The 57,671-nt window shown below is 71.3% G+C and carries 52 protein-coding genes, 1 tRNA gene and 2 pseudogenes (1 of these 55 running past the window's edge); 36 read left to right on the top strand and 19 right to left on the bottom strand.

What is annotated here, in order from left to right:
- The 3 genes from ACFZBU_RS41665 to ACFZBU_RS41655 form a co-directional block, all read left to right on the top strand.
- Positions 1-1,423, top strand: the 3' portion of a protein-coding gene (locus ACFZBU_RS41665) for a DEAD/DEAH box helicase (RefSeq protein ID WP_391588998.1). 359 nt of this gene lie to the left of the window's left edge; only the last 1,423 of its 1,782 coding nucleotides appear in the window; its start codon lies off the left edge, out of view; the stop codon is at positions 1,421-1,423.
- 639 nt (positions 1,424-2,062) lie between these two features.
- Positions 2,063-2,734 (top strand): IclR family transcriptional regulator, encoded by a 672-nt coding sequence (locus tag ACFZBU_RS41660; protein ID WP_391588997.1) that lies wholly within the window; start codon positions 2,063-2,065, stop codon positions 2,732-2,734.
- A gap of 221 nt (positions 2,735-2,955) precedes the next feature.
- A complete protein-coding gene (locus tag ACFZBU_RS41655) occupies positions 2,956-3,735 on the top strand; it encodes a PDZ domain-containing protein (RefSeq protein ID WP_391589037.1) in 780 nt (259 codons plus the stop codon).
- A gap of 282 nt (positions 3,736-4,017) precedes the next feature.
- Here ACFZBU_RS41655 and ACFZBU_RS41650 read toward each other — a convergent pair.
- From ACFZBU_RS41650 to ACFZBU_RS41640, 3 genes and pseudogenes are all read right to left on the bottom strand, one after another.
- Positions 4,018-4,767 (bottom strand): annotated as a pseudogene (locus ACFZBU_RS41650) (ABC transporter ATP-binding protein); the annotation flags it as partial.
- Positions 4,760-5,407 (bottom strand): ABC transporter permease, encoded by a 648-nt coding sequence (locus ACFZBU_RS41645; RefSeq protein WP_391588996.1) that lies wholly within the window; start codon positions 5,405-5,407, stop codon positions 4,760-4,762. The pseudogene ACFZBU_RS41650 and the gene ACFZBU_RS41645, both read right to left, overlap by 8 nt.
- 111 nt (positions 5,408-5,518) lie before the next feature.
- Entirely contained in the window at positions 5,519-5,989 is a 471-nt protein-coding gene (locus tag ACFZBU_RS41640; protein WP_391588995.1) for an Lrp/AsnC family transcriptional regulator, read from the bottom strand.
- Between the two features lie 71 nt (positions 5,990-6,060).
- Between ACFZBU_RS41640 and ACFZBU_RS41635 the strand changes: the two genes are divergently transcribed.
- Both ACFZBU_RS41635 and ACFZBU_RS41630 read left to right on the top strand, forming a co-directional pair.
- Entirely contained in the window at positions 6,061-7,428 is a 1,368-nt protein-coding gene (locus ACFZBU_RS41635; protein WP_391588994.1) for an FAD-binding oxidoreductase, read from the top strand.
- Between the two features lie 615 nt (positions 7,429-8,043).
- Positions 8,044-8,904, top strand: coding sequence for a helix-turn-helix transcriptional regulator (locus ACFZBU_RS41630; RefSeq protein ID WP_391588993.1), 861 nt, complete (start codon positions 8,044-8,046; stop codon positions 8,902-8,904).
- A gap of 467 nt (positions 8,905-9,371) precedes the next feature.
- On the opposite strand, the gene alaS is transcribed toward ACFZBU_RS41630, so the two are convergent.
- On the bottom strand, positions 9,372-10,670 hold the full coding sequence (gene alaS / locus ACFZBU_RS41625) for an alanine--tRNA ligase (protein WP_391588992.1): 1,299 nt from the start codon (positions 10,668-10,670) through the stop codon (positions 9,372-9,374).
- A gap of 219 nt (positions 10,671-10,889) precedes the next feature.
- Between alaS and ACFZBU_RS41620 the strand changes: the two genes are divergently transcribed.
- The 4 genes from ACFZBU_RS41620 to ACFZBU_RS41605 all read left to right on the top strand — a co-directional run bounded on the left by ACFZBU_RS41620 (position 10,890) and on the right by ACFZBU_RS41605 (position 14,409).
- Complete coding sequence (locus ACFZBU_RS41620; RefSeq protein ID WP_391588991.1) at positions 10,890-11,252, top strand: hypothetical protein; 363 nt, start codon at positions 10,890-10,892, stop codon at positions 11,250-11,252.
- An 85-nt stretch (positions 11,253-11,337) separates the two neighbouring features.
- Positions 11,338-12,159, top strand: a complete 822-nt coding sequence (locus ACFZBU_RS41615) for an SDR family NAD(P)-dependent oxidoreductase (protein WP_391588990.1) — start codon at positions 11,338-11,340, stop codon at positions 12,157-12,159.
- A 267-nt stretch (positions 12,160-12,426) separates the two neighbouring features.
- The gene (locus ACFZBU_RS41610) at positions 12,427-13,731 is read left to right on the top strand and encodes a nicotinate phosphoribosyltransferase (RefSeq protein WP_391588989.1); all 1,305 of its coding nucleotides are present in this window, start codon (positions 12,427-12,429) and stop codon (positions 13,729-13,731) included.
- Between the two features lie 54 nt (positions 13,732-13,785).
- Entirely contained in the window at positions 13,786-14,409 is a 624-nt protein-coding gene (locus ACFZBU_RS41605) for an isochorismatase family protein (protein WP_391588988.1), read from the top strand.
- Between the two features lie 500 nt (positions 14,410-14,909).
- Here the strand turns inward: ACFZBU_RS41605 and ACFZBU_RS41600 are convergent, their stop codons facing one another.
- A complete protein-coding gene (locus ACFZBU_RS41600; RefSeq protein WP_391588987.1) occupies positions 14,910-16,709 on the bottom strand; it encodes an immune inhibitor A domain-containing protein in 1,800 nt (599 codons plus the stop codon).
- 182 nt (positions 16,710-16,891) lie between these two features.
- Between ACFZBU_RS41600 and ACFZBU_RS41595 the strand changes: the two genes are divergently transcribed.
- The gene (locus tag ACFZBU_RS41595; protein ID WP_158696122.1) at positions 16,892-17,095 is read left to right on the top strand and encodes a hypothetical protein; all 204 of its coding nucleotides are present in this window, start codon (positions 16,892-16,894) and stop codon (positions 17,093-17,095) included.
- Here the strand turns inward: ACFZBU_RS41595 and ACFZBU_RS41590 are convergent.
- Both ACFZBU_RS41590 and ACFZBU_RS41585 read right to left on the bottom strand, forming a co-directional pair.
- The gene (locus tag ACFZBU_RS41590; RefSeq protein ID WP_391588986.1) at positions 17,079-17,741 is read right to left on the bottom strand and encodes an RDD family protein; all 663 of its coding nucleotides are present in this window, start codon (positions 17,739-17,741) and stop codon (positions 17,079-17,081) included. The two genes, ACFZBU_RS41595 and ACFZBU_RS41590, sit on opposite strands and share 17 nt — an antisense overlap.
- A gap of 304 nt (positions 17,742-18,045) precedes the next feature.
- Entirely contained in the window at positions 18,046-18,984 is a 939-nt protein-coding gene (locus ACFZBU_RS41585; protein ID WP_391588985.1) for an RDD family protein, read from the bottom strand.
- A gap of 116 nt (positions 18,985-19,100) precedes the next feature.
- On the opposite strand from ACFZBU_RS41585, the gene clpS reads away from it, so the two are divergent.
- The 17 genes from clpS (at position 19,101) to ACFZBU_RS41500 (ending at position 37,073) form a co-directional block, all read left to right on the top strand.
- On the top strand, positions 19,101-19,391 hold the full coding sequence (gene clpS, locus ACFZBU_RS41580) for an ATP-dependent Clp protease adapter ClpS (RefSeq protein WP_391588984.1): 291 nt from the start codon (positions 19,101-19,103) through the stop codon (positions 19,389-19,391).
- Between the two features lie 73 nt (positions 19,392-19,464).
- Positions 19,465-20,064 carry a DUF2017 domain-containing protein gene (locus ACFZBU_RS41575; RefSeq protein ID WP_391588983.1) on the top strand — a complete coding sequence of 200 codons (600 nt, stop codon included), beginning with the start codon at positions 19,465-19,467 and terminating at the stop codon, positions 20,062-20,064.
- Between the two features lie 266 nt (positions 20,065-20,330).
- Positions 20,331-21,740 carry an amino acid permease gene (locus ACFZBU_RS41570; protein WP_391588982.1) on the top strand — a complete coding sequence of 470 codons (1,410 nt, stop codon included), beginning with the start codon at positions 20,331-20,333 and terminating at the stop codon, positions 21,738-21,740.
- 123 nt (positions 21,741-21,863) lie between these two features.
- A complete protein-coding gene (locus tag ACFZBU_RS41565; protein WP_391588981.1) occupies positions 21,864-22,277 on the top strand; it encodes a Mov34/MPN/PAD-1 family protein in 414 nt (137 codons plus the stop codon).
- Between the two features lie 212 nt (positions 22,278-22,489).
- Positions 22,490-22,588, top strand: a complete 99-nt coding sequence (locus ACFZBU_RS41560) for a putative leader peptide (RefSeq protein WP_321170724.1) — start codon at positions 22,490-22,492, stop codon at positions 22,586-22,588.
- A gap of 185 nt (positions 22,589-22,773) precedes the next feature.
- Positions 22,774-23,055: a ubiquitin-like small modifier protein 1 gene (locus ACFZBU_RS41555; RefSeq protein WP_020553365.1), complete on the top strand. Its 282-nt coding sequence runs from the start codon at positions 22,774-22,776 to the stop codon at positions 23,053-23,055.
- Complete coding sequence (locus ACFZBU_RS41550; RefSeq protein WP_391588980.1) at positions 23,055-24,005, top strand: PLP-dependent cysteine synthase family protein; 951 nt, start codon at positions 23,055-23,057, stop codon at positions 24,003-24,005. Before ACFZBU_RS41555 ends, ACFZBU_RS41550 begins: the two co-directional genes overlap by 1 nt.
- A 25-nt stretch (positions 24,006-24,030) precedes the next feature.
- Complete coding sequence (locus tag ACFZBU_RS41545) at positions 24,031-24,348, top strand: hypothetical protein (RefSeq protein WP_391589036.1); 318 nt, start codon at positions 24,031-24,033, stop codon at positions 24,346-24,348.
- A gap of 145 nt (positions 24,349-24,493) precedes the next feature.
- Positions 24,494-24,928, top strand: coding sequence for a glutamate racemase (locus ACFZBU_RS41540; protein ID WP_391588979.1), 435 nt, complete (start codon positions 24,494-24,496; stop codon positions 24,926-24,928).
- Positions 24,925-25,680 (top strand): MBL fold metallo-hydrolase, encoded by a 756-nt coding sequence (locus ACFZBU_RS41535; RefSeq protein ID WP_391588978.1) that lies wholly within the window; start codon positions 24,925-24,927, stop codon positions 25,678-25,680. Before ACFZBU_RS41540 ends, ACFZBU_RS41535 begins: the two co-directional genes overlap by 4 nt.
- A gap of 53 nt (positions 25,681-25,733) precedes the next feature.
- Complete coding sequence (gene rph, locus ACFZBU_RS41530) at positions 25,734-26,459, top strand: ribonuclease PH (RefSeq protein ID WP_391588977.1); 726 nt, start codon at positions 25,734-25,736, stop codon at positions 26,457-26,459.
- Positions 26,460-26,822: 363 nt separating this feature from the next.
- The gene (locus ACFZBU_RS41525) at positions 26,823-27,221 is read left to right on the top strand and encodes a hypothetical protein (protein WP_391588976.1); all 399 of its coding nucleotides are present in this window, start codon (positions 26,823-26,825) and stop codon (positions 27,219-27,221) included.
- Positions 27,222-27,272: 51 nt separating this feature from the next.
- Complete coding sequence (gene rdgB, locus ACFZBU_RS41520; protein ID WP_391588975.1) at positions 27,273-27,875, top strand: RdgB/HAM1 family non-canonical purine NTP pyrophosphatase; 603 nt, start codon at positions 27,273-27,275, stop codon at positions 27,873-27,875.
- Positions 27,876-28,064: 189 nt separating this feature from the next.
- Positions 28,065-29,174, top strand: coding sequence for a PucR family transcriptional regulator (locus ACFZBU_RS41515; protein WP_391588974.1), 1,110 nt, complete (start codon positions 28,065-28,067; stop codon positions 29,172-29,174).
- Positions 29,175-29,376: 202 nt separating this feature from the next.
- A complete protein-coding gene (locus ACFZBU_RS41510) occupies positions 29,377-30,039 on the top strand; it encodes a hypothetical protein (RefSeq protein WP_391588973.1) in 663 nt (220 codons plus the stop codon).
- Positions 30,040-30,197: 158 nt separating this feature from the next.
- Positions 30,198-32,225, top strand: a complete 2,028-nt coding sequence (locus ACFZBU_RS41505) for a flotillin family protein (protein WP_391588972.1) — start codon at positions 30,198-30,200, stop codon at positions 32,223-32,225.
- A gap of 48 nt (positions 32,226-32,273) precedes the next feature.
- The gene (locus tag ACFZBU_RS41500; RefSeq protein ID WP_391588971.1) at positions 32,274-37,073 is read left to right on the top strand and encodes a DNA repair ATPase; all 4,800 of its coding nucleotides are present in this window, start codon (positions 32,274-32,276) and stop codon (positions 37,071-37,073) included.
- Here ACFZBU_RS41500 and ACFZBU_RS41495 read toward each other — a convergent pair.
- Positions 37,052-37,747 (bottom strand): GNAT family N-acetyltransferase, encoded by a 696-nt coding sequence (locus ACFZBU_RS41495; protein WP_391588970.1) that lies wholly within the window; start codon positions 37,745-37,747, stop codon positions 37,052-37,054. The two genes, ACFZBU_RS41500 and ACFZBU_RS41495, sit on opposite strands and share 22 nt — an antisense overlap.
- Before the next feature lie 256 nt (positions 37,748-38,003).
- Here ACFZBU_RS41495 and ACFZBU_RS41490 point away from each other — a divergent pair, with 256 nt between their 5' ends.
- Complete coding sequence (locus ACFZBU_RS41490) at positions 38,004-39,566, top strand: molybdopterin-dependent oxidoreductase (protein ID WP_391588969.1); 1,563 nt, start codon at positions 38,004-38,006, stop codon at positions 39,564-39,566.
- A 15-nt stretch (positions 39,567-39,581) separates the two neighbouring features.
- Here the strand turns inward: ACFZBU_RS41490 and ACFZBU_RS41485 are convergent, their stop codons facing one another.
- From ACFZBU_RS41485 to ACFZBU_RS41455, 7 genes and pseudogenes are all read right to left on the bottom strand, one after another.
- Positions 39,582-40,631: an LLM class flavin-dependent oxidoreductase gene (locus ACFZBU_RS41485; protein WP_391588968.1), complete on the bottom strand. Its 1,050-nt coding sequence runs from the start codon at positions 40,629-40,631 to the stop codon at positions 39,582-39,584.
- A 220-nt stretch (positions 40,632-40,851) separates the two neighbouring features.
- Positions 40,852-41,514, bottom strand: coding sequence for an RICIN domain-containing protein (locus ACFZBU_RS41480; RefSeq protein ID WP_391588967.1), 663 nt, complete (start codon positions 41,512-41,514; stop codon positions 40,852-40,854).
- A 215-nt stretch (positions 41,515-41,729) separates the two neighbouring features.
- Positions 41,730-42,032 carry a co-chaperone GroES gene (locus ACFZBU_RS41475; RefSeq protein WP_052173837.1) on the bottom strand — a complete coding sequence of 101 codons (303 nt, stop codon included), beginning with the start codon at positions 42,030-42,032 and terminating at the stop codon, positions 41,730-41,732.
- Positions 42,033-42,217: 185 nt separating this feature from the next.
- Positions 42,218-42,703: a DUF3618 domain-containing protein gene (locus ACFZBU_RS41470; RefSeq protein WP_391588966.1), complete on the bottom strand. Its 486-nt coding sequence runs from the start codon at positions 42,701-42,703 to the stop codon at positions 42,218-42,220.
- A gap of 68 nt (positions 42,704-42,771) precedes the next feature.
- The gene (locus ACFZBU_RS41465; RefSeq protein WP_391588965.1) at positions 42,772-43,578 is read right to left on the bottom strand and encodes an energy-coupling factor ABC transporter ATP-binding protein; all 807 of its coding nucleotides are present in this window, start codon (positions 43,576-43,578) and stop codon (positions 42,772-42,774) included.
- A 32-nt stretch (positions 43,579-43,610) separates the two neighbouring features.
- On the bottom strand, positions 43,611-44,372 hold the full coding sequence (gene cbiQ, locus ACFZBU_RS41460) for a cobalt ECF transporter T component CbiQ (protein ID WP_391588964.1): 762 nt from the start codon (positions 44,370-44,372) through the stop codon (positions 43,611-43,613).
- A 2-nt stretch (positions 44,373-44,374) separates the two neighbouring features.
- Positions 44,375-45,402: pseudogene (locus ACFZBU_RS41455) on the bottom strand (energy-coupling factor ABC transporter permease).
- Positions 45,403-45,700: 298 nt separating this feature from the next.
- Between ACFZBU_RS41455 and bcp the strand changes: the two are divergent.
- Together bcp and proP are read left to right on the top strand one after the other, a co-directional pair.
- On the top strand, positions 45,701-46,177 hold the full coding sequence (gene bcp, locus ACFZBU_RS41450) for a thioredoxin-dependent thiol peroxidase (protein ID WP_391588963.1): 477 nt from the start codon (positions 45,701-45,703) through the stop codon (positions 46,175-46,177).
- An 88-nt stretch (positions 46,178-46,265) separates the two neighbouring features.
- Positions 46,266-47,726, top strand: a complete 1,461-nt coding sequence (gene proP, locus ACFZBU_RS41445) for a glycine betaine/L-proline transporter ProP (protein ID WP_391588962.1) — start codon at positions 46,266-46,268, stop codon at positions 47,724-47,726.
- A 13-nt stretch (positions 47,727-47,739) separates the two neighbouring features.
- Here proP and ACFZBU_RS41440 read toward each other — a convergent pair whose 3' ends face one another.
- Positions 47,740-49,383 (bottom strand): amidohydrolase, encoded by a 1,644-nt coding sequence (locus ACFZBU_RS41440; protein ID WP_391588961.1) that lies wholly within the window; start codon positions 49,381-49,383, stop codon positions 47,740-47,742.
- A gap of 73 nt (positions 49,384-49,456) precedes the next feature.
- Positions 49,457-50,905 carry a purine-cytosine permease family protein gene (locus ACFZBU_RS41435; protein WP_391588960.1) on the bottom strand — a complete coding sequence of 483 codons (1,449 nt, stop codon included), beginning with the start codon at positions 50,903-50,905 and terminating at the stop codon, positions 49,457-49,459.
- A gap of 196 nt (positions 50,906-51,101) precedes the next feature.
- Between ACFZBU_RS41435 and ACFZBU_RS41430 the strand changes: the two genes are divergently transcribed.
- The 3 genes from ACFZBU_RS41430 (at position 51,102) to ACFZBU_RS41420 (ending at position 52,655) form a co-directional block, all read left to right on the top strand.
- On the top strand, positions 51,102-51,737 hold the full coding sequence (locus tag ACFZBU_RS41430; protein WP_391588959.1) for a TetR/AcrR family transcriptional regulator: 636 nt from the start codon (positions 51,102-51,104) through the stop codon (positions 51,735-51,737).
- A 167-nt stretch (positions 51,738-51,904) separates the two neighbouring features.
- Positions 51,905-51,988, top strand: a tRNA-Leu gene (locus tag ACFZBU_RS41425).
- Between the two features lie 136 nt (positions 51,989-52,124).
- The gene (locus ACFZBU_RS41420) at positions 52,125-52,655 is read left to right on the top strand and encodes a hypothetical protein (protein WP_391588958.1); all 531 of its coding nucleotides are present in this window, start codon (positions 52,125-52,127) and stop codon (positions 52,653-52,655) included.
- Between the two features lie 188 nt (positions 52,656-52,843).
- Here the strand turns inward: ACFZBU_RS41420 and gndA are convergent, their stop codons facing one another.
- Positions 52,844-54,280, bottom strand: a complete 1,437-nt coding sequence (gndA, locus tag ACFZBU_RS41415; RefSeq protein ID WP_391588957.1) for an NADP-dependent phosphogluconate dehydrogenase — start codon at positions 54,278-54,280, stop codon at positions 52,844-52,846.
- A 188-nt stretch (positions 54,281-54,468) separates the two neighbouring features.
- Between gndA and ACFZBU_RS41410 the strand changes: the two genes are divergently transcribed.
- Complete coding sequence (locus ACFZBU_RS41410; protein WP_391588956.1) at positions 54,469-55,701, top strand: MFS transporter; 1,233 nt, start codon at positions 54,469-54,471, stop codon at positions 55,699-55,701.
- 87 nt (positions 55,702-55,788) lie between these two features.
- Entirely contained in the window at positions 55,789-56,442 is a 654-nt protein-coding gene (locus ACFZBU_RS41405) for a hypothetical protein (RefSeq protein ID WP_391588955.1), read from the top strand.
- A gap of 57 nt (positions 56,443-56,499) precedes the next feature.
- On the opposite strand, the gene ACFZBU_RS41400 is transcribed toward ACFZBU_RS41405, so the two are convergent.
- Positions 56,500-57,138, bottom strand: coding sequence for a TetR/AcrR family transcriptional regulator (locus ACFZBU_RS41400; protein ID WP_391588954.1), 639 nt, complete (start codon positions 57,136-57,138; stop codon positions 56,500-56,502).
- Between the two features lie 43 nt (positions 57,139-57,181).
- Here ACFZBU_RS41400 and ACFZBU_RS41395 point away from each other — a divergent pair, with 43 nt between their 5' ends.
- Positions 57,182-57,508, top strand: coding sequence for a rhodanese-like domain-containing protein (locus ACFZBU_RS41395; protein WP_391588953.1), 327 nt, complete (start codon positions 57,182-57,184; stop codon positions 57,506-57,508).
- Positions 57,509-57,671 lie beyond the last annotated feature (163 nt).

Here is a 57,671-nt window from a genome sequence, read left to right as displayed (position 1 = left end):
TGCGGGTGTCGGCGTGCACCCGATGCTGCACCGGCGCCGGGTGGAGAACCGGAAGACGCTGGTGATCCTGGACGAGATCCACCACGCGGGCGACAGCAAGTCGTGGGGCGAGGCGTGCATGGAGGCGTTCGAACCGGCCACCCGCCGGCTCGCGCTGACCGGCACCCCGTTCCGCTCGGACATCAACCCGATCCCGTTCGTCGCGTACGAGGAGGGCAAGGACGGTATCCGCCGCTCGTCCGCCGACTACACCTACGGCTACGGTCACGCCCTCTCGGACGGCGTGGTGCGTCCGGTGATCTTCCTGTCCTACTCCGGCGACCTGCGTTGGCGGACCAAGGCCGGCGACGAGATCGCCGCCTCGCTCGGCGAGCCGATGACCAAGGACGCGATCAGTCAGGCCTGGCGTACCGCGCTGGATCCGCAGGGCGCGTGGATGCCGCAGGTGTTGCGCGCCGCGGACAAGCGGCTGGGTGAGGTACGCAAGGCCATTCCGGACGCCGGCGGCCTGGTGATCGCCACCGACCACGAGTCGGCCCGGGCGTACGCGCGGATGATCCGCGAGATCACGGGGCAGGGCGCCACCCTGGTGTTGTCCGACGACACCGGCGCGTCGAAGAAGATCGGGGACTTCTCCGCGTCCGAGGACCGCTGGATGGTCGCGGTGCGGATGGTCTCCGAGGGCGTTGACGTGCCGCGGCTGTCGGTGGGGGTGTTCGCCACCACGATCTCCACGCCGCTGTTCTTCGCGCAGGCCGTGGGCCGCTTCGTCCGGGCCCGGCGCCGGGGTGAGACGGCGTCGGTGTTCCTGCCCTCCGTGCCGACGCTGCTCCAGCACGCGAACGAGATGGAGATCGAGCGCGATCACGTGCTGGACCGCCCGAAGAAGGAGGGCGGGATGTACGACGAGGAGGACGCCCTCCTCGCGCAGGCCAACGCGCAGAAGGACGAGCCGGGACAGCAGGAGGAGTTCGCGTTCGAGGCGCTGGAGAGCGAGGCGCGGTTCGACCGGGTGCTGTTCGACGGTGCGGAGTTCGGCCTCCAGGCGCACGTGGGCAGCGAGGAGGAAGAGGAGTACCTCGGCCTGCCCGGTCTGCTCGAACCCGACCAGGTGCAGATGCTGCTGCAGTCGCGCCAGGCCAAGCAGGTGGCCAAGAGCCGGCGCAAGCCCGACCACCAGGCCGACCTGTCGGAGAAACCGGCCGATCAGCGCCCTGTGGTGACGCACCGTCAGATGACCGCGATGCGCAAGGAGCTCAACTCGATGGTGGCCGCGTGGCACCACCGCACCGGCCAGACGCACGGGCAGATCCACAACGAGCTGCGTCGGGTGTGCGGCGGGCCGGCGGTGGCCCAGGCGTCGGCCGGGCAGTTGGAGGCGCGGATCGGGAAGATCCGCGAGTGGGCCACCTCGGGCCGTTGAGGCCGGTCGGGCCGGGGGTGTGGCTGCGGCGCGATGGCAGGTCCCGGCGGCGGGAAGGCGGTTGGCGGCGCGAAGGCGGGTCGCGGCGGCGTCGCGGTGCGACGGCTCGGCCGAGTGGCAGAGCGGGCCGAGTGGATGTGCGGTTCGGTCCGAGCCGGGCCGGTTCGGTTCCGTTCGGACCCGGCCGAGGGTGGGGAGCGAAGCCTCGTTGCGCGTGTCGATCGGAGTCGGGGTGCCGGTGCCGATCCGGGCGGCGGTCTCATGGGTTGGGACGGTCTGTCCGGCTGGTGAGTACGGGACCGTCTCGCCTCGCGCTCCGGGACGCGTGTCGAGGATCGCATTCGGTGATTTGTGAAGTTTGTGGTATGCATCCCGATTCGGCGGATATTTTTCCTGTCCGTATCCCGGATATCCAGTGCCAAAACTGCCCCCTCTGGTTAGCGTGATCTCCCGACGCGCCGCGAAGGAGAAACCGTCCTTCTCGAGCGTGGGAATCCGTTCGGCCTGCCTGCCGAGTGGTGACGAGTAGGTGTCCTGGCCCCATGATCTGGCGCCGCACAGCCTCGCGAATGTGGTGTTTCGTTCGGGGATCGAACGCCGCTGGACGTAATGCAACGTCACGCGAAGGGAGGGGGGCCGGTGGTCGCCGAAACGTCACAGACCCTGGATCGAGGTCTCAAGGTCCTCGAACTGCTCGCCGATGCCTCGGACGGCCTGTCGGTACACGACATCGCCGCCGCACTCGGTGTCAACCGCACCGTCGTCTACCGCATTCTCGCCACGCTGGAACAGCACGGTCTCGTCCGGCGCGACGAGAGCGGACGTACCAAACTCGGCCTGGGCGCGCTGCAACTGGCCCGTCGGGCACACCCGCTGGTCCGCGACGCGGCGGTGCCCTGTCTGCGCCGACTCGCCGAGGAGACCGGCGCCACCGCCCACCTGACCATCGTGGACGGCATGGAGGCCCTGGTGGTCGCGGTGGCCGAGCCCACCTGGACCGACTACCACGTGGCCTACCGGGTCGGTTCGCGACACGCGCTGGACGCGGGGGCCGCGGGTCTGGCCATCCTCGCCGCGCGCCGGGTGGTGGCGGGCCTGGACGGGCCCAGGTCCTACGTGTACGCCCCCGGCGACGGTCGGCACACGGTGCCCGGGATCGCGGCCTCGGTGCCGGATCTCGCGGCGGTCGAGTCGAGTGTCGGGATCGTCTCGCTCGGCAACCTGGACACCGAGCGGCTGGGCCGCCGGGTGGCCCAGGCGGCGGCCGAACTGTCGGACGAGCTGGGTGGGGTGCGGGTCTCCGCCGCGTAGGGTCGGGCGCTGCGGCGAAGGGCGGGGCGCCGGCGCGAGGCGTCGGGCGCTGCCGCGAGATGCGGGGTGCTGCTTCGAGGCGCCGGGTGTTGTCGCGAGGCGCGAGGCGCTGCCGCGAGGCGCCGGGTGTCGTCGCGAGGTGGCGGATTTCGGGCGTGGATGGCCGGGTGCGGGGTCGGAGAGGCGAGTCCGGTACGGCGGGCGAGGCGGCGCCGTGTTTAATGCCAGGCGTGGCCCGTACCAAGCTCACCCTCCCGGTGTCCCTGCTCCTCGTCGCGATCCTGTTCGGCTTCGCGTTCCTGGTGCCGATGCCGTATGTCCTGATCACGCCGGGATCGGTGGCCGATACGCTCGGCGAGGACGGGGGGCGGCCGGTGGTCGAGATTTCCGGCCCGGTCACGGTGTACCCGACGACCGGGCACCTGCTGCTGACCACGATCCATGCGAGCGGGCGCAACGACAAGCGTCGGCTGGGGTCGCTGCTCGGTGCATGGCTGGACACGGACGAGTCGGTCGTGCCGAGGAAGTCCGTCTACCCGGACGGCAAGTCGGTCGAGCAGGTCGTCGAGACCAACGTCAAGGACATGGTCAAGTCGCAGGACAGCGCGACCGTCGCGGCGCTCAGGTACCTCGGCAAGTCGCCCGACCAGGTCAAGGTCACGCTGCACCTGAACGATGTCGGCGGACCGAGTGCGGGGTTGTTCTTCGCGCTCGGGATCGTGGACAAGCTGACCGAGGGCCAGCTCACCGGCGGGCGAACGATTGCCGGCACGGGGGCGATCGATGCGGACGGCAAGGTCGGCGAGATCGGCGGGCTGCCGATGAAGCTGCTGGCTGCGAAGCGGGCCGGTGCGACGGTCTTCGTTCTGCCCAAGGGGGAGTGTGGGGAGGCCGGGCGGGTGGGGTCCGGAGGGCTTCGGTTGGTTCCCGTCGAGACGCTCTCGGGGGCGGTCGACGCGCTCAATACGTTGAATGCCGGGGGCAAGGTGGCTTCGTGTTGATGTCGGGTGGGCTCGGGCGCTTCGGGGGCTGATTCGGCCTCACGCGTAGTGGTCTGGGCCGATTTCGCCTCATGCGCCGGCCCGGGCTGCTTGGCCTCAGGCGCCGGCCGGGCTGGATTTTGCGACCGGCGTCGAGTGTCAGCCTGGCTGAGGTGGCCTCAAACGCCGGCCGGGCTGAGTGGCTTCATGCACCGGCCCGGGCTATGTGGCCTCGAGCGCCGGCCCGGCTGAACAGCCTCAAACGCCGCCCAGGCTGGATTCGCCGGGTTCGCCTCGACGTCGCGCGCCCGCTCCGACGAAGCCGGCCACGAACTCGTCGGCGGGGTTGGTCAGGATCGCCTCGGGCGTGTCGTACTGGGCGACGTGCGACTGTTCGCGCAGCACCGCGATCCTGTCGCCGAGCTTGACCGCTTCGTCGAAGTCGTGCGTGACGAACACGATCGTCTTGTGCAACTCGTGCTGGATCCGGATCAGTTCGTCCTGAAGGTGGCCCCGTGTGATCGGGTCCGGCGCGCCGAACGGCTCGTCCATCAACAACACCGGCGGATCGCCCGCGAGCGCCCGGGCGATGCCGACCCGCTGCCGCCGACCGCCGGAGAGTTGATGCGGATAGCGGTTGCGGAACTCGGTGCCGTCCAGGCCCACGATCTCCAGGAGTTCGTCCACCCGGCCGGACACCCTGGACCGACTCCAGCCGAGCATCCTCGGTACCAGGGCGATGTTCTGACCGACCGTCATGTGCGGGAACAGGCCGGCGTTCCGGATCGTGTAGCCGATCGTGCGGCGCAGCTTGACCGGGTCCAGGCGGGTCACGTCCCGACCGTCGATCGAGATCCGTCCCGAGGTCGGCTCGATCAGCCGGTTGATCATCTTCATCGTGGTGGTCTTGCCGCTGCCGGACGGCCCGACGAACACCACCAGCCGGCCGGCCGGGATCTCCAGGGTGATCCGGTCCACGGCGGCGACCTTCCGGCCGGGGAAGTGCTTGGTGAGCTCTTCGAGTCGAATCGTCGCACCGGTGACGTCAGCCACGGATCCCCCTGGAAACGGTCAGCCGGCCGAGGAGCGCACAGCCGGCGTCGAACAGAAGGGCGAGCAGGACCACGCCCGAAGTGCCCGCCCAGGCGGCGTTGATCGCGTTCTCGCCGTCCACCCGGGCCGGGCCGGCGGGGATCTCGTTGCCCAGGCCCGACGCGGCCACGTAGGCGACGATCGCCGCGATGCCCATGATCATCCGGGTGGACACCCGGATACCGGTGAGCAGCGCCGGCCACGCGAGCGGCAGCTCGATCCGGAGCAGGATCACCGCCCGGCTCATTCCGATCCCGCGCGCGGCGTCCACAAGCTGTGGATCCACGCCCGCCGGTCCGACGATCGTGTTGCGCACGATCGGGAGCAGCGCGTACAGCACCAGCGCGACCACCGTCGGGGCGACACCCGGGCCGAGCAGCGGGATCACCAGGGCCGGCAGCGCGAACGAGGCGATGGTCGGGACGGTCGCCGTGGTGCCGATCGCGATCCGGGGCGCGAGCGCGCTGCGGTAGGTGGCGACGGCGACCACGATGCCGATCAGCGTCGCGATCACCACGCACCGGAGCACGGCGCTCGCATGCATCCAGGTCTCGATCCAGAGCTGCTCACGGCGGCCGGAGACGTAGTCCCAGAAGCTCAAGGCGGCCCTTCCGCGATCCGGTGACGACCGCAGACGGTTACCGTCGTCGCCCGGCCGGAAAACTCGCGATGGGCCGGGCGTGCCGAATCGTCACTCGTTCCGGTGGCGTCCTCACCCCTCGGTCACCGCGCATTCGACCAGCGGCAGCACCCGGTAGGGCACCGGATTCTCCAGTGCGATCGTGGTGGACGCGCGGACCACACCGTCCAGTTCGATGATCCGCTCGATCACCCGCTGCAGGTCCGCGTTCGAGCGCGCGACGATCCGACACAGCAGGTCGCCCCGACCGGTGATCGCGTGCACCTCGAGCACCTGCGCCACACACTCCAGCTGCTTGCGCAGGTCGCGCCCCTGCCCCTGGCGGATCTCCAGGGTCGCGAAGGCGGTCACCGAGAAGCCGAGCGTGGCGGGATCCACGTCCGGCCCGAAACCCCTGATCACTCCGGCCTCGCGCAGCCGATCCAGGCGCGCCTGTACCGTGCCGCGCGCCACCGCCAGCCGGCGCGAACACTCCACGACACCGATCCGCGGTGTTTCCACCAGCAGCCGGATCAGCGCGGCATCCAACCGGTCGATCTGCAAGGTGCCCTCCCTCGGGGACTGGTTCTCCGGTGCCTACCCTGGGGCCATTCACGGCCACACCGGGAGGCAGTATGACCACCGACCTGATCGCGGCACTGCGGGAGGAGCTGCCCGCGCACGCCCTGGTGACGGACGTGGACATCGCCGCATCGTACGCGCGCGACATGGCCGGCCTGTGTGCGGCCGGTGACCCTGCGGTGGTGGTTCTGCCCGAGACCACCGAGCAGGTGCAACACGTCATGCGGGTGGCCACCCGACTGCGGGTACCGGTGGTCCCGCAGGGCGCGCGCACCGGCCTGTCCGGCGGTGCCAACGCGGTCGACGGCTGCATTGTGCTCTCACTCGTACGGATGAACCGGATCCTGCACATCGACCCCGTCGACCGGACGGCCGTGGTCGAGCCGGGGGTGATCAACGCCGATCTGTCCAGGGCGACCGCCGAGTACGGCCTGGTCTACCCGCCGGACCCGTCCAGTTGGGAGACCTGCACGATCGGCGGCAACATCGGCACCGGTGCGGGCGGGTTGTGCTGCGTCAAGTACGGGGTGACCGCCGAGTACGTGCTCGGGCTGGACGTGGTGCTCGCCGACGGGGAACTGCTGCGCACCGGCCGGCGGACCGCCAAGGGCGTCGCGGGCTACGACCTGACCCGGCTGTTCGTCGGCGCCGAGGGCACCCTGGGCGTGGTCACCCGGGCCACCCTCGCGCTGCGCCCCACGCCGCCGCCCGCGCTGGTGACGGTGGCCCAGTTCGCGAGCACCACCGCGGCGGCGGGCGCGGTGTCGGCGATCATGGCGGCCGGACACACACCCTCGCTGATGGAACTGATGGACGGCACCACGCTGCGTGCGGTGAACGCGATGGCGAACATGGGCCTGCCGGAGCACAGCGCCGCGCTGCTCCTGGTCGCGGTGGACACCCCGGAGCCCGCCGCCGAGTTGGCCGCGATCGAGGCGATCTGTACGCAGGCGGGCGCGTTCGAGGCCTTCACCGCCGAGGACGCCGAGGACTCGGCGCTGTTCATGCAGGCGCGTCGACTCGCGCTGCCCGCGCTGGAACGGCTGGGCACCAGCATGATCGACGACGTCGCGGTGCCGCGCTCGCGGCTCGGCGACATGCTCGACGGGGTGGCCGCGATCGCGAAGCGGCACGACACGGTGATCGGGGTGTGTGCGCACGCGGGGGACGGGAACACCCACCCGATCGTGATCTTCGACGCGACCGACCCGGCGGCGGTCGAGCGGGCCGGGGTCGCGTTCGACGCGATCATGCGGCTGGGGCTGGACCTCGGCGGCACGATCACCGGGGAACACGGTGTGGGCATGCTCAAGCGGGACTGGCTCGCCGAGGAACTGGGGCCGGTCGGCGTGCGGGTGCATCGGGGCGTCAAGGCCGCGTTCGACCCGCTGGGCATCCTCAACCCGGGGAAGGTGATCTGAGGCCGGGGGCGCGGGCGGGGCGTGGTTCCGGAGTGGGGCGGGTCGCGGGCTTCGGGGGTGACGCGCGGGTCCGAGTGCGTTGCCGTGTGTGAGCGGGGCGGAGCGGACTCCGTCGGAAGTCCCGTCATGTACTCCCGGGGTGGCATGGATCGGGGGTACCTCGGGGTTCGGGTCGTCCTCCGGTAGTAGGGCCGATCGGCACTCCCGGGCGACGCCGTACAGGGGGTGCGACACCTAGGTTTGTGGATGTCGCCCCTGCTGGGGCGCACGGTGTCGCCTTCTCGGGCGGGACGGGTTCGTTCGGAGGTGGCGGTCGTGGAGAAGCGGGACAGTCGAGAGGTACGGGTCGCGGCAATCGCGCTGCGCCGCCGTCGACAGGCACGCGCGCAGGCCACCGCCCGACTCGTCACCGCGATCCGCCGCGCCGCCTGATTCTTTCGGTCGCCTGCGCGGTGGCGCGGGTGTGGCGGGCGCGCGTGTACGGGTTGCCCGGCGTGATTGGCTGCGTCGGTGGGCCGGCCGGCCGGATCATCCGGGAGATGCCCAACCGGGCACTGGATATCCAGGGACGGATGGTCCCTGGATACCGGACTCGGCACGTCGGATCCTGAGGGCATGAACGATCGACAGGAACTGGCCGGCTTTCTCCGGGGCTGCCGGGAACGGCTGTGCCCGGCGGACGTGGGGCTGCCCGATGGGGCTCGGCGGCGTACCGCTGGGCTGCGCCGTGAGGAGGTCGCCCGGCTGGCCGGGATGTCGGTCGACTACTACGCGCGGCTGGAACAGAACCGGGGGCCGCACCCGTCGCGGCACCTTCTTGCCGCACTGGCGCGTGCGTTGCGGTTGGAGGAGGACGGTCGTGATCGGCTCTTCCACCTGGCCGGATACGTTCCGCCCGAGTGGTCCTCCGGTGTGGACCAGCACGTGTCACCGGCGATATTGCTGATCCTGGATCGTCTGCACGACGTGCCGGCTCAGGTGATGTCGGACTCGGGCGACGTGCTCGCGCAGAACGCGATGGCGGCGGCGCTGCTCGGGCCGAACGTCGGGCGCAACGTCGTGGTGCGGTGGTTTACCGAGCCGGCCTCGCGGTTGCGCTATCGCGCGGAGGACGCGGACGGGATGTCCCGGACGTACGTGGCCGATCTGCGGGCGGCGCTCGTGGGGCGGCCGGACGATCCTCGGCCTGCGGCGTTGGTGGCGCGGCTGCGGGCGGGGTCGGCGGAGTTCGCTGCGCTCTGGGGCGAGGTGGGTGGGGGACGGGATGTGGGTGGGCGGGGCGCTGTGGGTGGATCGCGCGAGGTGGGGCTGACGGTTCGGCATGCGGAGATCGGGGAGATCACCGTGCGGCGTCAGGTGCTTGTTGCCGGGGAGGCGGGGTTGCGGGTGGTCGTCTACACGGCTCCTGCCGGGAGTTCGGCGGCGGGGCGGTTGGCGCTGTTGCGGGTTGTCGGAGTGCAAACGATGTCGGCCTAGTGGTTGGTGGGTTGGCGGCGGCGGGGTTGGCCTCATGCGCACGTTGGGCGGGGTTGGGTTCGCCTCATGGGCCGGCGGGGCTGTTTGGCCTCATGCGCCGGCCGGGCTGGGTTCGCCTCAAGCGCCGGCGGGGCTGATGGCCTCAAGCGCCGGCCGGGCTGGTTCGCCTCAAGCGCCGGCGGGGCTGTTTGGCCTCAAGCGCCGGCCGGGCTGGTTCGCCTCAAGCGCCGGCGGGGCTGAGTGGCCTCAAACGCCGGCCGGGCTACTTGGCCTCAAGCGCCGGCGGGGCTGAGTGGCCTCAAACGCCGGCCGGGCTACTTGGCCTCAAACGCCGGCCGGGCTACTTGGCCTCAAACGCCGGCCGGGCTACTTGGCCTCAAGCGCCGGCGGGGCTGAGTGGCCTCAAGCGCCGGCCGGGCTGGGAGGGTCCGGCCGGCGCTTGGGGTTGGGGTTGGGGTGGGCTGGGGTCAGGGGTGGGGGGTTGGGGGGAGGAGGGAGTGTAGGTGGGGGGTGTCTACCGTCAGGCCCGCTTCTTGTGCTGCTTCGAGGGTGAGGTCCGGGGGGAAGCCGTGTGAGTCGTAGAGGGTGAAGACTGTTTCTGCGGGCAGGTCGGGGTGGCCGCCTTCCAGGCGGCGGCGGATTGCCTTGTCGAGGAGGCGGGTGCCTCGGCGGAGGGTGCGGTCGAAGGATTCCTCCTCGCGGGTGGTCAGGTCCTCGATCAGGGACGCGCCGCGGGTGAGTTCCGGCCATGCGGTGCCCAGGTTCGCGACCACGCTCGCGGTGACCGGCGGCAGGATCGGGCCCTCGATGCCCAGCCGGCGGCCGTGTCGGATCGCCCTTCGGATCAGGCGGCGCAGCACGTACTCGGTGCCCTCCTTGCCCGGTCGGATGCCGTCCGCGAGCAGGAACGCGATCGCCCGCGCGTGGTCGGTGAGGACCTCGAAGGACACCCGATCGGGGTTCTCGCGGTCGACGGGGGAGTAGTCCCGACCCGCCATTTCCTCGACCGTCGCCAGCGTGGGCCGCAGCAGGTCGGTCGATACGACGCTGTCCACGTCCTGGAGCACGGTCGCGAGCCGGTCCAGGCCCAGGCCCGTGTCGATGCCGGTGCGCGGCAGGTCGCCGAGTACCGGGAAGCCGCCGCCGGGCTCGGTCTCGCCGCGCACGCTGCGCATGAAGACCAGGCTCCACAACTCGACGAAGCGCTCGGAGTCGACCGAGGGTCCGCCGTCGCGTCCGTACGCCGGGCCCCGGTCGTAGGTGACGTCCGAGCACGGGCCGCACGGCCCCGGCACGCCCATGGACCAGAAGTTGTCCGCCGCGCCGAGGTGTTGGATCCGCTCCGAGGGCACGCCGACCGAGCGCCAGATGCGCGCCGACTCGTCGTCGTCCTCGTAGACGGTGATCCACAACCGGTCGGGGGAGAGGTCGAAGTGCCCGGTGAGCAATTCGTACGCGAACCCGATCGCCTCCGCCTTGAAGTAGTCGCCGAAGGAGAAGTTGCCGAGCATCTCGAAGAAGGTCGAGTGCCGGCGGGTGCGTCCGATGTTGTCGATGTCCACGGTGCGCACGCACTTTTGTACCGAGGTCGCGCGTGGGAAGTCGGGCTCGACGTCGCCCAGGAACCAGGGCTTGAACTGGTTCATCCCCGCGTTGGACACGAGCAGGCTCGGATCGGGTGGCAGCAGCGACCCGGACGGCACGAGGCGGTGTCCGCGCGCGGTGAAGAAGTCGAGGAACGTGGAACGGATCTGTGGCGAGAGCATGGCGAATCGGCCTTTGCGAGAGCAACGGGCGGTGGGAGTACACACACGCCGAGCCGGGCCGAGCGGTCTATCGCGCTCGGTTCGCCGGCCCGACGCCGGTAGCTCGCTGCCCGTTGATCCACATGTCTCGACGATAACCGAAGGTCCGCCGGAGGCGAGGCGAATATTGCGCCGCGAACCGGCGCCGCCCGGCTGTCGGCATGGCCTACGGTGACGGTCATGAGCGACCAGCCCAGCAGTGAGGCGTCGTACGGCCGGAGTGCCGATCTGCGGCCGGACATGGCCGATCGGCTGCGCTCCTATTGGGGTTTCTCCGCGCAGCGCGAACGCCAGGCCGCGATCGGGCGGGCCGCGCCGCGCAAGCGGCGGCACGTCGAGGTGCAGTGCGGCAAGTGCGGCTCGACCAAGGTGAGCACCGACATCGTCGGCGACTACGTCTGCGGTTCGTGTGCCGCGCGCTGGCGACCGCCGACCGCCGCCGACGGTCCCACGTGTCCGGAGTGCGGTTCGGGCAAGGTGTCCTCGATGCCGTATGGGGACCGCAAGTGTCGGGACTGCGATCACCAGTGGCGGCCCAGCTGACCTGCGGTTTCGGCGGGAACCCCTTGTTTTGTAAGGCTGTTGCGGATACCCACGGACGCAAACGATCAACGTGGGAGGCAACGCCATGGCAGGACCAGGACCGGCAGGACGTCTTCAGGACCACGTCGCGGTGATCACCGGCTCCGGGGCGGGCATCGGACGGGGCATCGCCCGGCGGTTCGCGGCCGAGGGTTGTCGGATCCTGGTCAACGACATCAGGGCCGAGTCGGCGGATCGGGTCGCCGCCGAGATCTCCGACGCGTTCGGTGTCGACACGCTCGCGGTCGTCGCCGACGTCACGGTCAAGGCGGAGGCGGTCGGCCTGGTCGAGGCCGCGCTGGGCCGGTGGGGCCGGCTGGACACACTGGTGAACAACGCGTGGGGCGGCGGCCGGATCAATCGCCTGGAGAACAAGACCGACGAGATGTTCCAGCACGGTCTGGACATGGCCCTGTGGGCCGGCTGGTGGACGATGCGCGCGGCCTTCGAGCCGATGCGGGACGCGGGCGGCGGCAGCGTGATCAACATCGCCAGCCTGAACGGCGTCAACGCGCACCGGTTCACCGCCGAGTACAACGTCGGCAAGGAGGCGCTGCGGGCGCTGACCCGCTCGGCCGCGCGCGAGTGGGCACCGCATCAGATCCGGGCCAACGTGATCTGTCCCGGCGCGAAGACCGAGGCGTTCGCCGCCTACGCCAAGGCGAACCCGGAGGCCGCCGCGGCAGCCGAGTCGGCCAACCCGATGGGCCGGATGGGCGACCCGGAGACCGACATCGGCGGAGCCGCGCTGTTCCTGGCCAGTGACGACTCGCGCTATGTCACCGGCAACACACTGTTCGTCGGCGGCGGCACGCACATCAACGGCTCGACGTGGGCGCCGACGCCGGAGGAGGACCGGCTGGGTTAGGTCAGGGCTCGGGCCAGGGGCGGGCCTGGGCTCGGGCCGGGGGCGGGCCTGGGCCCGGGCCGGGGCTCGGGCCGGGTTGTCCGGCGACCCTGCCGAGGTCCGTCGGGGGCCGCGGAGGTCCGCCGCGGGCGTCCACCGAGGCAGGCCGGGCGTCGGGGCGGATGCCGGGGGTGGGTGAATCGGGGCATAGTCGGGTGAAGTTCCGTGATGCGCGCCACCTTTACGAGTAATCGTCAAACTGACGAGTAATCGTGTTATGCTGACGACATGGACACCGCAACCACGGCCTTGCTGACGGACCACTACGAGTTGACGATGCTCGAAGCCGCACTGCGCAGCGGTGCGGCGCACCGTCGTTCGGTGTTCGAGGTCTTCGCCCGCCGGCTGCCGGACGGTCGCCGCTACGGCGTGACCGCCGGTACCGGGCGGCTGCTCGATGCCATCGAGAACTTCCGCTTCGACGACGAGACGCTGCGCTTCCTCGACGAGGCCGGCGTGGTCGGTCCGGCGACGCTGGACTGGCTGGCCGGCTACCGCTTCTCCGGCAACATCTGGGGCTACGCCGAGGGCGAGTGCTGGTTTCCGGGTTCGCCGCTGATAGTGGTCGAGGGCAGCTTCGCCGAGGCGGTGGTACTGGAGACGTTGATCCTGTCGATCCTCAACCACGACGCCGCGGTCGCCGCCGCCGCGTCCCGGATGACGTCGGCCGCCGCCGGGCGGCCGTGCATCGAGATGGGCTCGCGCCGCACCCACGAGGAGGCCGCGGTGGCCGCCGCGCGGGCCGCGTACATCTGCGGCTTCGCGAGCACCTCGAACCTGCGCGCCGGGCAGCGGTACGGCCTCCCGACCCGGGGCACCAGCGCGCACGCGTTCACCCTGCTGCACGACGACGAGCGCGAGGCGTTCACGGCGCAGGTGGCCGCTCTCGGGGCGGACACCACGCTGCTCGTGGACACCTACGACGTGGCGACCGCGGTGCGTACCGCGGTGGAGGTGGCCGGGCACGAACTCGGCGCGGTCCGGCTCGACTCGGGCGACCTGCTCCTGCTCGCCCACCGGGTGCGGGCCCAGCTCGACGAGCTCGGCGCGGTCAAGACCCGGATCGTGGTCACCAGCGACCTCGACGAGTACGCGATCGCCTCGCTGCGTGCTGCTCCCGTGGACGCGTACGGGGTCGGCACCCAGCTGGTCACCGGCTCGGGGCAGCCGACCGCGTCGCTGGTGTACAAGCTGGTCGCGCGGGCGATGAGCGACGAGCCGGACGCGCCGCTGGTGCCGGTGGCCAAGAAGTCGCCGGGCAAGCCGAGCCACGGCGGGCGCAAGAGCGCGGTGCGGCGCTACGACGCGGACGGGGTGGCCGAGGCCGAGGTGCTGCGCCCGTTTCGGGCCGATGCGGAACCCGTGCCGGGCGAGCGGGAGTTGTTGGTGCCGCTGGTCGTGGACGGGGAGATCGTGGGGCGCGAGCCGCTGTCGGCGGCGCGCACGCGGCACGCGCGTTCGCGTGAGGAACTGCCGCTTTCGGCTACGCAGCTCTCCCGCGGGGAACCGGTACTTCCGACCATCTACGAGTAGACGCGGAGCGGGTCCGTCGGACTCGACGGGCCGGTCACGAGGAGGCACGAAGCGATGACCCGGGCATTGATCGTGGTCGACGTACAGAACGACTTCTGCGAGGGAGGCAGCCTCGCGGTCGCGGGCGGGGCGGCGGTCGCCGAGGCGATCCGGCACCACGTCGCGGCCAACGCGGCCGAGCAGCCGCCGGACCCGGTGCACGCGGAGACACCGGCGTACGCGCACATCGTGGCTACACGGGATTACCACGTGGATCCCGGGGCGCACTTCTCGGCGACGCCGGACTACGTGGGGACCTGGCCGGTGCACTGCGTGGCCGGCAGCGAGGGGGCGCGGTTCCACCCGGCGTTCGCGTCGGCGGTCGAGTCGGGGCGGGTCGAGGAGGTCTTCTCCAAGGGAGCGCACGAAGCCGCCTACAGCGGGTTCGAGGGGGCGGCTTCGGACGGGACGTCGTTGGCGGACTGGTTGCGCTCGCGCGGGGTCACCCAGGTGGACGTGGTGGGGATCGCGACGGACCACTGCGTGCGGGCCACCGCGCTCGATGCGGTGCGGGAGGGGTTTTCGACGCGGGTGTTGTTGGGGCTGACTGCGGGGGTGGCGGCGGGGACGACCACCGTTGCGCTCGCCGAGCTTCGGTCGGCGGGGGCGGAATTGGTGGGGGAGCCGGCATTGCCCTGAGGCCGGGCGGGCTGGGCTGCTTGGCCTCAAGCGCCGGGCGGGCTGCTTGGCCTCAAACGCCGGCCGGGCTGCTTGGCCTCAAGCGCCGGCCGGGCTGCTTGGCCTCAAGCGCCGGCCGGGCTGTTTGGCCTCAAGCGCCGGCCGGGCTGTTTGGCCTCAAGCGCCGGCCGGGCTGAGTGCCCTCATGCGCCGGCCGGGCTGCTTGGCCTCAAGCGCTGGCCGGGCTGCTTGGCCTCAAACGCTGGCCGGGCTATTTGGCCTCAAGCGCCGGCCGGGCTGTTTGGCCTCAAGCGCTGGCCGGGCTGCTTGGCCTCAAACGCTGGCCGGGCTATTTGGCCTCAAGCGCCGGCCGGGCTGTTTGGCCTCAAGCGCCGGCCGGGCTGAGTGCCCTCATGCGCCGGGCGGGCTGGGTTTTTGCCGGCGGTGGGTGGTGAGTTGGCTCAGGTGGCCTCAAGGGCCGGCCGGGCTGGAAGTGGTCGGTCGGTGTTTGGAGTTGGGTGTCAGGTGGTTGGGCCTACCGTGAGTCTTGTTGCGGTGCCGGTGCGGGTGGGGCCTTCCACGGTGATTTTGGTGCCGGTGTCGGGGACCTTGACTCCGGTGGTGGGGGCTGTGGCGGACCAGTACCGGGTGTTGTCGGTGAAGGTGGGGACGCCGGGGCGGGAGGGGAAGCTGCCCAGGCTGCCCAGGTTGATCGCCGAGGTTTGTTCGTCGGTCGCGGTCAGTGCGGCGTCGGCGGCCTGGAAGCGGGTGGGCAGGGGTTTGCCCTTCGGGTCCAGGAGCGGGGCCGGGTGGATGTCGACCGGCAGGATCAGGCCCTCGCCCGGGTGCCGGGTCACGTCGTTGTCGGTGAACGCGGTGTCCCACAGCCAGATCAGCACGCCCTCGCCGTACGGGAAGTGGGCCGCCACCCTTTTCCCCGAGGCGAGTTGGTACGGGCCGGCCACAAGCGCGGTGTCGGCGCCTACGTATTGCCGGTTCTCCACGAGATACCAGCGTTTCGCGCTGCTGCCGCGCCGCGGCGGCAGCGGGATCAGCAGGGCCTGCGGGTCGCCGATCGACTGGTTCGGGGCGAGGTGGACCACGGTCTTCTTGGTGCGGTCCACGACGCGTACGTCCAGCCAGCCCAGTTGCAGCTTGTCCCACGCGGACAGGGCGCCCGGCAGCGAACCCGCGCCGTCCTCGTCGCCGAGGTAGCCGCCGAGCGCCATCAGCGACCAGAATCCTGGCGGACCGTCCGTCGAGTCGTCCCGGTCGTACAGATCCGGCAGGCCCAGGTTGTGCCCGAACTCGTGTGCGATCACGCCCAATCCGCCGTTCTCCGGCTGGATCGTGTAGTCGCCGACCCAGATCCCGGAGTCCCCGATCGGCGTACCGCCCGACCGGTTCGTCGCCGGTCCGGTGCGGCCGACCTGGTCGGCGTACGCGTACCACCGGTGCGACCACACCGCGCCGCGCCCCTGTTCGCCGCCGCCCTGGGCCTTGTCCACGCCGGCGTGCACGATCTCCACGTTGTCGAGGTAGCCGTCCGGCTCGTCGAAGTCGCCGTCCCGGTCGAAGTCGTCCCGGTCCCACCGATCGAACGAGGCCAACTGCTCGCGAATCTGCGCGGCGGTCGCCCCCTTGGCCAGGCGGCCGTCGTACCAGACCTTCATCGCGTCCCGGACCAGGTCCCACACGTCCTCGCACACGTTGCGGCCGCACCGGTCGTTGCCGTAGCGCGCCTCGTTGTACGGCACCCGGACCCAGTCGGTGACCTCGCCGTCGAGCGAGTAGCGGCCCGAGGACTGGTGGCGGTAGTACGAGGCCAGCGACGGCGCGGCCGTACCCGGGCCGAAGAACAGGTCCCGATAGTGGTCGCGTTCGTAGCTCGATCGCCACGTCGTCGTGGTGTCCTTGGTCCGGTCCGGCGCCGGGATCCTGCCGTGCCGAGGACCCGGCCGGGCGGCGTACGCCTGCCCGTTTCGCGGGTCGAGGCGATCACCGAACTCGACCAGGATCACGAATACCCGTGCCTCGGCGGGCGGACGGGTCTCCGCGGCGCCCGCCTCGCCCGCCGGCACGGTGCGCGAGGTGAGTCCGGGGTCCTCGGTCATCGCCTGCACCGCCGCCTCGCGCCGCTGCCTGCGCCGCTCGGTGAACGGATGCGACAGGTCGTCGTCGCGTTCGACGAAGGGTCCGGAGTCGGCAGTGTGACCGGCCGGGGGATCGGCCGGCCGGCCGGGTGCGGCCGGTGCGGCGGTCAGGACGAGCAGCGCACACAGCGCGGCGACGACGGCAGGGGTGACACGCCTGGGGTTCACGTGGACTCTCCGGGTCTCGGGCGGTCCTGGGCCGAAGATCACCGCTTCGACCGGTCGCGAGAAGGTGCCCGGAGTCGGGACCGATAAATCCCGATCGCAATCGAATGGTTACACGGCGCCGGCCGAGCAGTAGCGTGAGAGCGGGGGGCGTGCACAAAGGGGTGCAGGGGAGGTGGTGCGTCGTGGCAAGAGGAGATTTCTTCCGACTCGGCTACGGCGTATTCGTCACGATCGTCTTGACGGTCTCACTATTGGCAGCCTGGGAGCCGCGCACCGTGGCGGGAGCTGCCGTCGCCATGGGCATCGGCGTCGCGCTGGGCACGACGACGGCAGTGCTCGGCATTCGCGCGCGGCATCACCCGTCCCGGGTCACGACCCGCGGATGACGGTGGTCCGGGCGGCCTTGTCGTGCAGACACTGGTGCCACGGCTGATCCCAGAATTGCCACAGCACGTTGACCAGCCAGAAGAGCGTGCCCAGGCAGGGCACGATCAGGGGCAACGTGTACACGCCGGCGCGGGTCCATGCCATCGATCCATTGATGGGCCCGCCGTCGGCCACCCGCACCACCCGGATGCCCAACGCCCGCTTGCCGAGCGTGCGGCCGAATCGATCCAGCTGGAAGCCGTCGTAGAGGAAGTACAGCAGCGAGAAGATCAGTCCCGAGGTGAACTGCGCGCCGAACGACACGTCGTTGTAGTCGTTGTCGGTGACCGGCCACGAGATCAGGCCCGCGACCACGCCGACGATGATGCTGTCGATGATCCGGGCGAGCAGTCGCCGCAGCGGACCGCCGAGCGTGGGGCCCGCGCCATAGCCGCCGGCGGCACCACCGGGACCGGCGCCGTGGGACGGGTCCTGACCGTACGGCTGGTCCTGACCGTAGGGGCCGCCCCGACCGTACGGATACTGCCCGGTCGGATCCTGCCCGTACGGGGGTTGACCGGGCGGTGGTTGCTGTCCGTATGGGTTGCGACCCGAGGGGTCGTCACCGTACGGGCCGGGCGGCGGGGGCGGTGCATTACCTGTCATAAACCTGAGTAAAGCGGACAAAACCTGACGTCAGCGTGACGTGTCCGGCCAACCTGGGCGTGTCGCGTCTGTACGGGTGATGAGTGATACGCCGTCGAGCGTCGAGCGTCGAGCGTCGAGTGACGAGCCAGGAGCCAGGAGCCAGGAGCCAGGAGCCACGAGCGATGGCGACAGGTGGCGGGTGACGGCCGGCACGTGACGAGTGACAGGTGACGAACGGCGGGCGCGGCAGGTGCGCGGTGCGTGGCGGGCGGGTGCGCTCGGGTTCGGTCGGTGCGCGCCCGCCTGCCGCGGCCCGATGCCGTCAGTCCCGAGCGACGAACGTGCGCGCCGCCTTGTCGTGCAACCCCTGCCGCCAGGGCCGGTCGAACAGTCCCCACAGGGCGCCGAACACCCCGACCACGAATACGCCCGGGACATAGAGCACCAGCCATCGCCGGACCGACTGCCACAGCGACGGGGTGTCGTGGCTGTCCAGGTCGGCCACGCGCAGGCCGAACAGGGTCTTGCCGAGCGAGCGGCCCCACTTCCAGGTGGGCAGTGCCTCGTACAGCAGTGCGGCCACGAGTACGGTGCCGAGCACCACGGCGAGCGCGGTGCCGGTGGTGCCGTCGATCAGCCAGATGGTGGTGTCGCGGCCCTCGTAGCGAGCCCGGTCGATCTTGTCCCGGATGTGCTCGACGGCGTCCGGGACGAGCGGGATGCCGACCGCGACACCGGCTGCGAGCGGCACCAGCGCATCGGCGAACCGGGCGAGCAGCCGCCGACCCAGGTGCGCCGGCCGACGCTCGTTGCTGCCGAAGATGTCGGCCTGGACCGGCCGGAACGGCCCCGCCTCCCCGGCCGCGCGCTGCGGCGGTACCCCGCCGGCCGAGGGCGCCGCGTCGCGCGCGGGACCGGTGGGGGCGGTGGGACCCGTCGGGCCGGAGCGCGCCGCGCCCGCGTCCGCCGGGTCGGCGGGGCCGGGCGTGGTCGGCGGCGCGTACATGCCCGTCGAGGACATGTCGTACAACCCGCCGACGCGTGCGGACAGCACCTCTCCCCGGATCACCCGGCCGCCCTGCTCGATCGCCTCGGGGGCGCCGGACTGTGCGGCCTGGCCGGGTTGTTGTTCGGCGGCGGGTCGGCCGGGTTCCTCGGCCGGCCGACTGCTGTCCGGCACCCAGGCACCGCCGTCCCAGTAACGGATGTGGCCGGTGATCTCCGGATCCGGGTACCAACCCGGTGCGGGTGCAGAGGACATGGGCCGAATTTTGCCGTACCGGACGGGTGGCGGGTACGCCCCGGGTCATATCCGGGCCCGATCGCTCTCGTCGAGCCGGTTCGCCCGGGCCCAGCCCGGATGGCAGCATGGGACCCATGAGTGTCGCTCCCATCGAGGTCGAGAAGCAGAAGCCCGAAGAGGACGTCCGGGCTGAGACCCCTTGGGTGTGCATCGTCTGGAACGACCCGATCAACTTGATGTCGTACGTGACCTACGTCTTCCAGTCCTACTTCGGCTATCCGAAGAAGAAGGCGGAGAAGCTCATGCACGACGTGCACAACAAGGGCCGGGCCGTGGTTTCGTCGGGGACGCGCGAGGAGATGGAGCGCGACACCACCGCGATGCACGGATTCGGCCTGTGGGCCACCATCCAGCACGACAAGTGACACCCGCTCGGTTCGCTCGGCCCGGCCGGCCCCTCCGGTTCCCGCCCCACACTCTCCGGGAGTTGCACAGCCTGTGAACGGCCTCTTCATGCGCGGACGCTCGGGTCGGCCCGAGATCGTCCTGGAGGACATGCACGTGCGGGTGCTGGCCGATCTGTGCGGTCAACTGGTGGAGATGGTCTCGCCCGACGACGACGTGACCGATCCGCTGGCCGCCGAGCTGGGTCTGACCGGGCTCGGCTCGACCGACGTGCCGGTCACCCCGGACGACCCCGCGCTGGCCCGGCTGCTGCCCGACGCCTACGCCGAGGACGCCGAGGCCGCGGCCGAGTTCCGGCGCTACACCGAGACCGACCTGCGGCTGCGCAAGCGGGACAACGCGCGGATCGTGCTGGCCGACCTGGCCGAGTTGATCGACCTGACCGAACCGCCGGACGCCGAGGAGTTGCGCGGGCAGGGCGGTGAACACCGCGTCGTGCTCGACTCACAGGGCGTGCAGGGCTGGCTGGGCACGCTCAACGACCTGCGTCTGGTGATCGGCACCCGGCTCGAAGTCACCGAGGACATGGAGGAGTTCGAGGCCAAACTGGCCGACGACGATCCGCGACGCTGGTTGTTCGCGGTCTTCCACTGGCTGGGCGGGTTGCAGGACTCGTTGCTCGGGGCGCTGTAGCCGGTCGGTGAGCCGGGCGCGCGGCGCCGGGGCGGGCCGCGGGTCGCGTGGTGTGGACGCGAACCCGGGGCCGCCTGGTGTGCGGTGGGCGCCGGGGACGCTCGGTGTGCAGGTGGGTTCGGGTGGCGTGGTGTGCACCGGTGATCACGACGTACCCATGGAAAGACGTACTCATCGAAAGGGGGCACACCGGGATCGATCGGAATTCGGGTTTCCGCTCGTGTTCGTTGGTAATACGGCCTCCGTACCAACGAACGGGAGCGATCATGACGGACACCGAGGCCGGATCGAGCGCGCGTGCGGCCGAACCGAGTGTCGACGCCGAAGGGTACGAACGGGGACTCCACAGCCGCCAGATCCAGATGATCGCGATCGGCGGCGCGATCGGCACCGGGCTCTTCCTGGGCGCGGGCGGTGCGATCGAGAAGGCCGGACCGTCGCTGGTGGCGGCCTATGCGGTGGCCGGCGTACTGATCTTCTTCGTCATGCGCGCGCTGGGCGAATTGCTGATGTACCGCCCGGTGGCGGGCAGTTTCCCCGAGTATGCCCGGGAGTTCTTCGGTCCGTTCGCCGGCTTCGTGACCGGCTGGACGTACTGGGTGATGTGGGTGGTCACCGGGATGGCCGAGATCACCGCGGCGGGCGTCTACGTGCAGTACTGGTGGTCCTGGATCCCGCAGTGGGTCACCGCGCTGGTGGTGCTGCTGGTGTTGTTCGCCGCCAACCTGATCTCGGTCAAGCTGTTCGGCGAGTTCGAGTTCTGGTTCTCGATGATCAAGGTGACCGCGATCATCGGGATGATCCTGGTCGGCATCGGGGTGCTGCTCTTCGGCTTCGGCGCGGCCGGCGACCAGGCGTCCGTGTCGCATCTGTGGTCGGACGGCGGGTTCGCGCCCAACGGTGTCGGCGAGACGTTGCTGGTGCTCCAGATTGTGATGTTCGCCTTCCTGGGCGTCGAACTGGTCGGGGTCACCGCCGGCGAGGCGCAGGACCCGGAGAAGGTGTTGCCGCGTGCGATCAACACCATCCCGTTCCGGATCGGGCTGTTCTACATCGGCGCCCTGCTGGTCATCCTGTCGCTCGCGCCGTGGACCGATTTCCACGCCAAGGAGAGCCCGTTCGTGCTGGTCTTCGACCGGGTGGGCATTCCGGCGGCGGCCGCGATCATCAACTTCGTGGTGCTCACCGCCGCACTGTCCTCGTGCAACTCGGGCCTGTACTCGACCGGGCGGATGTTGCGCACCCTCGCGGTCGAGGGGCAGGCGCCGCCGCAGGTGAGCACGCTGAGTTCGCAGCGGGTGCCGGCGATGGCGATCACCGTGTCGGCGATCGTGATGGGCGTCGGCGTACTGATCAACGCGCTGGTGCCGGACAAGGCGTTCATGTACATCACCTCGGTGGCCACCGTGGGTGCGTTGTGGACGTGGGGCATGATCGTCGCCTGCCAGATGCGCTACCGGCGTGCGGTCGACCGGGGGCGGCTGGAGGGGCACGGGTTCCGGATGCCGGGTGCGCCGTACACGGGCTGGGCGGTGCTGGCCTTCCTGGCGATGGTGGTGGTCCTGCTCGGGTTGTCCGCGGACACCAGGATCGCGTTGTACGTGGTGCCGATCTGGGTGGTTTTCCTGGTCGCGGCGTACATCCCGGCGCGACGCGGGAAGCCGATGAAGGTCTGATCGGCGGATCGGCGGATCGGCGGATCGGTGGACGGGTGGAGCGCCGGCGGGGCGGCCGGCGTGCGTCGGGCGGTGGGGGCGAGGTGTCGCGCGGCTCTCGGAGGCGCTCAGTACGCTCGGGGCATGCTCACCATCACCGCAGCCCTGCGCGATCGGATCGTCGCCCACGCCCGTGCCGACCACCCCGACGAGGCGTGCGGCGTCGTTGCCGGGCCCGAGGGCACCGACCGCCCCGAGCGGTTCATCCCGATGCTCAACGCCGCGCGGTCGCCCACGTTCTACGAATTCGACTCGGCCGACCTGTTCAAGCTCTACCGGGAGATGGACGACCGCGACGAGGAGCCCGTGATCGTCTACCACTCGCACACCGCGACCGAGGCGTACCCGTCGCGCACGGACGTGTCGTACGCGTCCGAGCCCAACGCGCACTACGTGCTGGTGTCGACGCGGGACGAGGAGACGTACGAGTTCCGGTCGTACCGGATCGTCGACGGGGTGATCACCGAGGAGGAGGTCAACGTGGTGGACGCCTATTGATCCGGTGGGTCGATCCGCCCGCCCGGTCCGGTCGGCGGCTGTGCGAGGTCGGCCGGTTCGGGGTGATGTGGCCGATATGGTGGGCGTTCGCGGCTGTCCGCGTCTCACCTGTCGGTATGGGTTGTTCCGGCATGCGAGATCACATCGGAGCGGGCCGGGGGAATGGCTAGCATGACCATATGCGTTATGCGGGCGTGAATACGACGGAAGCAGTGCCGGGCGGTGCCCCGGGCGCGCTTCTCGTCGCGCGCCTGCACGTCGATCTGTGCCGACTCTCCAGCGCCCTCTGTCGCGCTGCGCGCGTGGGCTGATCCCGCTTTCGGATCGGCTCACCAGGCACCCCAGGCAGCAGGCAAGTCCCGCAGCACCGGCGCATGCGAACGATCCCCCGCCCCACGGCCTCCACGGTTCCCACCGTCTCCGCTGGAGCGTCGGGGTGCGGCCCGCGTCCGGACTGCGTTCTCTCCGTTCGAGTCAACACCAGAGGAGCGCATCCATGGCCATCGAGGTCCGCATCCCGACCATCCTCCGCACCTACACCGACGGCGCCAAGGCCGTACCCGGCTCCGGCGACACGCTCGCCGACCTGCTGGTCGACCTGGAGGCCCGGCACCCGGGCGTTCGCGCTCGCCTGGTGGAGGAGAACGGCGAACTGCGCCGCTTCGTCAACGTCTACCTCAACGACGAGGACGTGCGGTTCACCGGCGGGCTCACCACCAAGCTGGACGACGGCGACACGGTCACCATTCTTCCGGCGGTCGCCGGCGGCTCGATCTGATGCGCTACGAATCGTTGCTCGACTCGGTGGGCCGCACCCCGTTGGTCGGCCTGCCGAACCTGTCGCCCTCGCCGACCGTGCGGGTGTGGGCCAAGCTGGAGGACCGCAACCCGACCGGCTCGATCAAGGACCGCCCGGCCCTGCACATGATCGAGGCGGCCGAGCGGGACGGGCTGCTCACCCCCGGCTGCACGATCCTGGAGCCGACCTCGGGCAACACCGGCATCGCACTGGCGATGGCGGCCAAGCTCAAGGGTTACCGGATCGTCTGCGTGATGCCGGAGAACACCTCCGAGGAACGCCGCGAACTGCTGCGCATGTGGGGCGCACGGATCATCGGGTCGCCTGCGGCCGGCGGCTCCAATACGGCGGTTCGGGTGGCCAAGGAGCTCGCGGCCGAGAATCCCGACTGGGTGATGCTGTACCAGTACGGCAACCCGGCCAATCCGGACGCGCACTACGCCACGACCGGTCCCGAGCTGCTCGAGGACCTGCCGACGATCACCCACTTCGTGGCCGGTCTGGGTACCACCGGCACGCTGATGGGCGTCGGCCGTTACCTGCGCGAGAAGGTGCCGGGCGTGACCATCGTGGCGGCCGAGCCGCGCTACGACGACGTCGTGTACGGCCTGCGCAACCTCGACGAGGGCTTCGTGCCGGAGTTGTACGACGCCGAGGTGCTGACCACGCGCTACTCGGTCGGCTCCGCCGACGCGGTTCGGCGTACCCGGGAACTGCTGGAGAAGGAAGGCATCTTCGCGGGCATCTCGACCGGCGCGGTGCTGCACGCGGCCCTCGGGATCGCGCGCAAGGCGGTCAAGGCGGGCGAGTCCGCGGACATCGCGTTCGTGATCGCGGACGCGGGGTGGAAGTACCTGTCCACCGGGATCTACACGGCCGAGACCACCGAGGCGGCGGTGGAGGGCCTGCAGGGGCAGCTGTGGGCTTGAGTTTCGTCGGACTCGGCCTGCGGGGCTGAGCCGCGAGCGGGTTCCCTCCGTCGCTCCCGCAACTCCTGTCGCACCCCGAGCCTCCATCGCCCCCGAGCGCCGTTTCCGGCGCCGGGGGCGATCGGTTTGTGCGGTCCGGCGGTTCTTTGGAGCCCCGCGATGCCGCGCACGCTCGCGATTCGGCGGGTGGGCGGGCCGCCGGAGGACCCGGTCCGGGAGCCGCGCGCACGGAATCGACGTCGAACTCCCGGAGCACACGAGGGCGTTGCCGGCCGAGGCAGTCGAGCGGGGCCATGCCGACGACAGCTGCTCGCGCCTGGTGGAGCCCTTCGGGAAACGGTGAGCTCGGCCGGGGGCGGGAGGCGCAGGCGGCCGAGTCGTGCCGGACGGTCCGCGTGCCGTCGGCGTCGCCCTTGAAGATATGACGTCGGTCACCCCCGTGCCCGTTGTGCACCGGGACGTACCCCTCCACTGCGTACTCTCGGGGAGTGGCATTCGCATCCAACGACGCGCCGATCGGAATCTTCGACCCCGGCTTTGGTGGCCTCACCGTGGCCGGGGCCGTGCTCGACCGGCTTCCGAACGAGCCGATCCGCTCTCTCGGCGACACCGCGCGGCAGCCCTACGGGCCGAGGCCGATCGCGGAGGTTGGCCGGTACGCGCTGGAATGCCCGGATCGGCTCGTGGACGAGGGCGTCAAGATCCTCGTCATAGCCTGCAACAGCGCGTCCGCCGCGATGTTGCGGGACGCACGCGAGCGGTACGGCGTCCCGGTCGTCGAAGTGATCAAGCCGGCCACCCGGCGAGCCGCGCCCGACCACCAATTCCTCACCACGGGCGATCCCGCCCAGTTCCGCGACGTAGGTCGCCGGTTCCTCGGCCCCGAACTCGCGCACGTCGACGCGCTCGGAGCCCTCACGTGAAACTCACCGTCGTCGGCTGCTCCGGCAGCTTCCCCGGGCCGGACAGCCCCTGCTCGTGCTACCTCCTGGAAGCCGACGGGGTCCGGATCCTGATCGATCTCGGCAACGGCGCTCTCGGCGCACTGCAACGGCACGCCACGCTCGCCTCGGTCGACGCGGTGTTGCTCAGCCACCTGCATGCGGACCACTGCCTCGACCTCGCCTGCTACTTCGTGGCCCGCAAGTACTGCCCGGCCGGGGAGCTGCCTCGGCTGTCGGTGTACGGACCGGCCGACACGCACGAGCGGATCGCGCGGGCGTACGACGTCGAGGGCGCGATCGACAACGGGCGGATGGCCGACGTGTTCGACTTCCGCACGGTGGTCACCGGCACGTTCGAGGTCGGCCCGTTCCGGATCACCGCGGACCGCATGCCGCACCCCGTCGAGTCGTACGCCTACCGGATCGAGGTCGGCGGCCGATCGCTGGTCTACTCCGGCGACACCGGTGTCAGCGACGACCTGGTCCGGATCTCGCGCGGCGCCGACCTGCTGCTGTGCGAGGCGTCCTTCGAGCACGGCCGAGAGGACCTGCCGCACGTGCACCTGAACGGTCGGCAGGCCGGCGAACATGCCGAACGAGCGGGCGTGGGAAGGCTGTTGCTTACCCACATCCCGCCGTGGACGAGCCGCGGACGCAATCTCGACGACGCCCGCAAGACCTTCTCCGGCGCCGTCGAGCTGGCCCTGCCGGACGCCTCGCACACGGTCTAGGCGCACCGGGCGGCCGGTCCGAAGCCCTGCGTGGCACCGCTTAGGCTGGGGCCATGTCACGAGTAGACGGCCGTACCCCCGACCAGCTCCGTCCGGTCACGTTCCAGCGCAAGTGGCTCGACCACGCCGAGGGCTCGGTCCTCGTCGAGTTCGGCCGCACGCGTGTCCTGGTCGCCGCGAGCGTCACCGAAGGTGTGCCGCGCTGGCGCAAGGGCAGCGGAGAGGGCTGGGTAACCGCCGAGTACTCGATGTTGCCGCGCGCCACCCACACGCGCGGCGACCGTGAGTCGGTCAAGGGCCGGATCGGCGGGCGTACGCACGAGATCTCGCGGCTGATCGGTCGTTCGCTGCGCGCGGTGATCGACACCAAGGCGCTCGGCGAGACCACGATCCACCTCGACTGCGACGTGCTCCAGGCCGACGGCGGCACCCGCACCGCGGCGATCACCGGCGCCTACGTCGCGCTCGCCGACGCGGTGACCTGGGCGCGCGAGCACAAGCTCACCCGCAAGGGCGCCAACCCGCTGATCGGTTCGGTGGCGGCGGTCAGCGTCGGCATCATCGACGGCGTGCCGATGCTCGATCTCCCGTACGAGGAGGACGTCCGCGCCGAGACCGACATGAACATCGTGTGCACCGGCGACGGGCGCTTCGTCGAGGTGCAGGGCACCGCGGAGAAGGAGCCGTTCGACCGCGTGCTGCTGAACAACCTGCTCGACCTCGGCGCGCAGGGTTGCGAGGAACTCACGGTGCTTCAGCAACTCGCCCTGGAGTCCTGAGCCGCACCGGAGTACCGAGTCCGAGCGCCGCGCAGTCGCGCATTGCACACCGAGCCCCGCGCACTCGCGCACCGACGCGAGACGAGCGGGCGCGTCACGGAAGCATCGGGAGCGCCGCAAGGGTCACAAGGTTCACAAGCGGCGGAAGCGGGGAAGCAGGCCCCCGGGCCCGCTTTCCGGCATATCGCCGCAAGTGGTGGTCACGTGCCGGTTGCGAGTGTCACGTACGCGCAACCGGCACGCACCGGGTGTGCCACCGCCGGCCCGGCGCGGGGCCGGACACCAGTACGGTCGTGGCACCTGGTCATCCCGATCAGCAGAGCCACGACCGGGCCGATCGGCCCATCCCTGACGAGGAGCTCCATGTTCCGCGCCACGTACCGTTCCCGCCGGGTCCTGCGCACCACGATCGCGGCCACCGTCATGGCGGGCGCGTTGTTCGCCACCGCCGCGTGCGAGCAGGCGCAGCAGGCCATCTCGTGTGCCGAACTGGCCACCAATCTCACCAACGACATCGCCGCCCTGGGCAATGTGCTGAACGACCCGGCCGCCGCCCGCAAGGCGCTCGACGACCTCCAGAAGACCTTGGACGACAAGACCGAGGACCTGGACTCCAAGGACGCGAAGAACGCCGCGAACGGCCTCGGCGACGTGATCACCCAGCTCAGCACCAAGGCCGCCAACGGCGGGAACCTGACTGCGAGCGACGTGCAGCCGCTGATCAACGGCGCGAAGAACCTGACCGTCATCTGTGTGAAGTAGCAGGTCCGCGAGGCGGTCCGGATCGCATCCGGTACCGCCTAGGCTTGCCGCATGAGCCGTCTCGTACTCGCCACACGCAACGCCAACAAGGTCGTCGAGCTTCAGCAGATCCTCAAGGATGTCGGGCTCGACGTGGAACTCGTCGGCATGGACGCCTATCCGGAGGTCCCCGACGTGCCCGAGACGGGCCTCACCTTCGCGGCCAACGCCCTGCTCAAGGCGCACGCCATCGCGCAGGCCACGGGACTTCCGGCGATCGCCGACGACTCCGGCCTGTGCGTGGCCGCGCTCAACGGCATGCCCGGAATCTTCTCCGCGCGTTGGGCCGGCACGCACGGCGACGACGCGGCCAACCTGCGGTTGCTGCTCGCGCAGTTGTCCGACATCGGCGACGAACACCGCGCCGCGTGGTTCGCCTGTGCGGCGGCGCTCGCCCTGCCGGACGGCACCGAGCGGGTGGTCGAGGGCCGGTTCGAGGGCACCCTGACCCGCGAACCGCGCGGCTCCGGCGGCTTCGGCTACGACCCGATCCTCCAGGTCGCCGACGACACCCGTACCGCCGCCGAGCTCAGCGCCGCCGAGAAGAACGCGATCAGCCACCGGGGCAAGGCGTTTCGTGCCCTGGCGCCGATCGTCTCCGAGCTGATCGGCTGACACCCGACCCGCTTCGCGGCGACTGCACGGCCGCCCGCCCCACATCCCGAACCGCCCCCGGGCCGCCGCGCAACGTATCCGGTCACGGGACGTGCCGCCAAGCCCGTTCGCTGCCGGAAATCGGCAACGTTGGTAGCGTTTCGGCGTCGAGGTGTTCGGCAACGTGGTGGGGCTTCGGGGGGAGCGGGAGTGCACGGCGGCGACGGCATATCGGTCGAGTTCGCGGGCGGGTGGGCCGAGGTGCTCGGGGAGGTCTCCGGGACCGGACGGCTGCTGCGGCGGGCGGAGTTGCAGGCACTGGCGGAGGCGGGCGAGCGCGCGGCGGAGGCCGGCCACGATTGGCGCGCGCTGGTCGGGCTGTACCTGCGCGAGACGCGCCGCGCGTGGGGCACGCTGCCGGGCATCGGACGCGCGGCGAGTGTCGGCGAGGCGGCCCGCGGCGGAGAGGCGGTGTTGGCCGCGCTGGACGCGGCGATCGCCGCCCTCGGTGCGGGACATGAGCACGCGCGGCGGTTGGCGGTTCGTCGGGAGGAGGCCGCCCGTCGCGAGTTCGTCGACGACCTGCTGTACGGCCGCAGCGACCCGGGCCGGTTGGCCGAGCGCGCCGAGCGGTTCGGGCTGCGCCTGGCCCGGGCGCACACGGTCGCGGTGGCCGTGGGCGCGAACGACTACGACGAGGTGCATGCGCTGGTCCGTCGGGTCGAGCGGGAGTTGATCGGCCGGTTCGGCGAGCGTGACGTGTTGCTGACCACCAAGGACGGCCGGCTCGTGTGCATCGCGGCGGACAACGAGCAGTCGGTGCTCACCGCGTTCGCCGAGTATGCGACCCGGACCGGCCCCGGCCACGAGGGTGCGCATCGGGTCGCGCTGGGCCGACCGCACGCCGGCGCGAGCGGTGTGGTGTCCTCCTACGAGGAGGCGCTGGGCGCGCTCGACCTGGCCGTGCGGCTGGACCTGCCGGGCACCGTGCTGGACGCCGGCGACCTGCTGGTGTTCCCGGTGCTGATGCGCGACCGGGCGGCGATGGCCGACCTGGTCCGCACCGCGCTCGGTCCGCTGGTGCAAGCGCGCGGCGGCGCGGGCCCGCTCCTGGAGACGATCACCGCGTGTGCGGCGGCCGGGTACGTCAACGCCGAGGCCGCCCGCCGGTTGCGGATCAGCGTGCGCACGCTCTCCTACCGACTGGAGCGGATCCGGACGCTGACCGGATACGACCCCGGTGACGCGCTCCAGCGCTACACCCTGGAGACCGCCGCCCTGGGCGCCCGGCTCCTGGGCTGGCCGGCCGCCCCGCTGTAACCGCGCGCCGCCCCGTCGTCGGGCCTCGGGCCTGCTTCGCGTTCGGCATCGGGCCCGAGGCGAGTCCCACCTCGTCATCGGGCTTGCCCCGGGCCCGGTACCGGACGCCAAGCAGGCGTCAACATTGCCGGCATCCGGCAATGCGCGCGCCCTGCGGCCGGTGCCACGATGTCGGCGCACGGCGGGCCGAGGGGGTGGGACGGTGGGGGATTTCGTGCGGGCGGCACTGGCGTTTCCGGCCGTTCTGTTCAGCTTTGCGCTCGTCGTGGTGGCGGCCTATTGGCTGCTGGTGCTGCTCGGCGGTGTCGTCGTGGGTCACGGCGACCACGGGGGCCACGGGGGTGGACATCATGGCGGGCCCTGGGCCCACGGGGGCCATGACGGACACGGTGGTCACCTCGGTCATGGGGACCACGACCCACGCGACACCGCCGGCGTACCGATCACCGTGACCGTCTCGTTCGCGATCGCGGTGACCTGGTTCGTATGCCTGGTCGGGACCGCGCTGACCGACCGCTGGTGGCTGCGCGCCGCGACGCTCCCCGCGGCGCTCGGTCTCGGCCTGCTCGCCGGGTGCCTGGTGCGGGCCCTGGGCCGACGCTTCCTGCCACCTGAACGCCCGCTTCTGCGGGCCGACTTCGTCGGCCGAACCTGTCTGATCCGGACCGGCCGGGTGGACCCGGACTTCGGCCAGGCCGAGGTTCGGGCCGAGGACGGCTCGACCGCGATCCTCCAGGTGCGCACGGACGAGAGCGGGTTGGTCTCCGGGGACACCGCGCTGATCTTCGACTACGACGCGGCCGGCGAGTTCTTCCGGGTGACCCGCTTCGACAGTGCCCTGGACCCGGACCGCATCCCGCGCTGATCGGGCCGGTTCCCGGACACCCCCCGGCCCCGGTTCGAAACCCGCGCGGGTCCGGCGACCCGCCGACTCGCGCCCACCCCTTGCCGGATGCCGTGCGAAGCGGCGTCGAAACCGCCCGTTCGCCAATCAACGTCCCGTTCTACCAAGGGATTTCTCTGATGGATGCCATCACCGTGGGCATCGGCGTGCTCATCGCCGTCGTCCTGCTCGTCGTGCTTGTCGTGCTCCTGGCCGTGACCCGGCTGTACCGCAAGGTGTCGCAGGGCCAGGCCCTGATCATCTCCAAGGCCGACACGGTCGACGTCACCTTCACCGGCGCCGTGGTGCTGCCCGTGCTGCACCGGGCCGAGACCATGGACATCTCGGTGAAGACCATCGAGATCCGCCGCACCGGCCGCGAGGGCCTGATCTGCCGGGACAACATCCGGGCCGACATCCACATCTACTTCTTCGTCCGGGTCAACAAGACCGTCGAGGACGTGATCAAGGTCGCCCAGGCGATCGGCGCCGACCGGGCCAGCGATCGCGCCGCGATCCAGGACTTCTTCGCCGCCAAGTTCGCCGAGGCGCTCAAGACGGTCGGCAAGCAACTCGACTTCGTCGACCTGTACACCAAGCGCGAGGAGTTCCGGGACCGCATCCTCGCGGTGATCGGCACCGACCTCAACGGCTACCACCTCGACGACGCCGCGATCGACTTCCTCGAACAGACCCCGATGAGCCAACTCGACGGCGCGAACATCCTGGACGCCCAGGGCATTCGCAAGATCACCGAGCTGACCGCGATCGAGCACGTGCGCACCAACGAGTACCAGCGCACCGAGGAGAAGGAGATGACCCGGCAGAACGTCGAGGCCCGGGAGACGGTGCTCGAACTCGAACGCCGGCAGGCCGACGCGGAGATCAAGCAGCGCCGGGAGATCGAGATCAGTCGGGCCCGGGAGGAGGCCGAGACCGCTCGCGTGCAGGCCGAGGAGCGGCTGCGCGCGCAAAGCGCCCACATGAAGACGGAGGAGGCGCTGGGGATTCAGAACGAGAACCGCGAGCGCGAGGTGGCCGTCGCGCAGAAGAACCGCGAGCGGGTGATCGCGGTGGAGAACGAGCGGATCGAGAAGGACCGCCTCCTGGAGGTGATCGCCCGGGAGCGGGAGACCCAACTGCGCCGGATCGCCGGCGACAAGGAGGTCGAGGCGGAGAAGCGCGACATCGCCGAGGTGATCCGCGAGCGGATCGCGGTCGAGCGCACCGTCGCCGCGCAGGAGGAGGAGATCAAGAAGCTGCGGCTGGTCGAGGAGGCCGAGCGCGAGCGCCAGGCGTTGGTCATCCACGCCGAGGCCGAGGCGCAGGAGCGGCTGGTCAAGGACATCAAGGCGGCCGAGGCCGCCGAACAGGCGGCCGGACACCGCGCGGCCGAGCAGCTCACCCTGGCCGAGGCCCGGCGCAAGGCCGCCGAACTGGACACGCAGGCCGCGATCCGCGGCGCCGAGGGCAAGCGCGCCGAGGCGGCGGCGGTCGGCCTGGCCGAGGCCGAGGTGCAGGAGCGGATGGCCGAGGCGGTGGCCAAGCTGGGCCACGCCGAGGCGGAGGTCACCCGCAGGAAGGCGCTCGCGAGCGCCGAGGGGTTGCGTGAGCGGCTCAAGGGTGAGGCCGAGGGCCTGACCGAGAAGGCCGCCGCGATGGCCGCCCTGGACGAGTCCAGCCGGATGCACGAGGAATACCGGCTGCGGCTGGAGGCGGAGAAGGAGATCCGACTGGCCGGCCTGGAGGTGAACCGGCAGATCGCCGAGGCCCAGGCGACGGTGCTGGCGACCGGCCTGGAGAACGCCAGGATCGACATCGTCGGCGGGGACAGCATGTTCTTCGACCGGATCATGGGCGCGATGGCGGCCGGGAAGAGCGTGGACGCGTTCGTCGACCGGTCCGAGACGGTCCGCACGATGGCCGGCGCCTGGCTGGACCCGAACGGCTCCACCTTCGTCGGCGACCTCGGTGCGATGGTCACCGGCCTGGGCGCGGGCGGCATGCGCGACCTCACCCTGGCCGGCGCGCTCGCCGCGCTGATCGCCGGCGGCGGACCGCAGACCACCGTGCTCGAGGGCCTGCTCGAGTCGGTGCAGGCCGGCGGGATCGGCGACACCCGACTCGCCGATCTGGTCCCCGCACAGCTCAACGGCGCCGGCAAGTAGTCGACGGCGTCCCGAACCAGTGGCAACGGCAGAGGAGGTGAGCCGAACGTGAGCAGTCCGGCCCCGGGCGTGGGCGGCCCCGAGACCGAGTCCGGGACGTACGAGGTCCTGCGCGATCGGCTCCTGGCCGCGGCCCGCGAGCTGGGCGCGCGGGCCGCGGCACTGAACGAGCGCCGGGTGCACACCTACGGCGGCGACACGCTGGACCTGACCGACACCCACCGGGTGCACAGCGAACGCGCCGCCTCGGCCCGCGACATCGTCCAGGTCGGCGGGCTGCTCCTGGTCGGATATCAGGGCGGCGGCGCCTTGGGCGAACCGGTCCGCCCCGCCGACGTGTTCGCGCTGCATCGGCGCACCTCCGACGGCTTCGCCCCGGCGCCGGCGGACGCGGTGCCGGGGCTGCTCGACGACGCCCGCTTCCGGCAGGACTTCACCGAACTCTTCCGCTACTTCCGCGACACCCGGCTGCTGCAACTGCGCGACACCGGCACGCACCTGCTCGCGGTCTTCCGGGTCGGCGAACGCCGCACCGACATCCGAGTGTTGCGCTGGCGGCTGGGCCCCGACGGCAGCCCGACCTACCTGGACGCGCAGGGTGAGCGCGAGCACGTCTTCCCGCCGGCGCACGACTTCGCCTGGACCGCGAGCACCCGCGCCGACCACGTGCCGGGCCGGCATCCGCACATCGCGATCGCGGACACGCTGTACGTGGCCACCCTCGACGGCCGGCTCACCGTCAAGCTGGTCGACGACACCGGGACCGCCGAGGGTGTGTATGCCGAACCGGTCGAGGACGCGCTGCAATCGCTGGCCGACGCGGACGTCGAGTACGCCCGGGTCGGGCCGCTGCTGCTGGTGCGGGTACGCCCGTATCACGAGGACGCGTGGCGACACCTGGTGCACAACACCCGCACCGGCGAGGTGGTGCGTCTGGACGGCATCGGGGCCGCCTGCCGGCGACTGCCCGACGAGCAGGGCATCGTCTTCCCCGGCGGCTACTACCTGAGCACGGGCATCGCGCGCACGTTCGACATCGACACCACCGACCTGGAGTTCGAGTCGACGGTGCGCTCGCCCAACGGCGAGGACGTGCTGTACGTGTTCCATGCCCGCGCCGAGGGCCGCACCGTGCTGCTGTCCTACAACGTGATCCGCGAGGAGGCCGCCGCCCCGATCGTCGGACACGGCCGGGCGTTCTTCGCGGACGGCACGATGGCGGTGCTGCGCCCGGCGGGCGACGAGCCCGGCCGGGTGCACCCGCTCCAGGTGTGGCGCACGCCGTACGTCTCCGACGCGTACGCGGCGGCCCGACCCGCCGGCACCGGCCCACTGGCCCGGATCGGCAACCCCGAGCTGGTACGCGGCATCGCCGACTGCCTCTCGATTGCCGCGATGGCCGAGGAGATGGCGCCCACCACGGCGGTCTTCGCCGCGATCGCCGCGGCCGCGGCCCGGGTCGAGGACACCCGGCACTGGCTCACCGACCCCGAACTCGGGCGACTCGCCGAACCGTTGGCCGCCGTGCGAAGTACCGCAGGCGATGTGGTCGAGGAGTTCCGTCGGGTGCTCGACCTGCGTCGGATCGCCGCCGACGCGGTCGAGCAGGCCGCCGCGAGCACCACCACGCTGGTCCGGCGCGTACGCGGGGAGCACCCGGACAGCGCCGCGGCATGCGTGCGGCAACTCACCGAACTCCGGCGCGCCCAGGGCCGGCTGGCCACCCTGCGGGAGATCCGCTACGCGGACACCGCCGCCCTGGACGACCTCGACGCCACGGTGGTCGAGGAACTCGCCGCGACCGGGCGGCGTGTGGTCGCCTTCCTGGCCGACGAGGACGCGTTCGCCGACACCCACCGCACCGTCGACGAACTGGCCGCCGAAGCCGCCGGGGCGAGCACCGTGGCCGGATCGGTCGCGCCTGCCGAGCGGATCGAGGAACAGGCCGACGGGCTGCGGATCGTCACCGAGGTGATCGGCACGCTGGAGGGCACCGACGCCGGCGTGCGCACCGCGATCCTGACCCGGATCGGCGAGGTGCTCGGCGGGATCAACCGGGCCCGCGCGACCCTGGCGGCTCGCCGGCGCGAGCTGCTCGAAGCCGAACAACGCGCCGAGTTCGCCGCCGAGATCGCCCTCCTGGAGCAGACCGTGGTCGGCGCGCTGGCCGCGGCCGTAGAACCCGAGGAATGCGACGAACAACTCGGCCGGCTGCTTGCCCGGATCGAGAACCTGGAGGCCCGATTCGGCACCTTCGACGAGCACCTGGCCAGGATCGACACCGAACGCGGGCGCATCCACGACGCGTTCTCCGCGCGCAAGCAGGCCCGGTCGGACGAGCGCGCCCGGCACGGTGCCCGGTTGATCGACTCGGCGCAGCGGATCCTGACCACGATCGGCCGCCGCGTCGCCGGTCTGGCGAGCACGGACGAGATCAACACCTGGTTCGCCTCCGACGCGCTGGTCGGCAAGGTCCGCTCGACCGCCGAGGAACTGCGCCGACTCGGCGATCCGGTCCGGGCCGGCGAGTTGGAGGGTCGGCTCAAGGCCGCCCGCCAGGAGGCCGCCCGGGCCCTGCGCGACCGGGTCGAACTCTACGACGCGGCGGGCACCGTACGGCTGGGCCGGCACCGGTTCGCGGTGAACGAGCGGCCGATGGAGCCGACCCTGGTTCCGGAGGCGGACGGCCTGGCCTTCGCGATCACCGGCACCGACTACCGGGCACCGCTGCGCGAGCCGCTGCCCGCCGCACACCGGGCCTTTCGGGACCAGCCGCTCGGCTCCGAGTCACCGCAGGTCTACCGGGCCGAATACCTGGCGGCGGTGGTACTGGCCGAGCTCGACCTCCCACCGTCGGCCACCCCGTCGGCGCAGGACCTGCTCGCCCACGTGCGCCGGATCGCGCTGCCCCGGCACGGTGAGGGCTACGACCGCGGAGTGCACGACCACGACGCGGCGGCACTGTTGGCCGCCGTACTGCGGTTGCGCGCCGGCGCCGGGCTGCTGCGGTTCACGCCGGACGTGCGGGCGGCGGCCCAGCTCTTCTGGGCCTACGGCGCGAACCCGGATGCCCGGGCGCCGTGGACCATCCGGGCACAATCGCTGGCCCGGGCCCGGGAGACGTTCGGCCCGGTGCCGGCCGTCCGCGAGCTGGCCGCCGAACTCGGCGATCGGGCAGGCGAGTTCCTGACCGCGATGCTCGGCACACTGCCCGTGCCCGGCGATGCGATCGGCGCCTACCTCGTCGAGGAACTCGCGTCCGGCGGACCACGCTTCGCCACCGGCGCCGGGGCCCGGACCCTGCTCGCCGACTTCCGCGCCGCGCTCGGGGGCGAGGGCTCGCCCGCCGCCAAGGACTTCGCCGAGGATCTGCGCACCCTCGGCGACGACCTCGCCGCCCGCCACCAACTCGTCTCCGGGTGGCTCGGCGGCTACGCCGACCGGCTCGACGCCGGGCCGCCCGCGGACCTGCCCGAGGCGATCGCGATCGAGGTGTGCGGCCGGGCGGTGGACCGAAACCTTGTGGACGCGCCGCTCGCGACCACCGTGACCGGTCTGCTCGGCGCCCACCCGCGCCTGGCCCGCGCCGGCACGCTGGACCTGCGACTGGACGAATTCCTCTCGCGCACCGACGAGTTCCGCCGGGTACGGGTGCCCGCATATCGGGCCTACGAGCGCACCCGCGCGCAGTTGCTCGCCGCCGAGCGGGCGCGGCTGCAGCTGGATGCGTACATGCCGCGCGTGTTGCCGACCTTCGTCCGCAACCGGCTGATCGACGACGTCTACCTGCCGCTGATCGGCGACAACCTGGCCAGGCAGCTGGGTGCCGTCGGCGACGGACGGCGTACCGACAGCCAGGGTCTGCTGCTCCTGCTGTCGCCGCCCGGCTACGGCAAGACCACGCTGCTGGAGTACGTCGCGGCCCGCCTGGGCCTGGCGTTCGTCCGGATCGACGGCCCCGCCCTGGGGCAGGGCACCACGTCCCTGGACCCGGCCGCCGCACCGGACGCCGCCGCACGCCGCGAGATCGAGAAGATCGGCTTCGCGCTGGAGTTGGGCAACAACGTGCTGCTGCACCTGGACGACATCCAGCACGTCTCGCCCGAACTCCTGCAGAAGTTCGTCTCGTTGTGCGATGCGCAACGCCGGATCGAGGGCGTCCGCGCGGGCGAGGCGCGCAGCTACGACCTGCGCGGCAAGCGGTTCGCGGTGTGCATGGCGGGCAACCCGTACACCGAGTCCGGGGCCCGCTTCCGGGTCCCGGACATGCTCGCCAACCGGGCCGACGTGTGGAACCTCGGCGACGTGCTCGGCGGCAGGCAGGACCTGTTCGCGCTGAGCCACATCGAGAACGCGCTGACCGCCAACCCGATCCTGGCCCCGCTCGCCGGGCGCGAGCGCGGCGACCTGGAACTGCTGGTCCGGCTCGCCCGCGGGGACGGCGCCGCGCGCCCGGAGCGACTCGCCCACCCCTACGATCCGGCCGAGCTCGATCGCGTCGTGGCCGTGCTGCGCCGGTTGCTGCACGTGTGCGAGACGGTCCTGGCGGTCAACCGGGCCTACATCGCCTCGGCGGCGCAGTCCGAGGCGGCCCGCACCGAACCGCCGTTCCGGCTGCAGGGTTCCTACCGGGACACCAACAGGCTCGCCGAGCGGCTCCTGCCGGTGTTGGACGAGGCCGAGGTCGAGACGCTGCTGGACGACCATTACGCGGCGGAGGCCCAGACGCTGACCGGCGACGCGGAGGCGAACCTGCTCAAGCTGGCCGAACTGCGCGGCCGGCTGACGCCCGCGGAGGAAGTGCGCTGGGCACGGGTGAAGCGGGCCTACCTGGCGGGCCGGGGTTGAGCCGGCACCGAATCCGGCGCCGGCTCCGGAATCCACGCCGGGGTGAGGACGCCGTGCCGCGTCCAGCCCAGCGTGGTGTACAGCGCGTACCCGTCCGGGCTTGCCACCAGGACCCCGGTGTGGGCGCCTCGCGCGGCGGCGGCGTCGCCGAGGGCGGTCATCACCACGCTGCCCAGACCCCGACGGCGGTGTGCGGCATCGGTGCCGATCCGGTCCGCCACCGCGGTCTCTCCGGTCACCGCGATCCGGCCGTGGGCGGCGACGGTGCCGTCGGCCGCGCGCAGCCGGACCAGGACCACCGCGCCCGCCGGCTCGACCTCGAGCGTGTAGCCGCTGGGCACACTCGCCGTCGCCCGCCGCAGCGGCCCGGTCATCGGGTACTCCGGCTCGCCCACGGTCCACGCGGGGGTCAGGAGGGGCCGCAGTTGCTCGGCCGGGGCGAGCACCTTGATCCAGGTCCCGGGAGCGGTTCGGGTCCGGGCGAGCTCGGCCACCCGTTCGACGTCGAAGAGCACGTACCGCACCCGATGGCCCGGCAGGCCCACGTGCAGTCGGAAGCCGCCGGCCACCTCGACCGGCGGCGGCACCTCCCGGGCGGGCGCCCAGCCGGTGACCCAGGCTCGGATCAGTTCGGCGGCGGAGAACGGAAGGTGTTCGCGGACGACGGTGGTCACTGCTTCCCCCGGTGGATCGACGACTCGACCCGGAAAGCTTATTGCAAGGTATTCGCAATAAGCCGCTGACGCTTCGTCACACAACGGTAAGCAGCGGAATCCCCCGCTCGGGCCGCACCGGAGTCACGATGGATGCACCTGTTCGGGGCGCGGTGCCGGGCGCGGTTTTGCGAGCCGTTCCGGGAGCTGCTCCCGAATCCTTCGAGTCCCTTCCCCGAGTCGTTCTTCGAGTCGTTTCCGAGCGTGAGGTGGCGTTGTGCGGCGTTCTGGTCGGTCCGGTGCCGCGTTGATCGGTGTGGTCTCGGCCGCGGTGGCGCTCGGGGTGACCGAGGCGGTGGCGGCGTTCGTACGGCCGGAGGCCACCCCGTTCGTGACGATCAGCGGAGCGGTCACCGATCGTGCGCCGCAGGGGCCGCGCGAGTGGGCGATCCGCACCTTCGGGACCGGTGACAAGGCGTTCCTGCTGACCGTGATCGCCGTGCTGCTCGCGCTGTTCGCCGCCGGGCTGGGCGTGCTCGCCGCCCGCCGGCTCGGTTATGGGATCGCCGGGGTGCTCGCGCTCGGCGCCTTCGCCGCATGGACCGCGATCGACCGGCCCTCGTTCGAAGCCGCCGACCTGGCCCCGGTGTCGGTGGGCACGTTGTTCGGAGTGCTGACGCTGGTCCTGCTGACCCGCCCCGACCTGGTCGACCGCCGCCCGCTCGCCCGCCCGCTGCCGGGCGCGCCCGAGGACGACGTGCGCGAACCGGCTCCCGACACCTCGCGCCGCACGGTGCTCCTGGTCGGCGCCTCCGCCGTCGCCGCGGTGGCCGGTTTCGGCGGCCGGATGCTCCAGCACGCCCGGTTCAACGCGGAGAAGTCCCGTGCCGCGGTCGCGGGGAACCTCCCCACCCCGATCAGTGCCGCCGCCCCGGCCGGCCCCGGGCTGGTCGAACCCGGCCTGACCCCGTACCTGACCCCGAACGCCGACTTCTACCGGATCGACACCGCGTTCACCGTGCCGCAGTTGCGGGCCGAGGACTGGGAGTTGCGGATCCACGGCCTGGTCGATCGGGAAATCCGGCTGGACTACCGGCAGTTGCGGGAGCGCATCGCGATCGAGCGGGACATCACGCTGGCCTGCGTGTCCAACGACGTCGGCGGCGACCTGATCGGCAACGCCCGCTGGCTGGGCACCCCGCTGGCCGACCTGCTGCGCGAGGCCGGCGTACGCCCCGGCGCCGACCAGCTCGTCTCCCGATCGCCGGACGGGATGACCATCGGCACGCCGCTGCGCGAGGTGCTGGACGGGCGCGACGCGATGCTGGCGTACGCGATGAACGGCGAGCCGCTGCCGATCAAACACGGCTTCCCGGTCCGGATGGTGGTGCCGGGCCTGTACGGATACGTGTCCGCGTGCAAGTGGATCGTGGACCTGGAGGTGACCCGGTTCGACGCGTTCAGCGCCTACTGGGTCAGGCTCGGCTGGGCCCGGCAGGCCCCGATCAAGACCCAGTCGCGCCTGGACACACCCCGGGACGCGGGCACCGTCGAGGCCGGCCCGGTCCCGATCGCCGGCGTCGCCTGGGCCCAGCACCGGGGCATCGCCGCGGTCGAGATCCAGGTCGACGACGGCCCGTGGCAGCCGGCCGAGCTCGCGCCGCAGACCACCACCGACACGTGGCGGCAGTACCGCCTGCTGTGGAATGCCACACCGGGCCGGCACACCCTGCGGGTCCGGGCCACGGACGGCACCGGAGCGGTGCAGACCGCCGAGAACGCGGACGTGATCCCGGACGGCGCCACCGGCCACCACCACATCGAGGTCACCGTGCGCTGAGTCCCGGCGGCGGGATCACTCCTCGATCAGCCCCCACGCCTGCGCGATCAACTCGTACGAGCGGATCCGCGCGTCGTGCCCGTACACGTTGCTGATCACCATCAGCTCGTCCACCTGCGTACGCTCGCGCAACTCCCGCATGCCGGCCCGCACCTCGGCCCGGTCGCCGCTGATGTGTTGGCGCCGGTAGTTCGCCACGAACTCCCGCTCGGCGGGCGTCCACGGATAGGCCTCGGCCTCCTCCGGCGAGGGCATCCGGCCCGGGTTGCCGCTGCGCAGCCGCAACATGGACAACGCCTGGGACAGCGCGAGCCGCTCCGCCTGCTCGTGCGTGTCGGCCGCGATCACCCCGGCCGCGATCATCGAGTACGGCTCCTTGAGCGACGCGGACGGCTGGAACGATTCGCGGTACAGCTCCAGCGCGGGCACCGTGTGCTGCCCGCTGAAGTGGTGCGCGAACGCGAACGGCAGGCCCAGGATCCCGGCCAGCTGGGCGCTGTAGCCGCTGGACCCGAGCAGCCACACCGGCGCCTCGGCGGTCGCGAACTCGCCGCCCGCCTCGATTCCGGACGCCGGACCGGGCACCGCGTGCATCCGCGAGTAGGGGTGGTCCTGGGCGAACGACCCGGTGACGAATCCGATCAGCTCGCCGAGCGCCTGCGGGAACTCCTCGACCGACTCGGCGCCGCCGCCGCGACGCAGCGCGCGCATGGTGACCTGGTCGGTGCCCGGAGCCCGGCCGATGCCGATGTCGATCCGCCCGGGGTGCAGCGCCTGGAGCGTGCCGAACTGCTCGGCGACCACCAGCGGGGCGTGGTTGGGCAACATCACCCCGCCCGAGCCCAGTCGCAGGGTGGAGGTGTGCGCTGCCAGGTGGGCGAGCAACACCGGCGGTGACGAGCTGGCGATGCCGGGCATGTTGTGGTGCTCCGCCACCCAGAACCGATGGAAGCCCCATTGTTCGGCCCGCTTGGCCAACTCGGTGCTCGTGCGCAGCGCCTCGGTCGCCGAATACCCGGTTCCCACCGGCGCCACGTCCAGTACCGACAGCTTTACAGCGTCCACTCCGCGTCCCTCTTCCTCGCCCGTTTCCCGCCCGCCCGATCGGCGCACCCGTGCTCGTGCCGGTGCTCCGCGTTCGCACTGAGGTGCAACCGCAGGGCATCCCGCGCTGTTCCGTCGGGTGGGCGTGCAGGGGATCACACTCGGGCATAAGGGACAGCTGTCGCACCCGAGCTCGATCGCCGGCGCGGCTCGGCCGGTCCGGCCCGCCGTCCGGCACCGCTCATACGCTGCCGGCCTGCCACACCGCGCCCGAGCCGGCCGGCACCAGACCGAGCCCCTGGAGGCCCTTGACCTGCTCGCCCAGCCCGAGTGCCGAGCCGTTGCGGGCGAGCAGCACCACCCCGGAACCGCTGGCCTGCGGCTTCCACAACTGGTTCTCGGCGCGCCCGCAGTCGTCCTGATACGCCCGCGACTCCCGGCCGCCGGACACCTCCAGGCACTTGTGCGAGAGCGCCGACTCCAGCCGGACGAAGCCGCCGCCCGCGTCGCGCACCACCCACTGCTGATTCGCCTTGCCCGCTCCCGCCGGGTAGGCGATCACCGCCGCCCGGTCCCGGTTGGTGGCGCCGCTCACGTCCATCGCCCGACCGTCCCCGAGGGTCAGCACATAGCGGGTGCCCACGGCCAGGGCCGGCTTGGCCGGCGGGCTCTTGGACGCCGACGCGGACGCCGAGGTGGGCGGGGCGGTGGTCGGCGGCGCAGCGACCTGTGCCGCGACCGGCGCGGACGGGGTGGGGGATGCGCTGCTCGATCCGGGCGACGTCGCCGCGGCGGCGGACTTGTCACCGCCACCGCCGCCGAACACCCCGACCAGGCCGCCGCCCAGGAAACCCACCAGTGCGACCGCGCACAGCGCCGCTATCCAGATCCGACGTCGCGGCATCTGTCCCTCTCCTCTTGGCCGGCTCTTCGTGCGGATCGGGTCATCCTGGCAGAAGAGTTCACCCGCGGGAGGGAGTCAGTCGACCCGAACGGGCCCTTCCGGGCCCGCGATCCGCGGGCGCGGACGAAGCCGCCGGGTGGTGAACGGCTCACCACCCGGCGTTGTCGGCGATACGGGGATCTCTCGGCGGTCGGCCCGGTGTCGGTGGTCGGAGGTCAGAGGTAGAGGCCGGTGGCCTCGCCCGAGACCTCGATGCGTTCGGCGGCGACCGCGTGCAGATCGCGCTCGCGGAGCAGGACGTACGGAACACCGCGCACCTCGACCTCGGCGCGCTCCTCGGGGTCGTACAGGACACGATCGCCCGGTTCGACGGTGCGGACGTTCTGGCCGACCGCGACCACCTCGGCCCATGCCAGCCGCTTGCCGACCTGCGCGGTCGCGGGGATGAGGATGCCACCGCCGGAACGGCGCTCACCCTCCGCCGCGTCCTGGCGGACCAGGACACGGTCGTGCAGCATGCGGATGGGCAGCTTCTCGCCGAGGTCGTGGGCGTTGTTACTCGAAGACTGGGACCTGTCGGAACTCACGCTTCGACAAGCTACCCGCCCGACGCCGAACATGCGTCACCGGGAGGTGTATGTCCCGATCCGATTCCGCCCCGGCCGGGCCCGGCGAGGTCGGCCCGGCGTCGGCGCGGCGGGCCTCAGCGCTTTTTGCCGCTCTTTCGGGCCTTGACCTTCTTGTCGCCGTTGCCCTTGGTCTTCACCACTACGACCAGCAGAATCAGCCCCGCCACCCCACCGGCCAGCGGCAGGATCCGCTCCTTGCGCGGAGCGCCCGTGTCGCTGTCGATGAACTGCGCCCGGACCTTGTCCATGGCGCGAGCCGCGACATTGGCCGGCTTCACCCGGTCGACGATCTCGTCCAGCGTCACCGCCAGATTCGCCCGGGCCGCCTCGATGTCCCGTTCGATCTGCTGCGGCGAGCGCCGGTCCGGCTGGTCGCCGTTCGTGTGCTTGTCGACGGCCTTCCCATCCTTGTGTCCGGCGTTCGCAACGTCGGCCCTGTGCGCACCGTTCACCGACTCCACCCGACTCCGCTCAGCGTGTGCCGTCACCGGACGGCCCAACGCCGCCCGGCCTTGCCGCTCCAACTCCGCCGGAGACAGTTCCCGCCCGTGGTCGCTCACAACCCGTCCTCTCCGGCCCCTGCGCTCGTGTGTTCCCCAAGTCTGTCAGGTACATCCCCGCACCCGCGTCAACCGGGTGCCGTGGCGCCGGCGGACGGGGTCGACGCGGTTCGGGCCGGGACCGACGCCGGGTCGAATCCGTACGGCAGCTCCAGTCGGTGGGCGGCCATCAGGTCACGATCCAGGAGCAGATCGCGAGTGCTCCCGTCGGCGACCACGACGCCGCCGGCCAGCACCAGCGCGCGCGGACACAGCTCCAACGCGTAGGGCAGGTCGTGGGTCACCATGAGCACGGTGACATCGAGCGAACGGAGTACCTCGGCCAGCTCGCGCCGGCTCGCCGGGTCCAGGTTCGAGGACGGCTCGTCCAGGACCAGGATCTCCGGCTCCATCGCGAGCACCGTGGCCACCGCGACCCGGCGGCGCTGGCCGTAGCTGAGGTGGTGCGGCGGGCGATCGGCGAAGCCGGCCATGCCCACCCGGGCCAGGGCGTGCTGTACGCGCTCCTCCAGCGCGGCGCCGCGCAGGCCCAGGTTGGCCGGGCCGAACGCGACGTCCTCGCGGACCGTGGGCATGAACAGCTGGTCGTCCGGATCCTGGAAGACGATGCCGACCCGGCGGCGGATCTCGCGCAGATGCTCCTTGGCCACCGGAAGACCGGCCACCTCGACGGTGCCGGCCCCGGCGGTCAGGATGCCGTTGAGGTGCAGCACCAGAGTGGTCTTGCCGGCGCCGTTGGGACCGAGCAGCGCGACCCGTTCGCCGCGGGCGATGCTCAGGTCGACGCCGTACAGGGCCTGATGGCCGTCGGGGTAGGCGTAGGCGAGGCCGCGGACGGCCAGCGAGGGGGCGGCGTCGCCGGTCGCTTCACTCACGTGGGTACTCCGTTCCTGGGGTCTGCGCACCTTCACAGGATGAGTGCACCCGCCCACAACACGAGCGCCGCCCCCGGCAGCGCCGCGGCGGCGGCCCACTGGCCGGCGGTGGCCCGGGTGTCCAGGACGACCGGCATGGTCCCGGTGTAGCCCCGGCTGAGCATCGCCAGGTGCACCCGCTCGCCGCGCTCGTAGGAGCGGATGAACAGCGCCCCGGCGGACTTGGCCACCGTGGGGGCCTGCCGCAGGTCGCGCGCGACGAAGCCGCGCGACTCGCGGGCGATTCGCATCCGGCCCATCTCGGCGGTGATCACCCCGCCGTAGCGCAGCATGAACGACATGATCTGGACCAGCAGCGGCGGCATCCGCAACTTCTGCAGGCCCAGCAGCAGGGCGCGCAGTTCGGTGGTGGCCGCGAGCAGGACGCCCGCGACCACGCCGAGGGTGCCCTTGGCCATGATGTTCCAGGCGCCGAGCAGGCCGTCCCGGCTGACCGACAGGCCCAGCACCTCGACGCTCGGCCCGTTCGCGACGAACGGCAGCAGCAGCGCGAAGCCCACGAACGGCAGCTCGACGAGCATGCGCCGCAGCAGGAAGCCGGCCGGCACCCGGGCGAGCGCGGCGACCGAGGCGAGCAGCACGGCGTACCCGCCGAACGCCCAGTAGGCCTCGCGCGGCGTGGACACGGTGGCCACCACGAAGCCGACCAGCGCGAGCAGTTTGCAGTGCGGCGGCAGCCGGTGGACCGGCGAGTCGCCGGGCCGATACAGCCGATGCCCCGATCCGGCCGACACGATCAGCCGCCGGTTCCCGCGCCGGAGCCGGCGGTGCGGTCGGCGCCGGTGGAGCGCCCGCGAACCAACCAGAACACGCCGGTGCCCACCAGCAGGGTCGCGCCCACGCCGATCACCCCGGCCAGGCCGCCGGAGAGCCGCTCGTCGTGCACACCCTTGACGCTGTAGTCGGCCAGCGGGCCGTCCTTGAACTGATGGTCCCGTTCCTTGGCGTCGATGCCCTTGTCGGCGGACACCTTCTCCAGGCCGTCCGGGCTCCGGCTCGCGTAATAGCTCACGAAGCCGGCCAGGACCAGGGCGAGCAGGACGCCGGCGATCAGCAGCGTGCGGGTACGGACGCGGGTCATCGGGATCCCCCTGCCGAGTGCAGTTCGAGCGGACGCGCGAGGCCGCGCGCACCGTGGACGAGGTCGGGCCGGACCGCCAGCACGCTGGAGACGGTGGCCGCGGTGATGATCGCCTCGCCGATGCCGATCAGGACGTGCACGCCGATCATCGCGCCGGCCACCTTGCCGATCGACACGTCGGTGGTCCCGCCGATCGCGTAGAAGCCGGTGAACACGCAGGCCGCCGCGGGCACCGAGACGAGCGCGCCGACGAACGCGGCGACCGGCACGGAGGAGTGCCGCGCGGGCAGCAGGCCCAGTACCAGGCGGAACAGCCCGTAGCCGACCACGACGGTCACGATGCCCATGATGGTGATGTTCAGGCCGAGTGCGGTCAGGCCGCCGTCGGCGAAGAACAGGCCCTGCATCAGCAGCACCACCGCCACGCACAACATGCCGGTGTACGGGCCGACCAGGATGGCGGCGAGGGTGCCCCCCAGGAGATGGCCGCTGGTGCCGCCGGCGACCGGGAAGTTGAGCATCTGGACGGCGAAGACGAAGGCCGCGACCAGGCCGGCCAGCGGCGCGGTGCGCTCGTCCAGTTCCCGACGCGCGCCGCGCAGTCCGACGGCGATCCCGGCGACGGCGACGACTGCGGCTCCCGCCGATACGGGGCCGTCGATGAACCCGTTGGGTATGTGCATGTGGCCCCTCCCGAAATGCCGGATTCGGCTGTCGGATTTTATGGCTTGTCGCCGCAATTGCAAAAGGCTTGCAATTGGGTGACGGTGGCAACAGTGGTGCGCCCGCATCGTTTTTTGCCCGACGTTGACGAACGGGGCGCCCCCGGGGCGCGGGACCGCGCCGACGGGCCGGGAACCCGAATCGGTCGGAGCGCGACGCTAGGGTCTGTCTTCCGTCCCGCGTCGTGGTGCTCGGCGTGGGATCGAAGCAGGCCCTAGCGTTGCGGCGTACGTTGCCGAGCGATCCGAGGAGTTCTTCGTGAGCGACCGCCTCCAGGCGGGCGACACCGCCCCCGCCTTCACCCTGTCCGACGCCGACGGCAAGGACGTCTCGCTGTCCGACTACGCGGGCCGCAAGGTCATCGTGTACTTCTACCCGGCCGCATTGACCCCGGGCTGCACCAAGCAGGCGTGCGACTTCACCGACAACCTGGCGCTGCTCGCGGGCGCGGGCTACGACGTGCTCGGCATCTCGCCGGACAAGCCGGAGAAGCTCGGCAAGTTCCGGGAGAAGGAGAACCTCACGGTGACGCTGCTCGCCGACCCGGACAAGAGCACGCTCCAGGCGTACGGCGCGTTCGGCGAGAAGACCATGTACGGCAAGACCGTCAAGGGCGTGATCCGCTCGACGTTCGTCGTCGACGAGAGCGGCAAGGTCGAGCGGGCGCTGTACAACGTGCGCGCGACCGGCCACGTGGCCAAGCTGATCAAGGACCTCAAGCTCGACGCGGCCTGAGCCCGACTCGGCCCGCTCGGAGTCCCATTGCCCTGGTTCGCCCGATCATCGGGCGGATCAGGGCTTTTTGTGCGGTAAAACCTGTGTCGTGCCCGTCCCGGCGCGATCTCCTGCCCCAACCTGGGAACGCGAGGACCAGCCGGGACAAAGGAGACAGGTGCGCGAGGAAGACATCACGGTCGTCGATGCCAAGACCGTGGACACCGCGGTCAAGGCGACCATGCTCGGCAATGCCATGGAGTGGTACGACTTCGGCATCTACGCCTACATGGCGGTGACGATCGGCAAGGTGTTCTTCCCGTCCGGCAACGACGCTGCACAGACGTTGTCCTCGTTCGCCACGTTCGCCGCCGCGTTCCTGGTCCGGCCGCTCGGCGGGTTCTTCTTCGGGCCGCTCGGCGACCGGATCGGGCGCAAGAGGGTGCTCGCGATCACGATGTTGATGATGGCGAGCGGCACGCTGTGCATCGGGCTGATTCCCGGCTATGCCACGATCGGCCTCGCCGCGCCGGGCCTGCTGATCCTGTTCCGCATGCTTCAGGGCTTCTCGGCGGGTGGCGAGTACGGCGGCGCGAGCACGTTCATCGCCGAGTACGCCCCGGACAAGCGGCGCGGGTTCTACGGCAGCTTCCTGGAGTTCGGCACGCTGATCGGCTACATCCTGGCGGCGAGCCTGGTCACGCTGCTGACCGCGGTGCTCAGCGATCACGAGATGCGGACGTGGGGGTGGCGCATCCCGTTCCTGGTGGCCGGCCCGATCGGGGTGATCGGGCTGTACCTGCGGCTGCGGCTGGAGGAGTCGCCGGCGTTCGCGAAGGTGATGGAGAAGTCGGCGGGAGCGAAGGCGGACGAAGCGGAGGATGCGCACGGGCACGAGACCGTGCGCGAGTTCAAGCGGATCTTCCTGGGTCAACGGCGGGCGATGGTCATCTGTATCGCGCTGGTCGCGGCGTACAACGTCAACGACTACATGCTGCTGTCGTACATGCCGACCTATCTCTCCGACACGCTCGGCTACAACGAGACGCACGGCCTGCTGCAGATCGTCGTGGTGATGATCGTGCTGCTGGCGGTGATCCACCCGCTCGGCGCTCTGACCGACCGGATCGGTCGCAAGCCGGTGATCATCACCGGCTGCGTCGGCTTCATCGTGCTGCCGCTGCCGTGCTTCGTGCTGATCAAGCAGGGCGACCTGGTGCCGATCTTCATCGGCCTGCTGATCCTGGGCCTGGTCCTGGTCTGCTTCCTGGCCACCATGTCCGCCGCGTTGCCCGCCCTGTTCCCGACCGAGATCCGCTCCGGGGCGCTGTCCGTCTCGTTCAACATCTCGGTCTCGCTGTTCGGCGGCACCACCCCGTTCGTGGCCGAGGCGCTGGTCGACGGGACGGGCAACGACTACATGCCGGCGCTCTACATGATGCTCGCGGCGGCCGTGGGCCTGGTCGCCGCGCTCGCGATGACCGAGACCGCCCGCAAGCCGCTGATGGGCTCGCCTCCCGCGGTGGAGACGATCGAGGAGGCCCGGGAACTGGTGGCCGCGCAGCGGTGATCCCGGGCAGGGCTCAGGCGGTGTGCACGATCTCGCCGCCGACCGCGACCACGTCGCAGACCGTGCCGGGGATCTCGGCCGGGGCGATGGTCATGATGTCCCGGGAGAGCACGACGAAGTCGGCGAGCTTGCCGACGGTGAGCGAACCGCGCTCGTGCTCCAGGAAGTTCGCGTAGGCCGAACCCATCGTGTAGCCGTGCACGGTGGTCTCGACGTCGAGCGTCTCGGTCGGGATCCAGGACGGGCCGCCGGCCAGCGGCGCCCGGGTGAGCGCGGTGTACACGCCGACCATCGGGTCCATCTCGGCCACGTTCCAGTCGCTGGACAGTGCCAACACCGCGCCGGCGGCATGCAGGCTGCGCATCGGCCACGCCTTGTGCCAGCGCTCCTCGCCGACGTTCTCCGCCCAGTCCTGACCGGGCCCGGCGATCTCCGGCGCACAGTGCCGCGGCTGCATGCACGCGACCACGCCCAACTCGGCGAAGCGCGACACGTCCGCCGGGTCCAGGCACTCCACGTGCACGACCTGGTGCCGCGCGTCCCGCACGCCGTTGACCGCACGGGCGTGCTCGACCGCGTCCAGGACGGTGCGGATGCCCCGGTCGCCGGTGGCGTGCACGAAGCACTGGAAGCCGCGTCCGTCCAGCTCGGCCAGCAGGTCGGCGAACTCCTCCGCCGGGTAGAACGTCTCGCCCCGGTGGTGCGCACAACCTCGGTACGGCTCCAGGAGCGCGGCCGTGCGCGGTTCGACCACGTCGTCGATGTACAGCTTGAGCGGGCCCACCCGCAGCCGGTCGTCCGCGTACGTGCGCGCGGCCTCGGCGAACTCGTCCAGATCCGCCGCGGTGGTGCCGCGCGGGTGGAACAGCGCCGCGACGATGCGCGAGCGCAGCCGGCCCTCCTGCCGGGCGCGGGTGTACAGGGCCAGGTCGTCGAGCGAGTTCTGCGGCTCGACCACGGTGGTGATGCCGAACCGGATCGCGTCGTCCAGGCTCTTGGCCAATCGGCCGTACTGCCGGTCGGCCGACGCCCACGGCAGGCCCAGGTCGCGCAGGGCGCGGTGCCCGTCCCGGGAGAGGCCGCGGACCGCGAAGTCCTTGATGAAGCCGGTCGGCTCGCCGGTCTCGGCATCCTTGTCCACCCGGCCGAACGGCAGGATGTCGCTGTCCCGGGTGATGCCGAGCCGCTTGATCGCGGCGCTGTTGAGCCACGCCGTGTGCACGTCGTAACTGAGCACGAAGGCCGGCACCGCGCCCGTGACCGGATCCAGGTCGCTCGCGCGCGGCATCCGGCCGTCCGGGATCGCCGAGTAGTCGAACGCCTCCGCCTCGATCCACTCGGCGTCCGGGTTGGCCGCCAGCCAGGCGCCGATCCGCTCGTGGATGCCGGCCAGCGTGCGCACGCCCGCCAACTGCACGCACGCGTCGTCCGAGCCCAGCCGCACGTGGTTGTGCGCGTCGATGAAGCCGGGCAACACGCGCCGCCCGGCACCGTCGAGCACGGTGGTGTCCGGGCCGATCCAGTCCGCGGCGTCGGCGTCCGCGCCCACCCACGCGATCCGGCCCGCCCGGACGGCCAGTGCCTCGGCCTCGGGCAGGTCGGGGTCGACGGTGTGGATGCGGGCGTTGCGCAGGACCAGATCGGCGGTGCGGGACACGGTGACTCCAGGGGTGGTGCGGAAACGTGGTGCGGGGGTGGGCCGGGGGGCCTGGGGTGATCGGTGGTGTGGGTCAGTGCTCGGCGAACTGCGGTTCGCGGCGGGCGAGCAGCCAGTACAGGACGCCCGAGACGACCGCGCCGAGCAGGGTGAAGTCGCCGTCGAAGGTCTCCACCAGCGCGCCGGTCCACAGCGCGGACTCGGCGGTCAGGCACGCGAAGACGATGCCGGCGCCGAGCGCGATCATCCCGGCGGGATGGAAGCCGTTGCGGTACCAGTAGGCGCCGCCGCGCATGTCGTGCAGGCCGTCGGCGTCGTAGCGGCAGCGGCGCATCAGCGTGTCCGCGATGAACACCCCGCCCCACGGCGCGAACACCACCACGAGCACGGACAGGAAGCTGGTCAGGTTGTCGGTGAAGTTGCCGTTGAACAGCGCCCACAACGAGCCGACCAGGATGAACGCGGTGCTGACCAGGATGCCCCTGGAGCGCGACCAGGGGATGCCGAGCACCTGGAGGTTCAGGCTGGAGGAGTACAGGGTCAGGATCGAGTTGGTGATCGAGCCGCCCACCACGAGCAGCAGGAACAGCGCCTCGAACCAGTCCGGCACCAGGTCGGCGACCCCGGCCACCGGGTCGGTCATGTCCGCCTGGGTGGCCGCGGCCACGCCGACCACGCCGAGCAGCACCGAGGAGAGCATCCCGCCGGCCGCGCCCCACAGGGTGATCGAGCGCAGCGAGGTGTCCCGGGGCAGGTAGCGGGTGTAGTCCGAGGGCATCGGCAGGTAGGAGATCGGACCGGCGACCAGGACGAGCACGGCGAGCGAGATCGCGTGGAAGGTGTTCGAGGTCTCCGGCGCCGCTCCGGTCTCCAGGCCCGGGACCACGAACAGGATCAGCAGGCCGAAGCCGATGCCCAGTACGTAGGCCATCCAGCGTTCGGCGGCCTGCACGGTGGCGTGCCCCCACATCGCGACGGCGAAGGTGAGCGAGAGGGTGATCGCGAGCGCGACCACCCGGGCGAGGTCGCCGCCGGCCCAGCCGAGCTTGGCGAACAGTCCTTCGAGGGCGAAGGTGCCGACGACGGTGTTGAGAATCGTGTAGCCGATTCCGACGACCCAGTTGAGCAGGCCGGCCGGGAAGTTCCCGTGTACGCCGAACGCGGCGCGCGAGATCACCAGGGTCGCGGTGCCGGTGCGGACACCCGCGAAGCCGAGCGCGCCGACGGCGAAGAACGACAGGCCGGTGACCACGACCACGGCGATGGCGGCCCAGAAGGACAGGCCGAACATCACCGCGAGGGTGCCGTTGATGACGAACGTGAACGACAGGTTCGAGCCGAACCAGAGCCAGAAGACGTCCTTGGCGCTGCCGTGCCGTTCGTCGTCCGGGATCGGGTCGATGCCGTGGGTCTCCACCTGGAAGAGCTCGTCGGAGGCGACCCCCGTACCGAAGCCGGGCGGGGTGACGCTCGGGCCGGCGCTCGCGGTGTCGCCTGTGGAGTCCGTGCGGGGCAGGGTCACCGGACCTCCTCTTCGTGGTGTGCGGCTCGGCTTCGAGGACGTGAGACCGGACCGGAAGCTTGAATGGCATTCAAGAACTTTGAACGCCACTCAAGGTGCGCTGTGGGTGGGGAGGGTGTCAAGAGTTCGTGGCGAACCCCACCAGAATTTGACTGTCGTTCAAGGTATCCGTCACCGGCGGGATAGGGTCGAGCCCTTGCGCGAGCGGGTCGGCCGCGCGGTCGAAAGGCGGGTGTCGGTGGTGGCCACGAGGCGGAGCGACGGTCGGATCGCCCAGGACCGGATGCTCGAGGAGGCCATCGCGGCGATCGCCGAGCACGGCTTGGCCAAGCTGACGATGTCCGGCCTCGCGGAGCGCCTGGGCACCAGCGGCGGGCACATCCTGTACTACTTCGGCAGCAAGGATCAGCTGCTGCTGGCCGCGCTGCGCTGGAGCGAGGACCGGCTGGGCGAGGAGCGCGCCCGACTGCTCGCGCGCCGGGTCGCGGCGGACCGCAAGCTGGACCTGTTCCTGGACCTTTACCTGCCGGTCGGCCCGCGCGATCCGCGCTGGATGTTGTGGTTGGAGCTTTGGGCCAGGACGGCCGGCAACGCGGAACTACGGGTGGCACAGGACGAGATCGACCTCGGCTGGCAGGCCGACCTGGTCACGATCCTGGTCCGGGGCGCGGACCGGGACGTACTGCTGATCGACGACCCGGAAGCGGTCGCGTCGGAGTTGCTCGCGCTGCTGGAGGGGCTGAGTACGCGCACGGTGCTCGGGCTCGGGGGGACGACTCGGGAGAGCGCGTTGGCGATGGCGCGGCGGGCGACCGGGCGGCTGATTCGCTGAGCGGTGCGCGTCGGGGCGCCCGGGTGTCGGCGGCGGTACCGGCTCGGCAGGCGGCGCGGGCTCGGCCGGATGGTTGGTCGCGGGGGGATATGTGCCGGCCGCCCGATGCGGCGGGCACTAGCATGAAGCGTGGTCGACCTCGGGGCGTTGTCGCGCAGGTCGGTCGCGCGGCCGTGGCGCAATTGGTTGACGCAGCAGGTTTAGGTCCTGCCGTCCGAGAGGATATGAGGGTTCGAGTCCCTTCGGCCGCACAAGTGGTGATTTTCCGGTGGTTTTCGGCCGGTCTTGTGCTGGCGGGCCCGACCCCGCGCACGCTAGCTTGCGGCATGTCGTCCCTGGGGAGGCGCCATGCACTGCGAGTACTGTCCGAAGGTTTCCGGCGGCCGGGTGCAGACGCCCCCCGCGGAGATGATCGTGCCGAAGATCGCCGGTGACTGGGTGGGGTGGGTGCGGGTCGCCGAGGGGCGGGTCGAGACGTTCGGGCGGGCGGTGCCGGCCAAGCCCGACGCGGAGTGCGTGATGAGCTTCGGCCGGCGGATCTTCGAGGGCTCGCCCAAGCGCGGGCTGCACGCCGAGATGGATTGCCTCCAGCAGGCCCGGATGCTCGGACTGCCTTTGGAGACAGGCGAGTTCGCCGAGCCCGGAGCCGCTCTCGGGAGCGGTTGTTGTCTGTTGTGCGCCACCGGGCTGGCCGCGGTCGGCATCCGGCGGGTGCCGGCTGTGGACCCCGATCCGAACGCGTGCATGAACTGGCATGCGCCGGCGTTCCTGTTCGAGGATCCGCTGCTGTGTGTGGGGCTGATGGGCGATCGGGCGGCGCATCTGTGGTTGCGGCACCTGACACCGCCGGTGCGCCGGCAGTTGCGCGGGTCGTTGACGGGCGCGATGACCCGGCTGCTGGCGGGGCGGTGGGAGTGAGGCGGGGCGGATCGGGCGGGCCGGTGTGGATCGGGCCGGGCGGGATGGGCCGGGGTGGGCCGCGCCGGGCCGGGCCGGAGTGAGCCGGGCCGGCAGGGACCGAGCTGTGGTCCCTGCCGGACGGCGGACGGCGGGTTGTGGTCGGTGGCGGGCGGCCGGTGACTCGTGGCCTTCGGGATGGCCCTCGGTCAGACCTCGTGTTCCGTACGGTCGCCGGACCACTCGGTGTGGAAGGAGCCCTCGCGGTCCACTCGGCGGTAGGTGTGCGCGCCGAAGAAGTCCCGTTGGCCCTGGATCAGGGCGGCCGGCAGCCGCGGCGAGCGCAGGCCGTCGTAGTAGGACAACGCGGCGGCGAAGCCGGGGGTGGGGATGCCCAGTTCGGCGGCGGTGGCCACCACCCGACGCCAGGCCTCCTGGGCGCCGCCGATCGCGTTCCGGAAGTAGTCGGCGGTCAGCAACGAGTCGGGCTTGCGGTCGGCGTCGTACGCCTCCCGGATCCGGTTCAGGAAGCGGGCGCGGATGATGCAGCCGCCGCGCCAGATCTCGGCGACCGTACCCGGGTCGATCGACCAGTCGTATTCGGCACTGCCGGCCTCGATCTGGTGGATGCCCTGCGCGTAGGCCACGATCTTGGACGCGTACAGCGCCTGCTCGACGTCGTCGGCGAAGCGGTCCGCGTCCTCCCCCTCGAGCGTGTTGCGGGTCGGTCCGGGCAGACCCTGCGCCGCCGCGCGCAGGTCGGCGTGGCCGGACAGGGACCGGGCGAACACCGCCTCGGCGATGCCGCTGACCGGAACCCCCAGGTCGAGGGCGGTCTGCACGGTCCAGCGGCCGGTGCCCTTCTGCTCGGCCCGGTCCTGGACCACGTCGACGAACGGCCTGCCACCGGCCGCGTCGGTGTGTGCGAGCACCTCGGCGGTGATCTCGATCAGGTAGGACTCCAGCCGGCCGGTGTTCCAGGTCTTGAACACCTCGGCGATCTGCGCGGGTTGCATCCCCAGCGCGCGATCGAGCAGGTCGTATGCCTCGGCGATCAGCTGCATGTCCGCGTACTCGATGCCGTTGTGCACCATCTTGACGAAGTGACCGGCGCCGTCCGGGCCCATGTGCGCGCAACACGGCACGCCGTCCACCTTCGCGGCGATGTCCTCCAGGATCGGGCCGAGCGCGGCGTAGGACTCGGGGGAGCCGCCGGGCATGATGCTCGGGCCGAGCAGGGCGCCCTCCTCGCCGCCGGAGATCCCGGTGCCGACGAAGTGGATGCCGCGCTCGCGCAGCGCGGCCTCGCGGCGGCGGGTGTCGGCGAAGTGCGCGTTGCCGCCGTCGACGATCATGTCGCCGGGTTCGAGAAGCGCGGCGAACTCGTCGATCACCGCGTCGGTGGGTGCCCCCGCCTTGACCATGATCACCAGCCGCCGCGGCGGCTCCAGTAGCGCCACGAACTCCTCGGCCGTATCGGCGGGTAGGAAGGTGCCCTCGCCACCGAATTCCTCGACCAGCGCACGGGTCTTGGCCGAGGTGCGATTGTGCACGGCGACGGTGTGGCCGTGCCGGGCAAAGTTGCGGGCCAGGTTGCGCCCCATCACGGCCAGTCCGGTGACACCGATCCGAGCTCGCTCCGCCATCTTCGTCAACTCCTGCTGTCTGTCCGGGCATCCGGAGAGGAGGGACCGGGGCGACCGTCGAGACGGCGAATCCGATCCATGACCGACTTGTGCGATCACTGCGACAACATCGTCCGCGCCCGGCGTCAATCCCCCGCCCGCAACACGCCGGCCGTGCCCGGACGCCCCGTGGCCGGCAGCATCGCCGGATGCGCCGGAATCCGAATGTCGTGCTCTCCGTGGTGGCCGCCGCCTACGGGTTGTCCTCGATGGGGGACCAGATGGCGATGGTCGTGTTGACCCTGCGATTACACGATCAGGGGCGGTCCGGGGCGGTGATCTCGGCGCTGGTGATCGCGAGTGTGCTGCCGCTCGTGGTGGTCGGGCCGTTGGCGGGCCCGTTGCTCGACCGGGTCGAGAGCGGTCGGCTGGTCGTGGCGGTGACCGGGTTCCAGGCGGTGGTCGCGCTCGGGTTGGCGCTCACCACGGACGTGGTGGCCACCATCGTGCTTCTGGTGCTGCTGGGTGCGGGCCTTGCGGTGGTTTCGCCGACCCTGCAACTGCTCGTACCGGAGATCGTGGGCGATGCGGACACGACACGAGGGTTCGCGCGCCTGGAGACGTTTCGTTCGGTCGGCAATGTCGCGGGGCCGGCTCTGGCCGGGCTGTTGGTTGTCGGGGTCGGTCATCGGGCCGTTCTGCTGGGCAACGCGGGGTCTTTCGCGGTGGTGGCAGGAGTGTTCCTCGTACTGCGGATCCGCCGGGAGCCGGCGGCCGGCGACGCCCGACTCGGGTGGCTCGGCCAGGTGCGGCAAGGGGTGGACGTGCTCGGGGGCGATCGGTTGCTGCGAGTGGCGATTCCGGCGTTGGCCACCGCCGTCGTGTTCACCGCAATGATGAATGTGGCGCGGGTCTTCTACATCCGGGACGACCTGGGCGCCTCGGATGCCGGGTACGGCTGGCTGGTCACCGCACACACCCTCGGGATGCTCCTCGCCGCGGCGTTCCTGGCCACGCGCATTCCGTTGACCTGGCAACCCCGGGTCCTGGCCGGGGCCGGGACGACGATGGGCGCCGCCCTGTTCGTGAGCTCGACCGTGCCCGTATTCGCCTTCGCCGCGTTCGTCATCACGGGCGTGGCCAACGCGCTACAGAACCTCGCCATCCGCAACCTGATCCATGCCCGTGTCCCACGCGAGACGCGAGGCCGCGCCTTCGCCTCCTCCAGCGCGGCCCTCAACGGCGCGAACCTGACCGGCACGGCACTCGCAGGCCCGGTCGCAACCTCACTCGGCGGCGCCGGCGCACTCCAACTGGCCGGCGCAGGAACCTTGTTGGCGTCACTGACTGCGGCACCCACCCTCCTGCGCCACCGCCTGACCGACCCGACGGCACACCCGACCTCGCCCACCACCCGAACCACGAACCCGACGGGCGATTGAGCCGGCTCCCCGGGCGTGGTCGATCGGGCTGCTCCGGCGGGGAAATCCGGTTGTCGGGGGATTGCCGGCACCGGTACCCATGTGGCCATGAAGTCATCGATTCGCCGTACCCGGCACGCGCTGCCGCGGGGTGAGGCCGAGGTCTGGGCGCCGGTCTCCGTGCGGTACGGGATACCGCCGTACGGCTGCAAGTACCTGTACACCGCCGGTGTGCTGCGCGAATTCATCGCGTCGGCGGGGATGTTGGTGAGCCACGGGCAGTATCTCGCCGCCGCGTCGCTGTCGCTGAACGGTGCCGAACTCGTCGGGCGGTGTGTGTCGGAGCGCACCGAGCAGGGCGTCACGCAGCGGTTGCGCAACGGGCTGAACCATCTGGAGAACCTGGAGACGGGCGAGGAGGGTGAGGCCATCCCCGAGGCGGACGCGCTGGTCAAGCTGCGCGGTTTCACGGCTCACCCCACCCTCGAACCGCCCGGCGGGTCGGAACTGCATTTCTCCCACGCCACGTTCGAGTACCTCCTCGACCGTTTGGCGCTCGCCGCCGACCGCCTGTGGACGGACGCCGACGCGAGCATCGTCCGGAAGTTCTCCGGCGCGAAGATCGCCCCGATGCGTACGGACGGGAAGAACCTCTACGTCGAGGCTCTGCTCGCGCACCTCGACGCGGGCCACACGCCGGGCACGCGGATCCCGTACGAGGAGAGTTGGCGGGCGCACTCCGCAACGGCGGTCGGCCGCTGAGGTATCGGCCCTCCGGGGCCGTCGCGCGATGACCGAAACGCGGCATCGGTCGGCGCCTCAGCCGGGCTCGGGGCGCGCCACGGCGCGGGCCAGGCGGAGTACGCCCGCGCGGATCCGTTCCGGGCCCAGCTCCGGGAGCAGGGCGGTGACGTGTTCGGCCGCCAGGGATGCCAGGAGCGCGTGTGCCGCGTGGTCCGGGTCCGGCGTCGTCGCGTCGTCCAGCAGGATCGTCACATGGCGGTGCCAGAAGCGGTAGGCGCCGATGCGGTGGCGGGCGCCGGGGGAGGACGTCTCCGACATGCGGATCAGGTCCAGGTGCTCCAGTAGGTAGTCGAAATAGGCGTCGACGAATGCGGTGAGGCGTTCGTCCGCCGGTGCTCCCGGGCCCAGGGGTGGTGGGCCGTGCAGGATCGCCTCTTGCAGTGCGCGCTCTCGGGTGTCGAGAAGCGCCGTGGCCAGGCCCGATTTGTCGCCGAAGCGGCGAAAGAGGGTGCCCTTGCCGACGCCGGCTGCCGCCGCCACCTGGTCCATCGATACCGCCGCCACCCCGTGTTCGGCGAACAGCCTCGCGGCGGCCTCGAGTACCGCCGCGCGGTTGCGGGCCGCGTCGGCGCGTTCCCTGGGGGGTGGGGTGCGGAGCAGGTCCAGATGGATTGCGGAACCGGACTGCGGTCCGTTAATGTCGTCGTGAGCCACAACCGGACTATAGTCCGATTCTCGTCACGATGGAGGCACCACCATGACCGCACTGATCACCCGGGACGAACTGCGCGCCGAGATCGCCGCCGGCACCGTCACCGTCGTCGACGCGCTCGGCGGCGAGTACTGGGCCAAGCAGCACCTGCCCGGCGCGCTCGCCCTGGTCCGGGACGAGGTGGACACGCTCGCCCCGACCCTGCTGCCCGATCGCGACGCGGCGATCGTCACGTACTGCTCCAACCCCGCCTGCCCCAACAGCGGCCAGGTCGCCGACCACCTCACCCACCTGGGCTACAGCAACGTCCGCAAGTACGCCGAGGGCATCGAGGACTGGACCGCCGCCGGCCTCCCGACCGAATCCGCCTGACCGGCGACCCCGGCCGGCCCACGGACCCGACCGGCGACTCCCGCCGGCACGCGGAAGGGGGCCCCCCCCTGCGGCGGGGGGCCCCTCACCGTGGCGGTGGTGGTTGGCGGGATTTTGGTGCCGGGGTGGCGTGGCTGTTGCCGGCCGCCGCCCCGGGGGAGGG

This window comes from Embleya sp. NPDC008237, assembly GCF_042956465.1.
GTDB lineage: Bacteria > Actinomycetota > Actinomycetes > Streptomycetales > Streptomycetaceae > Embleya.
Note: the sequence above shows the minus strand (reverse complement) of the source record. Positions and strands in the feature narration are given on the sequence as shown.

What these genes read in the sequence shown, in the direction of transcription:
- ACFZBU_RS41555 (WP_020553365.1), top strand. Translation starts at nt 22,774, where the DNA reads ATGGCCATCGAGGTCCGCATCCCGACCATCCTCCGCACCTACACCGAC.
- ACFZBU_RS41525 (WP_391588976.1), top strand. Translation starts at nt 26,823, where the DNA reads ATGTTCCGCGCCACGTACCGTTCCCGCCGGGTCCTGCGCACCACGATC.
- rph (WP_391588977.1), top strand. Translation starts at nt 25,734, where the DNA reads ATGTCACGAGTAGACGGCCGTACCCCCGACCAGCTCCGTCCGGTCACG.
- ACFZBU_RS41630 (WP_391588993.1), top strand. Translation starts at nt 8,044, where the DNA reads ATGAACGATCGACAGGAACTGGCCGGCTTTCTCCGGGGCTGCCGGGAA.
- ACFZBU_RS41505 (WP_391588972.1), top strand. Translation starts at nt 30,198, where the DNA reads ATGGATGCCATCACCGTGGGCATCGGCGTGCTCATCGCCGTCGTCCTG.
- alaS (WP_391588992.1), bottom strand. Translation starts at nt 10,670, where the DNA reads ATGCTCTCGCCACAGATCCGTTCCACGTTCCTCGACTTCTTCACCGCG.
- clpS (WP_391588984.1), top strand. Translation starts at nt 19,101, where the DNA reads ATGAGTGTCGCTCCCATCGAGGTCGAGAAGCAGAAGCCCGAAGAGGAC.
- ACFZBU_RS41475 (WP_052173837.1), bottom strand. Translation starts at nt 42,032, where the DNA reads ATGCTGCACGACCGTGTCCTGGTCCGCCAGGACGCGGCGGAGGGTGAG.
- ACFZBU_RS41570 (WP_391588982.1), top strand. Translation starts at nt 20,331, where the DNA reads ATGACGGACACCGAGGCCGGATCGAGCGCGCGTGCGGCCGAACCGAGT.
- ACFZBU_RS41620 (WP_391588991.1), top strand. Translation starts at nt 10,890, where the DNA reads ATGAGCGACCAGCCCAGCAGTGAGGCGTCGTACGGCCGGAGTGCCGAT.
- ACFZBU_RS41395 (WP_391588953.1), top strand. Translation starts at nt 57,182, where the DNA reads ATGACCGCACTGATCACCCGGGACGAACTGCGCGCCGAGATCGCCGCC.
- gndA (WP_391588957.1), bottom strand. Translation starts at nt 54,280, where the DNA reads ATGGCGGAGCGAGCTCGGATCGGTGTCACCGGACTGGCCGTGATGGGG.
- ACFZBU_RS41480 (WP_391588967.1), bottom strand. Translation starts at nt 41,514, where the DNA reads ATGCCGCGACGTCGGATCTGGATAGCGGCGCTGTGCGCGGTCGCACTG.
- ACFZBU_RS41635 (WP_391588994.1), top strand. Translation starts at nt 6,061, where the DNA reads ATGACCACCGACCTGATCGCGGCACTGCGGGAGGAGCTGCCCGCGCAC.
- ACFZBU_RS41585 (WP_391588985.1), bottom strand. Translation starts at nt 18,984, where the DNA reads ATGTCCTCTGCACCCGCACCGGGTTGGTACCCGGATCCGGAGATCACC.
- ACFZBU_RS41550 (WP_391588980.1), top strand. Translation starts at nt 23,055, where the DNA reads ATGCGCTACGAATCGTTGCTCGACTCGGTGGGCCGCACCCCGTTGGTC.
- ACFZBU_RS41405 (WP_391588955.1), top strand. Translation starts at nt 55,789, where the DNA reads ATGAAGTCATCGATTCGCCGTACCCGGCACGCGCTGCCGCGGGGTGAG.
- ACFZBU_RS41610 (WP_391588989.1), top strand. Translation starts at nt 12,427, where the DNA reads ATGGACACCGCAACCACGGCCTTGCTGACGGACCACTACGAGTTGACG.
- ACFZBU_RS41655 (WP_391589037.1), top strand. Translation starts at nt 2,956, where the DNA reads ATGCCAGGCGTGGCCCGTACCAAGCTCACCCTCCCGGTGTCCCTGCTC.
- ACFZBU_RS41615 (WP_391588990.1), top strand. Translation starts at nt 11,338, where the DNA reads ATGGCAGGACCAGGACCGGCAGGACGTCTTCAGGACCACGTCGCGGTG.
- ACFZBU_RS41590 (WP_391588986.1), bottom strand. Translation starts at nt 17,741, where the DNA reads ATGACAGGTAATGCACCGCCCCCGCCGCCCGGCCCGTACGGTGACGAC.
- ACFZBU_RS41565 (WP_391588981.1), top strand. Translation starts at nt 21,864, where the DNA reads ATGCTCACCATCACCGCAGCCCTGCGCGATCGGATCGTCGCCCACGCC.
- ACFZBU_RS41410 (WP_391588956.1), top strand. Translation starts at nt 54,469, where the DNA reads ATGCGCCGGAATCCGAATGTCGTGCTCTCCGTGGTGGCCGCCGCCTAC.
- rdgB (WP_391588975.1), top strand. Translation starts at nt 27,273, where the DNA reads ATGAGCCGTCTCGTACTCGCCACACGCAACGCCAACAAGGTCGTCGAG.
- ACFZBU_RS41605 (WP_391588988.1), top strand. Translation starts at nt 13,786, where the DNA reads ATGACCCGGGCATTGATCGTGGTCGACGTACAGAACGACTTCTGCGAG.